Genomic DNA, 55947 nt, shown 5'->3' with positions numbered 1-55947 from the left:
CGGGTGAGCGCGCCGTTGTCGTGGTCAATCACGTCAGCTTCCTTGATGGCCTGCTGCTCGGTGCGTTTCTTCCCGGCAAGCCCACGTTTGCGATCAACACGCACATCGCCCGCTCGCTATTGATCCGCCCGTTCCTCAAACTGTTCCGCGCCTTCCCGGTTGATCCGACCAACCCGATGGCTGCCAAGGCGATGGTCAAAGCGGTGAAAGAAGGCCGCACCCTGGTGATCTTCCCCGAAGGCCGCATCACTCGCACCGGCGCTTTGATGAAAGTGTTCGACGGCCCCGGCATGGTGGCCGACAAGGCCGATGCACCGATCATCCCGGTCCGCCTAGATGGCCTGCAATACACGCCGTTCAGCCGGATGCAGGGCAAAGTGCGCATGCGCTGGTTCCCCAAAGTTTCGCTCACCGTCCTGCCCCCGCGCCGCTTTGCGATCGAAGGCGAGATGAGCGCCCGCCAGCGCCGCGCCGTGGCCGGTCGCCGCTTGTACGACGAGATGAGCGCGATGATCTTCGCCACGTCCGACACCGGGCGCACGCTGTTTGAAGCGCTGTGCGAAGCGCGCGAAATCCACGGCGGCAAAGCGCTGGTGGTGGAAGATGTGAAGCGCGAACCGCTCAGCTATGACCGTTTGCTCGCGGGCACCACCGTTCTGGGCAAGCGCCTTGCCCAAGGTACGCAAGTTGGCGACGCGGTCGGTCTGTTGCTGCCCAACGTCAACGGCGTGGTCGCTGCATTCTTCGCTCTACAGGCCCACGGCCGCGTTCCGGCAATGCTCAACTTCACTGTAGGTATTGCCAATATGCGCTCTGCCTGCGCCACAGCGGCGATTCACACTGTTGTAACAGCCCGTGCATTCGTTGAGCAGGCCAAGCTCGGCGATGTGATCGCCGCGCTCGAAGCCGATGGCCAGCGCGTTGTTTATCTTGAGGATATCGGCGCGCAGATCGGCGCGTTTGAAAAGCTGCGCGCGCTGGTTTTTGCAGGCCGCGCCGAACGCCGCCACCAGCGGCTTGGCATCTCGCCCGATGCACCCGCGGTGATCCTGTTCACCAGCGGATCGGAAGGCGTGCCCAAAGGCGTTGTCCTGACCCACCGCAATCTGCTTTCAAATCTTGCCCAATTGGCGGCGCGGATCGATTTCAACTCGAGCGATATCGTGCTCAACGCCCTGCCGGTGTTCCACTCGTTCGGGCTTACCGGCGGGACACTGCTGCCCTTGCTCAACGGCATCCGCGTGGTGCTCTACCCCAGCCCGCTGCATTACCGGATCGTGCCCGCGCTTGCCTATGATGCCAATGCCACAATCATGTTTGGCACCGATACGTTCTTGTCGGGCTATGCCCGCATGGCGCACGGCTACGACTTCTACTCGCTGCGCTATATCTTCGCGGGCGCCGAAAAGGTGCGCGACGAAACCCGCCGGACATATGCCGAAAAGTTCGGCTTGCGCATTTTCGAAGGCTATGGCGCGACCGAGGCCGCACCGGTCATCGCGGTCAATACGCCGATGCACTTCATGGCCGGATCGGTCGGCCGCGCGCTTCCGGCGATCGAAACCCGGCTTGAGGATGTGCCCGGTATCACCGAAGGCGGACGTCTGTATATTCGTGGGCCGAATGTGATGGCAGGCTATTTCCTCGCCAGTGATCCGGGCAAGCTGCAACCACCACACGAAGGCTGGCACGATACCGGCGATATCGTCACCATCAATGATGCGGGCTTCATCACGATCCGTGGCCGCGCCAAACGCTTTGCCAAGATCGGGGGTGAAATGGTCTCGCTGCCAGCGGTGGAAGGCTATGCCGCCAAAGTCTGGCCGGGCTTCGAACATGCCGTCGTCACGCGGCCCGATCCCAAAAAGGGCGAACAACTGGTGATGTTCACCACCGCACCGGATGCCGGACACAAGACGCTACAAGTCTGGGCCAAGGCCAACGGCGTTGCCGAACTGATGATCCCGCGCGATATCCGTATTGTCGAAGCCCTGCCCGTGCTCGGCACCGGCAAGCTCGATTATGTCACGATGAACGCGATGGCGGCGACAGCAGCGACCGTGACCGAGCCTGCCGAAACCGACGAGGAAATGGCCGACTGACGCCAGATCAAAGCTTGGGCAGAGTCACCCCGCGCTGCCCCATGTATTTGCCTGCGCGGTCGGCATAGCTGACCTCGCACGGCTCGTTGCCTTGCAGGAACAGGAACTGGCACGCGCCTTCGTTGGCATAGATCTTGGCGGGCAGGGGCGTGGTGTTCGAGAATTCGAGCGTCACGTGCCCTTCCCAGCCGGGTTCCAGCGGGGTGACGTTCACAATGATGCCGCAGCGCGCATAAGTGCTTTTGCCAAGGCAGATCACCAGCACATCGCGCGGGATCCGGAAATACTCGACCGTGCGGGCCAGCGCAAAGGAGTTGGGTGGGATCACGCAGCAATCGGTCTTGCGGTCAACAAGGCTGGCGCCATCGAAGTTCTTGGGATCAACAATCGCCGAATCGACATTGGTGAAGATCTTGAATTCATCGGCCACACGCGCATCATAGCCATAGGACGATAGTCCATAGCTGATACAGCCATCGCGGCGCTGGTTCTCGACGAAAGGCTCGATCATCGCCTCGGTCAGCGCTTTGTTGCGAATCCATTTGTCGGACAGAATGGCCACGTCAGATTCCCCTAATCGGTTCAGATAAGATTGGCTGGACCGAAAGCGTTGGGCAATAGCACCGACAGGCGCATTTCCACCACTTCGTGTTCACCCACGCATAGCACCAGCGGATCGGTGCCGCCCAGCGCCGCCAATTCGTTCAAGACCTGGCGGCAGCGCCCGCATGGGCTGACCGCCGCTTCAACTTGCCCCTGCATGCCGCCCAACACCGCCACCGCCAGCAGACCGCCGCGCCGTCCGGCATGGGCGGCAATCGCACAGGCCACCGTCTCGGCGCAAAGCGATAGGCCGTAACTTGCATTCTCTACATTCGCGCCGGTGATAATCGCGCCATCATCAAACAGCAGCGCCGCGCCCACATGAAAGCCGGAGTAGGGCGCATAGGCCGTGCCCATCGCTGCACGCGCCGCCGCGATCAACGCGTCACGGTTATCAGCCAGAATATCGCTCATTTTTGCACCACCACCCAACGGATCGGCCCGGACGTGGCGTTCAGCCGTAACCGGTGTGTTGCGGTCCACATCACCCAAGGCCGTCCGGCATAGCCCGGTTCAATGAAGTCCTGCGAGACCCAGATGTGGCGGTCAATCATCGCGGCAAGATGAAATTGCTGCTCCAGCCCACTGGAAACCATCAGAATCACCTTGGTCTCAACATGCTTTTCCACCTGATTAAGGAAGGTCGTCAGCTCGCTTTGCATTTGCGCTTCGCCGGGAACGGCAGGGCAAGTGCGCGAATCGATGTCAAGCGCGATGGCAGGCGGCAGCATATCCTTATCGCGCGGCACCACGGTGACGAAGTTTGCGGCCTGCGCCTCTGCCGGGGCGCACAAGTCATAGACATGGACCGCGCCCACTTGCATCCCGCGCCCGCGCGCCGCCTCAACCGCCTTGCCGAACGCCGTATCGCGCGTGCCCGTGCCTTCACTGGCGGTCAGATAAACAAAATCGGCCCCTGCGCCGCGCAACAAGCGCCAATCCACCACGCCGTCATCATCGCTGAGCCAAGCACCCTGAACCTGAAAATCGGCACGATCAGGCCGCCAGGTGCGCGCTGTCCACCACGCAAAGCCCGCAGCGACCAGCGCGACCAACAGCAATGCCGCCATCAGGCGTCTGCGCGCCGGGTTCCGTTTTCTGGCCATGGTGAAATTTACGCGCCTTCAGTCTCGGGTCAGGCCCTGATATGCAGCACGCAGATCAGGGTGAAAAGCCGCCGCGCGGTGGGAAAATCGGTCTCGATCTTTCCCTCCATCCGCTCCAGCAGCATATCGGCCGCTTCGTTATGGATGCCGCGCCGGGCCATGTCGATCGTTTCGATTTCCATCGCGGTCGCTTTGCGAATGGCTTGATAGTAACTATCGCAGATCGCGAAATATTCGCGGATCGGGCGGCGAAAGCGGCCAAGCCCGAGGATCACCGTCTCCAGTGCATCTCCGGCATCGTTGGCCACCGCCAAAATCAGCCGCCCGTCGTCAACCGCCAATCGCAGCCGATAGGGGCCTTTGTGGCCGGCGCTGAACGAACGCAGGGGTTTAAATGCGTTTTCTTCGATCAGATCGAAAATCGCTACACGACGTTCTTGCTCGATATCGGCATTGCGCCAGATGATCGTCGCTTCGTCCAGCTCAATATGCGAGATGCGCGGGTCGGCCATGAGGATGTCTGTCTTACAGACGCACGGCCCACGGGCAAGTGCTTAACGAATTCCCTCCCCGCTATCCACAGGCCCCCACCGTTGCCGCCAAGCGCGCAGTGAGGCACTATGGCGCCCATGTCAGCCAGTGAAGCCATCCTGTCCCGCGAACCATCCGAGATTCGCACCCTTCCTTCCAACGTCGAAGCAGAGGCTGCCTTTCTGGGCGCGGTGCTAATCGACAATCGCATTCTTGAAGAACTGCCAACCCCGCTAAAGCCCGAGCACTTCTTTGCCGCCGTGCACGGGCGGGTTTATGAGCGTATTCAAGCTCTTATTGACCGTAAAGCCGTGGTTACCCCGGTTACGCTCAAACCCTATTTCGAAACGGACGAAGGCCTGAAAGAACTGGGCGGCACTGCCTATCTTGCGCGGCTGACGTCAGACGGGCAGGGCTTGCTCAACCCGCGCGAGCTGGCCGAACAGGTCTATGATCTGGCGCTGCTGCGCGAATTGATCACGGTTGGCCGCAATCTGGTCGAAGGCGCGCTCGATACCAGCGATTCGGTGGCACCGCTGGAGCAAATCGAAAAGGCCGAAGCTGCGCTCTATGCCGTGGCCGAAGGCGCGCAAACCGGCAGTGAGGCGCAAAGCTTTGGCGTTGCCACGCGCACTTCGCTGGAAATGATTGAAAAGGCGCTGCTCTCGGGCGGCCACATCTCGGGCAAGACCACGGGCCTGACCTCGGTCAACGAAAAGATCGGTGGCCTGCACGATTCCGACCTTATCATTCTGGCCGGACGCCCGGGCATGGGCAAAACCTCGCTCGTCACCAATATCGCATTCAATGCAGCAGACCGTCTGCGCCGCGATCTGGGTGATGGTATTACGCTGAAAGATTCGGTTGGGGCAGGGGTCGCCTTCTTCAGCTTGGAAATGAGCGCGGACCAGCTCGCCACGCGTATTCTGGCCGAACAATCGGGCATCAGTTCCGAAGCGCTGCGTATGGGCCGGATCAGCCGCGAGGACTTCCAGCAACTCTCGTTCGCCAGCCAGCGCCTCGCCGAATTGCCGCTTTTCATTGATGATACCCCGGCGCTGACCATCGGCGCGCTGCGTGCCCGCGCACGCCGGCTAAAGCGTCGCCACGATATCGGCCTGATCGTGGTCGATTACCTCCAGCTGCTGCAAGGTTCGGGCCGATCAGGCGATAACCGCGTCAATGAGATCTCGGAAATTTCACGAGGCCTCAAGACTTTGGCCAAGGAATTGGCGGTTCCCGTCATCGCGCTTTCACAGCTTTCGCGCGCGGTGGAGCAGCGCGAAGACAAGCGCCCGATGCTGTCCGACCTTCGCGAATCAGGCTCGATCGAGCAGGACGCCGATATGGTCTGGTTCGTGTTCCGCGAGGATTACTACGTCGCGGCCAAAGAACCCAAAGTACCGCAGGGCAACGACGATTCGAAAACGCAGGAAGCGCATGCTGCTTGGCAGGCCGAAATGGAGCGGGTCTATGGCCTTGCCGAACTGATCGTGGCCAAGCAGCGTCACGGCTCTACCGGCAAAGTCCGCCTGCGATTCGAAGCCAAAGTCACCCGGTTCAGCGATCTTGCGCCCGACGATATGCGCGCCAATTCCTTTGGAGATGATGAATAGCGCTGAAGTCGGCATTTCCTTGACTTTTCCACACTTGCAGCTTAGCTACCGGTCTTTCCATCTTTACCAGTATATCGGAGTGCCCTGATGGCGCGCGTTACCGTCGAAGATTGCGTCGACAAAATCCCTAACCGTTTCGACCTTGTCCTGCTGGCGGCTGAGCGCGCTCGCGCGATCTCCGGTGGTGCAGAGCTGACGATTGACCGTGATCGCGACAAAAATCCTGTCGTAGCCTTGCGCGAAATCGCTGAAGAGACGGTTCGCCCAACGATTCTCAAGGAAAACCTGATCCAGTCGCTGCAACGCGTGCTGCCTGATGACGATGATGAAGTCGATGAAATCGGCTCGCTCTCGCAATCAGCCGAAGCGCTGCGCATCACCGCAGCTGCGCCTGTGCGCAACACTTCGCTTGGTGCTGATTACGACGGCTGATCCACGGCGAAAGCTAATGCTTGAAACCCCCGGCCACAAACCGGGGGGTTTTTGTTGGTTAAAGAATGAAGAGCCCACCCCAACCCCTCCCGTAAACGGGAGGGGGGAAAGTGACGCGCTGGCCCTCAGGTATTCTCCATCCGCGCGGCCATCAGTTCCCAGACCTTGTTCATCGCCTTTATAGGGCGGATCATCACCTTGAAATCCACGATCCGGCCTTCGAGATCGAAGCGGATCAGATCGATGCCGTTGACCGCGATCCCGTCCATCTCGCATTCGAACTCAAGGCAGGCTTCCGGCCCGTCGATCAATTCGCGAACATAGCGGAAGGTGCCATTGCCGAAGACCTGACCCGCCGCCGTCAGGTACATCAGCACCTTTGCGCGGCCAGCTTGGGGTGTGTGCACCACGGGCGAATGGAACACCGCATCATCGGCGATCAGATCGTCAAGTGCATCGGGATCGCTGTCCAGCATGTAGCGGTGCCAAGCTGCCAAACCAAGTTTCATGCGGTGTCTCCCGTGTGATGATGATATGGTCGAAATTTGGGGCAGGGCAGGGGCGCCGGCATTGATCCGGCGCAATCCGCGCCCGAGTTATCCCAGATATTGCGCAAAGAAATCGCGTGTCCGCTGGTCTGCAAGCGATGCACCTTCTTCGTTGCGGCGGCTGCCCGTCTCGGCAGCAAAACCGTGATCGAGCCCGACGTAATCGTGCAGCGTCACTTTGGGGTGCGGATCAAGCCCGGCGTGGATCGCGGCCTGCGCATCCGGCCCGACAAAGTGATCGGCGGTAGGGATGTGCAGCAACAGCGGGCTGGTGATACTTTCCGCCTCATCCAGCATCTGGTCAATCATCGCGCCATAATAGCCGACCGCAGCATCGATGCCGGTCCGCGTGGCCGCCATATAGGCCATGCGACCGCCAAGGCAGAACCCGACGAGGCCGACTTTGTCGATGCCTTCATAGTTCCGCAGGAACCGCATCGCGGCTTCGATATCCTGAATGCCCTTGTCGGGATCGTATTGCCCGAAATAGCCGAAAGCTTCCTGCATCTGTTCGGGCACATCGGGGTCAAGCTGAACGCCGGGAGCAAATCGCCAGAAGATATCGGGGGCCAGCGCCAAGTAGCCAAGACCGGCCCAGGCCTTGCACTTGTGGCGAATGCCAGGGTTCACACCAAAGATTTCCGGCACCACGATAATCGCCGCGCGGATCGGCCCTTCTGGTGTGGCAAGATAGCCCGGAATTTCGCCTTCATCGTTCAGCGCTGCAAATGTGATCTGCTCACCCATTGTCGTTCATCCTGTGCATTGTCCGCTTTGGTCGAAGCTATGTTGGCCCCGACCGTAGACTTTGCCAAGCGTGCATGACACTCTGATATCAACGAATTTGACGTGAAGGATGCGCGATGAAGGTAACGGTGGAAGTTGATTGCACACCCGAAGAAGCCCGTAGCTTCCTTGGCCTGCCAGACGTTTCGAAAGCCAACGATGTCTACGTCGATAACATTGCCAAGGCGATGCAGGGCGTGACCAGCATCGAGCAGCTTCAGGGCTATGTGAAGCAGGTGGCACCGATGGGCGAAATAGGCCTCAAGCTGTTCCAGCAGTTCATGGAGCAAGGCGGAATGAGCGGGTTCTCGGGCAAGAATGCGAAGGACTGACGCGCGCGATGTGATGGTGTAGGGCAGGGGCGTGACCGATACGATCTTTGCCCTGTCATCAGGCCCGCCGCCCGCCGGAATCGCCGTGATCCGCATCAGTGGAACGCAGGCAGGTGCCACCCTTGCCGCGCTGGCCGGGAAGCTTCCACCCCCGCGCCGCGCCAGCCTTGCCACTTTGCGTGATCCCCATGATGGCACCGTGCTGGACCGCACAATGGTGTTGTGGCTTCCCGGACCCGGCACCGCCTCGGGTGAGGACAGCGCCGAGTTGCACCTCCACGGCGGACGCGCCGTCGTCAGCGCCGTTGAAGCCGCGCTTGCCCGCATGCCCAATCTGCGGCGGGCGCAAGCCGGGGAATTCACCCGTCGCGCCTTCGCCAATGGCCGGATCGATCTGGCCGAGGCTGAAGGCTTAGCAGACTTGCTCTCCGCTGAAACCGAATTGCAGCGCCGCTCTGCCATGGCGATGGCCGATGGCGCGCTGTCGCGCGAAGTGGGCCGCTGGCGGGAAACGCTGCTTGGCTTGTCGGCGCGGCTTGAAGCGGCGCTCGATTTTTCGGACGAGGACGATGTGGGTGAGGGGGACAGCCTGCTGCCTGCAAACTTTGCGCGCGATTGCGCAAGCTTGGCGAGCGATCTGAAGCATTGGCTGGCCCGCCCGCGCGCGGAGCCTTTGAAGGAAGGCTTCCGCGTGGTTCTGGCCGGACCGCCCAATGCGGGCAAGTCTACGCTGTTCAATACGCTGGTCGAACATGAAGCCGCAATTACCGCTGCCGAGCCCGGCACGACGCGCGATGTCTTGACCCATGCCGTGGCGCTGGATGGCGTGCCGTTCACCTTCGTGGATACCGCGGGATTGCGCGATGAAGGTGCTGGCGAAATCGAGCGGATCGGCATTGCGCGTGCCCTTGCTGCGGCAGAGCGCGCGGACCTGATCCTGTGGCTGGGGCCGGAAGGGGAGGGGCCACAGGACCGGCCGCTGTGGGAAGTGGCGGCGCAATGCGATGCGAGCGATGCACCGCCCAAGTCTGGCAATGCGCTGCACCTTTCGGCACTGACGGGTGAAGGGATGGACACCTTGCGGCAGGCGCTGATCGCTCACGCCAAAAGCGCATTGCCCGCGCCTGGAGAGGCCGCGCTAAACCAGCGCCAGCATCGCCTGCTGGCGCAAGTTGATGAAACACTTGCGCGAAACCAACATGAGCAAGACCCTTTGATCGCTGCTGAGCACTTACGCCTTGCACGACGAGCTCTGGATGAATTGGTCGGGCGCACAGGCATTGAGGATATGCTCGACACGTTGTTCGGGCGGTTTTGCATCGGTAAGTAATGTTTCACGTGAAACACAAACCGCTTTGACCGACCCACGCATTCGCACTATCGACGCACCATGCACCAATTCGATATCATAGTCGTCGGCGGCGGACATGCCGGCGTTGAAGCGGCGAGTGTGGCTGCGCGGATGGGCGCGCGCACGGCGCTGGTCTCGTTCGACCCACAGACCATTGGCGCGATGAGCTGCAATCCGGCGATTGGCGGGTTGGGGAAGGGGCATCTTGTCCGCGAGGTTGACGCCTTTGACGGATTGATCGCGCGCGCCGCTGATGCCGGGGCGATCCATTATCGCATGCTCAACCGGTCCAAGGGCAGTGCGGTGCAAGGGCCACGGGTGCAGGCAGACCGTAAGCGCTTTCGTGCGGCGATCCAGCAAATGATCGGCGCGCAGGCCAACCTCTCGGTGATCGGTGGCGAAGCTGCCGCGCTGCGGTTGGAAGGCGGCAAAGTTACCGGACTCGACCTTGCCGATGGCACGGCATTGGCGGCGACGGCGGTTGTGCTGTGTACCGGCACGTTCCTTGGCGGACGGCTGTTTCGGGGCGAAGAGCGCATGGAAGGCGGGCGGATTGGCGAGGATGCCGCGCACCGCCTTGCCCGGCAATTGCGCGATGCGGACCTGCCGATGGCGCGGTTGAAGACAGGCACGCCACCGCGCATTGATGGCCGGACGATTGATTGGGCGCACCTGCCCGAACAGCCGAGCGACGCCGAGCATTGGACGATGTCACCGCTCAACACCGCGCGCCCCTTGCCCCAAGTGTTCTGCGCGATTGCCCGGACCAATGCCCGCACGCATGATATCATCCGCAGCGGGCTGGACAGGTCCCCCTTGTTCACCGGCGCGATTGATGCGCAAGGGCCGCGTTATTGCCCTTCGATCGAAGACAAGATCCACCGCTTTGGTGACCGGGACGGGCACCAAGTGTTTCTGGAACCGGAAGGGCTGGACGATCCTCTGGTCTATCCCAACGGCATTTCCACATCGCTTCCGACCGACATCCAGGTGGCGATGATCCGTTCGATGGAGGGCCTGGAAAGCGCCGAGATCACGGTGCCGGGCTATGCCGTGGAATATGATCACATCGATCCGCGCGCCTTGCGCCGCAGCCTTGAGGTGAAAGCCATCCCCGGTCTGTACTGCGCAGGCCAGATCAACGGCACGACCGGATATGAGGAAGCCGCCGCGCAAGGGCTGATCGCGGGGCTCTATGCCGCCGCTACCGTGCTGGGCCGCGATGCCCCCGAACTGGATCGCGCCAACAGTTATATGGCGGTGATGGTCGACGACCTGACGTTGCACGGGGTGAGCGAGCCTTACCGAATGTTGACCGCGCGCGCCGAATACCGCCTGCGGTTGCGCGCGAACAATGCCTCGACGCGGTTGACGCCGCTGGGCTTGGCGGTTGGCTGCATCGGTGACGAACGGCGGAATTGGTTTGAGCAGCGCTGCGCGGACCGCACGGCGCTGGACGCCGCGCTGGCGCAAGAGGCGAGCGCCAATGATCTGGAGCGTGAGGGCATGGCCGTTCGCGCGGACGGATCGCGCCGTCCGCTGACCGAATGGCTGCGCTTCCCCGAAGTGACACTGGCGGGCTTGAGGCCTTGGATCGGGGAAGGTGAACTTGATCCTCTGCTGGCCGAGGAAGTGGAAGAGGATGCGGCCTATGCGCCCTATCTTGCGCGGCAAGAGGCCGAGCTGCGCGATCTGCGCGCATCGGATGGCGTGCCGCTGGGCGACGGGTTTCCCTTTGCAGATGTCCCCGGCCTTTCACGTGAAATGGTGGAACGCCTGACCATGGCACAGCCCGATACGCTGGCTGCCGCCGGAAGGATCGCGGGGATAACGCCGGCCGCAATGGCCAGTCTTCTGGTGCATGCGCGCCGCCGGATTGCGGCATGATGATCGCTTCGGAAGCAGAGGCGCAAGATTGGCTGCGCGCAGAACTGGGCGTGGACGATGCAGCGATGGCGCGGCTCGGACTGCTGGTAGACATGCTTCTGGCCGAGAACGAACGCCAGAATCTCGTGGCGCGCGGAACGCTGCCGCATGTCTGGCAGAGGCATATCCTCGATTCAGCGCAACTGCTCCATGTTTCACGTGAAACATTGCCTGACGGAACCTGGCTCGATCTGGGGACGGGGGCAGGCTTTCCGGGACTGGTGGCGGCAGCGCTGCAACCCGAACGTCCGTTTGTGCTGGTTGATTCGCGGCGTCTGCGCACCGAGTGGCTACAGAGAGCCGCTGACGCGCTGGGGCTGACGAATGTACGCGCTGTACTTTCGCGGGTTGAGGACTTGCCATCAGGCCCGCACGCGGTGATTTCTGCGCGCGCATTTGCACCATTGGACAAACTTGTGACTCTATCCGCACGGTTTTCCACACCAGACACGTTTTGGCTGTTGCCCAAAGGGGCTGGCGCACAGCATGAACTGCAAGTGCTTCCCGAATCGTGGCGTCATGTGTTTCACGTGAAACAATCGCTGACGGATCCCGATGCCGGGATCATCGTTGGCCGCCTGCTGGAAGGGAAGCATGCCGCCACTGTTGCGTCCCGATCTTCAAAGAAGGCCAAGCGTTCATGATTACAATCGCGGTCGCAAACCAGAAAGGCGGAGTGGGCAAGACCACGTCGGCCATCAATATTGCCACGGCGCTGGCAGCCACAGGCTGGAAGACGCTGCTGATCGACCTTGATCCGCAAGGCAATTGCTCCACCGGGATCGGCATTTCAACCGCAGAGCGTGAGCGGTCGTCCTATGATTTGCTGATAGATCAGGCGCGGGTGTCTGATTGCCTGCTGCCAACCCGCATTCCCAATCTCGATATCGTGCCTGCCACGGTTGACCTGTCTGGCGCCGAAGTGGAGCTGGTGACAGTTGAGGACCGCACGCACCGTTTGCGCAAAGTCCTGGCCGAAGATACCGGCCACGATATTTGCCTGATAGATTGCCCGCCGTCATTGGGCCTGTTGACACTGAACGCGCTGACCGCTGCTGATTCGATTCTGGTGCCTTTGCAGTGCGAGTTTTTCGCGCTGGAGGGGTTGAGTCAATTGTTGCAGACGGTCGAGCGCGTCCAGGAACGCTTCAATTCCGGCCTGACCATCCTTGGCGTGGTTCTGACGATGTATGACCGGCGCAACCGGTTGACCGATCAGGTGGCAGAAGATGTGCGATCATGCCTGCGCGAACTGGTGTTTGAATCCGTCATCCCGCGCAACGTGCGTTTGTCAGAAGCGCCGAGCCATGGCTTGCCCGCGCTGATCTATGACCATGCTTGCCCCGGATCGCAGGCCTATATGAAACTGGCGCGTGAACTGATTGCGCGACTGCCCGAACGGAGGATTGCCGCATGAGCGAGGATGCAGTGAAGGTGGCCCCGCGGCGCACCGGTCTCGGTCGTGGGCTTGGCGCACTGATGGGGGAAGTTCGCCGGGAGGAGCCGGTGGCGCGCATTTCAGTGGGTGGTACAGATGGCGGCGTGGCCCGCGATGGCGGCTTGGCGCTGCTTGCGGTCTCGTCGATTGAACCACACCCCGAACAGCCGCGCCGTCATTTTGATGAAGAGGCACTGGAGGAACTGGCGCAATCTATTGCAGCGCGCGGTGTGATTCAGCCGGTGATCGTGCGCCCCTTGGGCAACAATCGCTATCAACTGGTCGCAGGCGAGCGGCGTTGGCGTGCGGCGCAGAAGGCGCAAGTGCATGAAATTCCGGCTATCGTTCGCAAACTGGACGAGCGGGAGGTGGCAGCGCTGGCGCTGATTGAAAACTTGCAGCGCAAAGATCTGAACCCAGTTGAAGAAGCGCGCGCCTATCAGCGTCTGGCTGATACCGAAGGGCTGACCCAACAAGAAATCGCCAAGTTCGTTGATAAATCGCGCAGCCATGTGGCGAATATGATGCGTTTGCTGGGCCTGCCGGACGATGTGCTGGAAATGGTCATGCGCGATGAATTGTCGATGGGCCATGCCCGCGCGCTGATCAATGCGCCCGATCCCGCCAGCCTTGCGCGCGATGCTGCGACCAAGGGATTGTCGGTTCGCGATGTGGAGAAGCTGGCGCGCAAGGCGGCGCGTCCCGAGCCAAACCGGAGGCAGGCGCGTGCAGCCAAGGACCCGTTCGGACAAGCCGATATTGTTGCGATCCAGCAGCACCTTGAGGACTTTTTGGGCCTGAAAGTGACTGTTGCTGCCGATGCAGATCCGGTATCGGGAACGGTGACGATCCGTTACAAGACGCTCGACCAACTCGACCTGATTTGCCAGCGCCTGACCGGCGGTGAATTCTGATAACAGGATCGCCCTGAAGGAAATTAATTAAGCGATTAAATTCCCATTGACCGGTGGCCGGAGTCGCGTTTACTTTCGCGCGCAACCAGAACATCACCGGAGAGAATGGCCATGTCGCTCGATATCATTCCGCGCAGTGCGTATAACGAAGATCACGCGGCGTTTCGCGAATCCGTGCGGCGTTTCCTGCAAGACGAAGTTGCCCCCAATGCCCAGCAGTGGGCCGAAGACGGAATCGTCCCGAAATCGATCTGGCCCAAGGCAGGCGCACTGGGAATGCTGTGCCCCACGGTCCCCGAAGAATATGGCGGGCTGGACCTCGACTTTGGCTATAACGCGATTGTTGATGAAGAAAGCGCCTATTACGGACGCGCGACCACCGGCTTTTCGCTGCATTCCGATATCGTCGTCAATTATCTGGTGGCTTATGGATCGGAAGAGCAGAAGCGCAAATGGTTGCCGCTGATGGTTTCAGGTGAGGTCATCACCGCCATCGCGATGACCGAACCTGGCACCGGCTCTGACCTTCAGGGGATGCGCACGACTGCTAAGAAAGACGGCAACCATTATGTGATCAATGGTTCGAAAACCTACATCACCAATGGCCAGAACGCCGATCTGGTGCTGGTTTGTTGCAAGACCGACACCGAAGTTCAGCCGGCGTGGAAGGGTGTTTCGATTGTGCTGGTCGAGGCCGATAGCGAGGGCTTCCAGAAGGGCCGCAACCTCGACAAGATCGGGATGGACGAGGCCGATACCTCGGAATTGTTCTTCAACGATGTGCGCGTGCCGATCACCAATTGCCTGGGCGAAGAGGGTAAGGGCTTCATCTATTTGATGAGCGAATTGCCGCAGGAGCGCCTCTCGATTGCGGTCAGCGCGCAAGCATCGGCGCAGCGGGCCTTTGACGATACGGTTGAATTCACGCGTGAGCGCAAGGCGTTTGGCAAGCCCGTGCTCGATTTCCAGAACACGCGCTTTACGCTGGCGGACCTCAAGACCAAGCTGCAAGTGGGCTGGGCGCATCTTGACTGGGCGCTGGCGCGGCATTTGCGCAAGGAACTGACCGCAGAAGAGGGGGCTGCTGCCAAGCTGTGGCACACCGAATTGCAGTGGGAAGTGATGGACAAGTGCCTGCAACTGCACGGCGGCGCTGGTTACATGAATGAATATGCGATTGCGCGGGCATGGCGCGCAGCGCGCGTGACGCGGATCTTTGGCGGCACGAACGAAATCATGAAAGAACTGATCGGGCGCAAGCTTTGATCTGATCCAAAGCGAACGGCCCGCTTCTCATCCAGAAGCGGGCCGTTTCACGTGGAACAGGGTGGATCGCGATCAGCCCGTATAAACGCGCTTGTCCTTGATCCGCTTTACCCGGGGTGCAGGGGCGCTGCGGGGGATCGAGCGGCGGCGCACGGGCACATCAACCCAGCGTTCCGTCACAGTGGTGGTTTCAACGCAGGGTTGTTGCGGCCCCGTCATCACCGGCACCATCATGTAGCCATAAGGCGCATAACCGCCTGGGACACCATAACCGGGCGCGCCTCGCGCCTGCACGGACCGCGCATAGTCATCGCATTCGCGGCGCAGATCGCGGTCTTCGGACTTGTCGATCACCTTGCCGGCGATAGCACCGACTACGCCTCCGGCTACACTGCCAAGCACACGGCTACCGCGGCCAGCGATACGATTGCCCAGCACGCCGCCGACCAGACCGCCGAGCAGCGCGCCGCCAATACCGCGATCACCATAGACCTTGCGGCAACGCTCTTCCATTTCGGCCCAGCGCGGATCTGCCTGTTGCGGGTAGGCCTGCTGAGGGTAAGCCTGAGGAGGGTACACCTGCTGCGGATAGGCCTGCTGCGGTGAGGCATAAGGCTGGGCCATGACTGTCATCGGCCATGGAGCGCCTGCCATGGGCGGATAGTATACCGGGCCTTGGCCACCATAGGCCTGTCCGGGATAAGCGCCCTGCATCGGCGCAGGGTGGCGATCGTGCGCCATGGCTGGCGAAGCGGCGAGTGTGGCAATGACGAGCGCGGCGCTGGTCAATCCGGAAAGGCTCATACGGCGAAGCATCGGTGTTCCCCCTAGGGTCCGGCGCAGCTTGCACCGGGTGTTAAGAAGAAACTTACCATCACATGTCACAGGAATCCAAGGTTCCAACTGGCACAGAGTCAGCGCTGTCCCGAATCGGGGCAGGAATCTAGATGGAGTTTACCAGTGCCGCAGCCAGCGCCTCTACCCCGCGCGTATCGTCGTGGGTGAAGCGGGCAGGGGTGGGGCTATCGAGATCGATCACCGCGATCACCCGGCCATCGCGCACGACCGGCACGACCAGTTCAGACCGGCTGAGGGCATCGCAGGCGATGTGGCCGGGGAAGGCGTGGACATCGGGGACGAGTTGCGTTTCCCCGCTGGCAGCGGCGGTGCCGCAAACGCCCTGGCCCATCGCGATGCGGATGCAAGCGGGCTTGCCGATGAACGGGCCGAGGACGAGGCCATCGCCCACCACGCGATAGAAACCGGCCCAATTGAGATCGGGCAGGAATTGCCAGAGGAGCGCAGCAACATTCGCCATGTTAGCCACGCTATCAGACTCACCCGTGGTGAGGGCGCGGGCGGATTCGACAAGATCGGCGTAAAGGTCGGCGCTCGATTGGCCGGGGGTGGGGGCGAAGCTGAACATGATGAACGCTTTAGCGCAACTTGCAGCGCATCGCCAACACGTCCCCATTGCCCAAAACACTTTGCCGGCATAGATTTGCGCGCATGAACCTTATCAAGAAAATCCTGATTGCGCTGGCCGTGATCCTCGTCCTGTTTGCGATTTATGTCGCATGGTCCATTCGCGGGTCTTCTGCGGAGTACTCCTTGCAGGACACCACGGGCATCCGGCCCAAGATGGCCCTGCCCGATAGCCAGATGATCCCGACGATCCGCACAGCCGATCCCATCGGTTGGAAGGACGGAGAGGCACCTGTGGCCGCAAAAGGCCTGCAAGTGAGCCGCTTTGCCGACAAGCTAGACCATCCGCGCACCGTGGTGGTCCTGCCCAACGGCGATGTTCTGGTGGCCGAAACCAATTCGCCGCCCCGCACGGAAGATGGAATCACCGGCGCGGTGATGGGCTATCTCATGCGCAAGGTAGGCGCGGGCGGAAAATCGCCGAACACAATCGTGTTGCTGCGTGATGGCAATGGCGATGGCAAGGCCGAGCAGCGCTTTACAATGAAGAACCCCGCGTTGAGTTCACCGTTCGGTATGGTGCTGCGCGAGGGCCGTTTGCTGGTAGCCAATCACGATGCAGTGCTCTCATTCCCTTATGAACTTGGCCAGACGACGCTTTCGGGGACCCCGGAAAAGCTGGTCGATCTGCCCGGTGACGGCAATCACTGGGCACGCAACCTGATCCTGAGCGCCGATGGCAACCTGCTCTACATCACCGTCGGCTCTGCCTCGAACATCGCCGAAGGCGGTATTGAGACGGAAAAAGGCCGCGCGATGATTCAGGAGTACGACTTTACCAAGAAGCGTATGCGCGAATTTGCCGGAGGTTTGCGCAACCCCAATGGCCTGGATTGGAACCCCAACAGCGAGGAACTGTGGACCACGGTAAACGAGCGCGACATGCTCGGATCGGACCTTGTGCCCGATTACCTGACCAATGTGCCGTTCGGTGCCAACTATGGCTGGCCGTGGGTATACTGGAAGCGCAACATCGATTGGCGGGTTGATGCACCGATGCCGCAATACCTGATGGAATATGTGCGCAAGCCCGAATACGGGCTTGGCGCGCACGTTGCGCCGCTGGGACTTGCCTTTGCCAAGCAGGGCAACCGCATGGGCGCAAAATTTTCCAGCGGGGCCTTTGTGGCGCGGCATGGATCGTGGAACCGCCGTCCATTGGCGGGCTATGACGTGGTCTTCGTCGGCTTTGACCAGCGCGGCAATGCGCTGAAGCAGCCACCGCTGCCGGTGTTGACGGGCTTTCTTTCAGACTCTGAAGAGGCACACGGACGGCCCACGTGGGTTGCCTTTGCCAAAGATGGTGCGTTGCTGGTGAGCGACGATACTGGCGGCGTGATCTGGCGGGTGATTGCACCGGGCGCTGAGCCTGCGCCTGCACCGGTTGTGCTGCCAAAGCGGGTGGCACCGCCCAAACCCAAGGGCACGGGCCGGTTCATGATGAAGGCCAATGAGGATTCTGATTTGTTGAAGGGGCAGAATTGAGGGATTTTGACAATGTAAAGTTAGCTTGAGGTTTCACCCACCCCCCTCGACAAGCTCAGGATGAGCGGAAAGGGGGGTGTGAAGTGGTGCTTCTTGCCTAAAACTCATCATCCCCGCTCATCCCGAGCTTGTCGCAGGACCGTTAAGCCAGCGAACGCTCCGCACGGCCTGCCAATTCATTGACATATTGCCACGCCACGCGGCCAGAGCGGCCGCCGCGCCGCTTGGACCATTCAAGCGCATCACCCTCATCATAGGCCAGCCCGTAGTGCGCGGAATAGCCTGCGATGATCGCGAGATATTCGTCTTGCGTGCAATTGTGGAAGCCGAGGCTGAGGCCGAAGCGATCAGCCAGCGCGAGGCGATCATCGACGGCGTCGCGCGGGTTGATCGGATCGTCTTGTTCGGACAGATGCCGTTCGACAATGGCGCGGCGGTTTGAGGTGACGGCAAGGCGGACATTGGCCGGACGCGCTTCTACGCCGCCTTCGAGCCATGAGCGCAGCTTGCGTACGCCCGATGTATCGCCTGCATCAAAGCCCAGATCATCGAGGAACACGAGGAAGCTGCGATTAACGCCGCGCAGCACGCCGAACAGATCGGCAAGTCCTGCGTCGGGGCTGGCCTGCACCAGCGCAATCGAACCAGGCAGAGCGGTTTGGGCCGCCAGTGTGGCCGCGCGCAGCAGCGCTGATTTGCCCATGCCGCGCGATCCCCATAGCAGCATATCATGCGCCGCTGCCCCGCGCGAAAGCCGCGCGACGTTTTCGACCACTGCGACCTTCTGTTTATCGATCCCCTGCATCAGATCGAGCGCGGGGGCGTCCAAGCGGTCAATCCCGCGCGCGGCCTTGCCATCCCAGATATAGGCGAGGAAGGCATGCCAATCGGATTGCGGCAAGGGCGCAGGCGCTAGCCGTTCAAGCGCTTGTGCGATGCGGTTCAACAGTTCTTCGTTCATCCTGCCAAGGCTTCGCTATCCAGATCATAGAGCAGCGCTGCGCCAGCCATCGCCGATGACCCAAGCCCGCGCGCTTCGGGCACGATCACGCGGTTGAAGAACTTGGTAACTGCCGTTTTGGCATGAAGGCCCGAGGCGCGCGCCTGACAACCCAGTTGCCAACCAGCCACCGCAACAGCGCACATCGTGGTGAAGGGGACAGAGCCTGCGAGTTTATCATCGAGCGATGCGGTCGTGCTCATCCATTGGCCGATGGCGGCGGCGTCTTTGGCAAGCGCGGCCACTTCGGGCACATCTTCCATCTCGGCCGCGATTTGCGCCATCAGGCTTTGCAGCACGCCGCCATTATCATAGCCCAGTTTGCGGGTGACGAGATCGGCGGCCTGAATGCCGTTGGTGCCTTCATAGATCGGCGCAATCCGCGCATCGCGATAATGCTGGGCTGCGCCGGTATCTTCGATGAAGCCCATGCCGCCGTGAACCTGAATGCCGAGGCTGGAGACTTCGCAGCCGATATCGGTGCCCCAGGCCTTGAGCATGGGCACGAGCAATTCCGCACGCTTCTGCGCATCTTCATTACCCAGCGTGCCACGGTCGACTTGTCCGGCAGTGTAATAGAGCAGCGCGCGGGCGCCCTCGGTCAACGCGCGCATCCGCATCAGCATGCGGCGCACATCGGGGTGTTCGATAATCGCAACGGGTGACTTATCGGCCGATCCGGCGCGGGCGGACTGCACCCGGTCCCGCGCATAGGCGCTGGCCTGCTGCAAGGCGCGCTCGGCAATCTGCACACCTTGCGAGCCGACGTTTATGCGCGCCGAATTCATCATCGTAAACATCGCGCGCAAGCCGCCGTTTTCGTGGCCGACCATCTCGCCAATACATTCACCGGCATCGCCATAGGACATCACGCATGTGGGCGAGGCGTGGATGCCGAGTTTGTGTTCGATCGAAACGCAAGTGACATCGTTGCGCGCACCAATGGAGCCATCATGTTCCACGTGGAACTTCGGCACGATGAACAGCGAAATGCCGCGCGACCCTTCCAGTGCGCCGGGCGTGCGCGCCAGCACGAGGTGGACGATGTTATCCGCCACATCATGTTCACCGAAGGTGATGTAGATCTTGGTGCCGGCGATGCGGTACTTTCCGGCGTGAGGGCCTTCGGTAATCGGAGTGGCGGTGGTGCGCAGCGCGCCGACGTCTGATCCGGCTTGAGGCTCGGTCAGGTTCATCGTACCCGACCATTCACCGCTGACCAGTTTGGGCAGATAAAGCGCCTTTTGCGCATCCGAGCCGTGATGATCGAGCGCTTCAATCGCGCCAACGGTGAGCATCGGCAGCAGGGTAAATCCCATGTTGGCTGCGCCCAGCGTTTCCAACGCGGCGGTGGCGAGCGTGAAGGGCAGGCCCTGGCCGCCAAACGCTTCGGGTCCGGCGATGGAGCCCCAGCCCTGTTCGACAAAGGCTTTGTAGGCGGCAGCATAACCTGCGGGCATTGTGACCGCACCATCAGCCCACTTTGCACCGACTTTATCACCGACCAAATGAAGTGGTGCCCATTCACCGGCTGCAAAAGCGCCAACGCCTTCGACAATCGCCTCGACAAGATCGGGGGAAGCCGCTGCAAAGCGTTCGCTGGCGGCAATTTCTTCGATGCCTGCGCTCACCTTGATGGCGAGGATCTGATCGGCGGTTGGCGGTGTGAATGGCATCGTGTGTATCTCCTGGCGGGCATAGCTTGCGCGGCCTGTTAAGGACCCTATAGCGGGAAGCTATGGAGCCGACAAAGCCTTCCAAAGTGCAAATGGCCGACAGCGAAGGCCTATCACGTGCCGCGCAAGTGATCCGCGCCGGTGGCACTGTCGCCGTGCCGACCGAGACGGTCTATGGCCTTGCCGCGCGGGCCGATGATGATGCAGCGGTCGCGGGCATCTATCGCGCCAAGGGGCGTCCCGATTTCAACCCGCTGATCGTCCATGTGGCTGACGCTACGGCAGCCGAGCGTCTGGCGGTATTTGATGACCGTGCCAATGCGCTTGCAGAAGCGTTCTGGCCGGGCCCGTTGACGATGGTTCTAAACAGGCGTGACGATGCCGGATTGGCTGCTGCGGTAAGTGCCGGGCTGCCGACGGTGGCGCTGCGTTGCCCCGCGCATCCGGTGATTCAGGCGCTGTTGAAAACTTGTGGATTGCCGCTGGCCGCGCCGTCGGCCAACCGTAGCGGCGGTGTGAGCCCGACCAGCGCCGCCCATGTGGTTGATTCGCTGGGGCAGCGGGTTGATCTGATTCTGGATGGCGGAGCGACCGAGCAGGGCATTGAATCGACGATTGTTGCGCTGCGCGAGGATGGTAGTTGGGCTATTCTGCGCCCCGGCCCGATAACCGAAGCGCAAATCGCGGCGATACTGGGCGGGGGGAGTGCCGCCATGACGTCATCCAAAATCGAAGCGCCGGGGCAATTGGCCAGCCACTATGCGCCGGGCAAGCCAGTGCGGCTTGAGGCTGTGCAGGCCGAAGCGAATGAATTCTTGATCGGGTTAGGCGATGTGGCTGGCGATGTGTCGCTGTCGGTTACTGGCGATCTGGCAGAAGCGGCGGCGCGGCTTTATGCCTGTTTGCATCTTGGTGCGGCGGCGGAGCAGCCTTGCATTGCCATTGCACCAATCCCCGATGACGGAATCGGTTTGGCGATCAACGACAGGCTGCGCCGCGCGGCGGCCTGAATATCAGTTGCGTTCGTAAGGGACGGAACTGCGCATGGCGCTCATTTCGCCATAGATTTCGCGCGCGGTATCGCAGGCGTCATCACTGCCGCGATCACACTTGCGCATGGCCCGGTCATAATCGCGCGACAATTCGCCATAACGCTCTTCACGCTGGCGGATTTCGCGGCCACGGCGTTCATCACGTTCAGACTGGCTGACGGTGACGCGGTCATAGACGCCCGCAGTGGTATTCACCGCATTGGCGCCTGCGCGCACCGGCATGGTCACCAGATCAAAAGCGCTTTTGGCGGCACAGCCCGGCAGAACAGCCAGGACCAGCGCAACACCGGCAATCCGTAATCTCATGCGACATCCCCTGATACCATGCCGCGATGGTTTAGCAGGCTGAACATTGACAATACATGATCAATCACCGGGCAAGTAGCACGTAGCGCGATCATTCCTTTTCAGGCGTAACGCCGTTTTCACAGACCAGCTTGCCCGATCCAACCGCGTTGACCGTGCAGGTAGCGCGACCGAACACGCGCACTTCGCCCGAGCCCACGATGTTGGCGCGAACATTGCCGTTCGAGGCAAAGCGCGCGTTGCCCGAACCTGCGACATCGACTTTGACTTCATCGGCGTTGAGGCCGTCCATCTCGGCATCACCACTGCCTGCAACGGTGATTTTCATGGCCTTGGCTTTGCCGCCTGCGCGCAATGTGCCCGAACCGACCACATCGACATCAAGCTTGGACGTATCAATCGCACGCGCTTCGACAATACCGGCACCGGCGATTACGATCTTGCTTTCCGCGCCGCCCAGTTGATCGGTGGTAAGATTGCCCGGTCCTGCCAAAACAATCTCGCTGAGCAAGGGCAAGGTGATATTGACCGTGGCAGCGCGCGATGATGCGCCCATCTTCCAGTCATTACGCAAGATTCCCAGCCCGCCTTCGGACAGCGCGAAACGCAGCTTGTCCGCACTTTCGCCCTCAACGGTAATCGTCAGCTTGTCACCACGGGTCACGCGCACATTATCAGGGCCAAGCAGCGTGATCGTGGTGGGGGCGGGGCCGGTCATGTCCAGTTCGGCCAGAGGCACGCCCTTCTTGCCATCGAACGAGAAGTTTGCCCCATCACACCCGGCAAGCGCCGTGGCGAGACCCAACAGCGCAACACCAGCGACGGCACGAATGAGCGTTTGCAACATGACCATATCCCTCTTTACTGTATTACCGTTATAACACGGTGATCGGGTGTGCGCCACGTCGTTGGTGGAGCGGAGCGGGGCGTTTATCGGACTGCGCTACAACGAAGGGTTTCGCGCAGACGAAGCAATTCAGGCCGGTTGTGTGTATATCTGAATTGCTTCTTCCCGCTTTGCGAGACTCGCAATGACGAGTGGGGAAATGATACGCAGGGGTGTTTTTGCAAACGACATGACCGGCCACAAAAAAGGCCTCCGGTTTCCCGGAGGCCTTTTTTTGCGACGCTAAGCCTGCGATGCGGCGTTATGCCGGTGTTTCGTAGTACTTTGGCGCGTGTTCATTCAGGATTTCGAGGATCTTCTTGAGCGCGGCAGGCTCATCGGTCTTTTCCATGGCGGCAAGTTCACGCGCGAGGCGTGACGAGGCCGCTTCGAAGATCTGGCGTTCGGAGTACGATTGTTCGGGCTGGTCATCAGCGCGGAACAGATCGCGGGTCACTTCGGCGATGGAAACGAGATCGCCCGAGTTGATCTTCGCTTCGTATTCCTGGGCGCGGCGCGACCACATGGTGCGCTTGACCTTGGGCTTGCCCTTGAGCGTATCAAGCGCTTCACGCAGCGTCTTGTCAGACGACAGCTTGCGCATACCGATCGATTCAACCTTGTTGACAGGAACGCGCAAAGTCATGCGCTCTTTTTCAAAACGCAGCACATAAAGCTGGAGCTTCATGCCTGCGATTTCTTCGTCCTGAAGTTCGACCACCCGGCCGACACCGTGCTTTGGATAAACGACGTAGTCCCCAACATCGAAGGCGAGAGCCTTGACTGCCATTGGTATTCCTTTCGACGCGGCAAAGACAAGCCAGCGGTCACGGGGTGCTTCATCGGGGAGAAAGCAATCAAACGCCGCCTATCCGGCGGTCGTGCGAGGCCCAGCGATCCGTTTGCTTTTGTCGTCTTGCCTTCTCGTGGTGAAAAGACGCCAGAGAGGCAAACCCCCCAGCGCTAGGGCAGCTTACTAACACTTATGCAACAATTTTACCAGCCCCGTGTGTGCACTGCACAGGAAATCGTTTGTTGCCGCCATAAAGGCGGCAACATGACCGTTTGGGGGCTGGTGTCAGGCCCTGTTTAAGAGCCGCGTGGTAAGCGTCAGATCAATCGCCTTCGCCGGGTTCGGCCGAGAAGTACTTTTCGAACTTGCCCTCTTCACCCTTATGCTCATCAGCATCGCCGGGCGCATCCTTCTTGGCGGTGATATTTGGCCATTCCGCCGAGTATTTGGCGTTCAGCTCAAGCCACTGTTCAAGGCCTGATTCGGTATCGGGCAAGATCGCTTCGGCGGGGCATTCGGGTTCGCAAACGCCGCAATCAATGCATTCGCTGGGGTTGATTACCAGCATGTTGTCGCCCTCATAGAAGCAATCGACGGGGCAAACCTCGACGCAGTCCATGAATTTGCAACGGATGCAGGCATCTGTGACGACGTAGGTCATAGTGAATTTCGTCCCTCAGTATCTCTTTGAAGCCGTGCTAGAGGCGTTTCCCCCAGATCGTCAAGCACCCGATAACATCCTTGCGCTTCAATTGCCGGGCCGCGCCGTTCGGGAATGCTGAGAAGCTGGATCACACGGACGCGGGTGGGAAGGGGCAGAACCAGCACATCGCCGCATTTCACATCGGCGCTTGGCCGTTCGATGCGCCGGCCATTAAGGCGGATATGGCCACTGGCCACCCATTCTTGTGCCATCCCGCGTGATCCGGAAAACCGCAAGAACCATAAGACCTTGTCGATCCGCAAAGACGCCTCTCCCCTATCGTGCCACAAGTTCTGCCAAGGCGGCAAAAGCCCCTGTTGGTTGCGGCAAAGAAATCGCTTCAGCCGCAGCACCGGGGCGTACCGGTCGCCATTCCCACAGCGGCGGCATGGCAGGCCCATATGCGCCCTGGGGCAGGGGTCTGCCCATGAACACGCGAAAGCCGCCTGCCCGGAGCAAGCCTGCAAAACTCGTGGTGGACAGCCCCATCGAGCGTGCCGTACCGGGATCGATATAGAACCGGCGGCCTTTGGCATCCATGCGGGTGCTGTGCGCGGCGTGAAGCAGCTTTTCGGCCAGATCGACGCGCAGGCATTCCACGCCAAACCGGCGGTAGCCTACGGGCGGTTCTTTCGCGCTGATCACCGGACTGGCGGTTTCAGGCGGGGCTGGTGGTCGCGCACCCCAAACAGTGGCCAACGTGACCCAGAGATTTAGCGGCGCAGGCCGCAACATGGCAGGCACGAACAGATCGAGCGCGCCGATCCGCACGCCCAGTTTTTTCATGGCTCCACGTTGTGCGGCATCAAGCCGGTCCAACCCTGATTCATCGCGCGGCAAAACGCCGCCTGCCTCAACCAGATGAAGCAGCAAGGCGCGAAGGTTGGCACCGGATTCAGTGGCGCGGCTTGCTTCTGCCAGCTTGCCGAGCGGCCCCAACAGCCGCTGCACATGGCCTGCAAACCAATCATCCAGAGCATCCACAACCCGGCCTTTAAGCAGGGGAGGGAACCGGTCCAGCGTTGCGTCGGGCTTGATACGCGGTTCAAGCAAGCCACGACCGCGTTCCAGTTTGGCAACGGTAATTCCGCGCCAGACAAACGCGGCGTTTTGTAATGCGAGACCGTCAGCCAGTCTGGCGCTCTCCAGCAGTTCCACAGCGCGCGTTTCAAACAGCGCTGGCAAGTGTCGCTCTGCCGCTGCGAGCAAGAGTTTGCGGTCTGCCGCACGGGCCATGGGATCGACCACGAAGCGGAAGCCTTCGAGGTGGCCGATAGGTTCATCATCGACCAGCACCGCGCCCGAATCTGACAAACGCACCGGCAAAAGCCCGGCGTCGGAACCGGCCTTGCGCATCAGAACCGTGGTGCGGCGATTGACGAAGCGTTCGGTGAGACGCGCATGCAGGGCGTCGGACAGCCGTGTTTCCACTGCGCGGGCACGGGCTGACATCTCGTCCTTAGCCAGGACCCAATCGGCGCGCTGGGCGATGTAGGACCATGACCGGATTGCGGAAATGCGACCTTGCAGCGTATCGATATCGCCCGACGGAATATCAAGCTGGGCAATGGCCTGCGCCACAAAATCCGCGCCAAGATAACCATGGCGCAAATCCTGCCACAGCCGCGCGACGAAGCGACTGTGGGTTTCTGCGCCTTGCTGGCGGAAATCGGGCAGGCGGCACACATCCCAGAAGCGTTTGACCGCGCGCGTCCCGCGAATATCGGATGTGTCCGGCTCTTCGGACAAACGCTTTAACACCGCCAGATCGATGGATTGTGGCGGGATGTGTAGTTCGCTGCGCGGTGGCAGGCTTTCAAGGTCTTCGATCAGCGTGGCAAGGCTATCGAAGCGCGGCTCGGCCTCACGCCAGAACAGCTTAGTTAGCGGCGGAAAGCGATGCTCTTCAATCGCATAGATTTCTTCTTCGCTGAATTCAGGATCATGCCCGCCCATTCCGGCAAGTGTGCCGAACGTGCCATCGCGCTGGTGACGGCCTGCGCGGCCTGCAATTTGCGCCATTTCTGCGGTGGTCAACCGGCGGTGGCGGTGGCCATCGTATTTGGAAAGGCCTGCGAAGGCGACGTGATGGACATCAAGGTTGAGGCCCATGCCCACAGCGTCTGTTGCTACCAGATAATCAACCTCGCCCGATTGGTACATCGCAACCTGGGCATTGCGCGTTTGCGGAGATAGCGCGCCCATGACCACGGCGGCACCGCCGCGAAACCGCCTCAGCATTTCAGCCATGACATAGACTTGCTCGGCACTGAAGGCGACAATCGCGCTGCGCGGCGGGATGCGCGACAGCTTTTTTGCGCCGACATGGGTGAGCGTGGAAAAGCGCGGGCGTGAGATGATCTCGGCCTCGGGGACCAGCGCCTTGATCATCGGCTGCAAGGTGGATGACCCCAGCAGCATGGTTTCTTCGCGGCCTCGGGTATGGAGCAAGCGGTCGGTAAACACGTGGCCGCGTTCAGGATCGGCCGAGAGTTGTGCTTCATCAAGCGCGATGAAGGCAAGATCGGGGCGTGATGGCATGGCTTCCACCGTACACAGATGCCAGCGTGCGCCTTTGGGTTCGATCCGTTCCTCGCCGGTTATCAGCGCGACGTTTTCAATGCCCTTGATTGCGCAGACCCGGTCATAGACTTCGCGCGCCAGCAAGCGCAGCGGAAAGCCTATGGCGCCTGAGGAATGGGCGCAGAGGCGTTCAATCGCGAGGTGGGTTTTGCCGGTATTGGTGGGGCCAAGCACCGCCTTCACCACGCCGGTATGCGTAGGTCGCCTGATCTGCGCTGGCGTGCGGTTGGCCATGGGCTGAATGTGGCGGGCTTGTTGCCGGTTAACAAGCGCGGGGGATGGATTTATCCCCTGCCCGAATGGGTGGGGGGGGGAAGAAGGGGCTGGCCCGACAACAAACCCACCCCCGACCCCTCCCGTAAACGGGAGGGGGGATTGGCAAAAGGCCCGGATTTCTCCGGGCCTTGGGTTATTGATTCATCGTGGCGAAGAAATCTTCGTTGGTCTTGGATTCCTTCATCTTGTCGAGCAGGAATTCCATCGCGTCGATTGTGCCCATCTGCATCAGAATGCGGCGCAGAACCCACATTTTGCTGAGCTGGTCCTTGGCAACCAGCAGTTCTTCCTTGCGGGTGCCGCTCTTGCCCACATCAAGCGCGGGGAAGATGCGTTTGTCAGCGACCTTGCGGTCAAGCACGATTTCCGAGTTGCCGGTGCCCTTGAATTCTTCAAAGATCACTTCGTCCATGCGGCTGCCGGTATCGATCAGGGCGGTGGCGATGATTGAGAGCGAGCCGCCCTCTTCGATGTTGCGCGCAGCACCGAAGAAGCGCTTGGGGCGTTGCAGGGCGTTGGCATCAACACCGCCGGTCAGGACTTTGCCCGATGAAGGCACCACGGTGTTGTAAGCACGGCCAAGGCGTGTGATCGAATCGAGCAGGATCACCACGTCGCGCTTGTGTTCGACCAGACGCTTGGCCTTTTCGATCACCATTTCAGCCACTTGTACGTGGCGGGTGGCGGGCTCGTCAAAGGTTGAAGAGATGACCTCGCCCTTCACGCTGCGTTGCATGTCGGTAACTTCTTCGGGGCGTTCATCGACCAGCAGGACGATCAGGAACACTTCGGGATGATTGTCTGTGATGGCCTTGGCCATGTTTTGCAGCAGCACGGTTTTACCGGTGCGCGGCGGCGCAACGATCAATGCGCGCTGGCCTTTGCCCTGCGGGCTAACCAGATCGATCACGCGGGCAGACTTGTCCTTGACCGTGGGGTCAAGCGTATCAAGCCGCAAACGTTCATTCGGGTAAAGCGGAGTGAGGTTATCGAAGTTGACGCGGTGGCGCACTGCATCGGGATCATCGAAGTTGACCTTGATCAGGCGCGTGATCGAGAAATAGCGTTCGCCATCCTTGGGGGCGCGGACTTCGCCCTCGACGGTATCACCCGTGCGCAGGCCCCATTTGCGGACCTGATTGGGCGAAACGTAAATATCGTCAGGACCAGCGAGGTAATTGGCTTCGGGGCTGCGCAAGAAGCCAAAGCCATCGGGCAGAACTTCGATGGTGCCGATGCCGAGGATTTCCTCGCCATCTTCGGCCATTTCCTTGAGGATCGCGAACATCAGATCCTGGCGGCGCAGCGTGCTGGCGCCTTCGACCTCAAGCTCTTCGGCCATCTGGACCAGCTCTGCTGGGGTTTTTTTCTTCAATTCTTTCAAATGCATATCACGTGTGTCCAAAGCGGAAGCTGGAAATGGCCGGAAGCCTCTGAGGGGCTTGGAGAAAGCAAGAGGGCGGCTGCATCGGGGCAGCGCATCTGTTTCCGGTGGATCGCGGGATATGCCGGTAGGGCGGGTTAGTCAATGAAACTGTTGGATCAGAATGGCTTTACGATCACCAGAATGACGATCAGTGCAGCGGCAATGCCGGGGATTTCATTCAGGAGCCGCAGCTTTTTGCCGGTGAGTTTGCGCTGTCCGGCAGCGAGCAGTTGGGCGTAATTGGCCAACCAGAAGTGGTAGGCGGTCAGCGCCAGAACAACCGCAAATTTGGCGTGAAACCAGCCTTGCTGGAAGGCGTCGATGTTGAAAGCGAGCGCCATACCGAGCACCCAGACCACGACCAGCGCGGGCCACATGATGATTTTCATCAGCTTGCTCTCACGGTCTACCCAAATCGCGCTTTCAGGCGAACCTTCGGGCGCTTCTTGATGATAGACGAAGAAGCGGGGCAGCATGAACAACCCCGCCATCCAGAAGATCACGAAGATAAGGTGGCCGGCCTTCAGCCAAAGATAGATCATCGCCAATACCTGCTGCATGAGTTGCGGTTCCGCTACGCTTGCTTCGACGCCCCACCGTTATTTCGGCGGGACATGAACAGTTTGCAAGGGCCGCGAAAGGGCAGTTTTACCGCGACCAGCCCCGCACTATCTTCAGCAATTGCTCGACATGGTCAATCGGGGTGAACTGGCCGATGCCGTGGCCCAGATTGAACACATGCGGGCGATCAGCAAAAGCTTCGAGCACGCGGATGGTGTGTTTTTCAAGCTCTGCGCCGCCCGAAAGCAGCAGCAGCGGATCGAGATTGCCCTGAACCGGCATGTTCGCGGGCAATTCGCGCGCGGCCCACAGCGGATCGATGGTTTCGTCCACGCCCACCGCATTGACGCCGGTTTCACGGGCATAAGCAGCCAGCTTTTCGCCCGCGCCTTTGGGGAAACCGATGACGGGAACATGCGGATAGCGGCGCTGCATTTCGGCGGCGATTTTGGCGTTGGGAGCAATGACCCAGCGTTCGAATTGCGCAGGAGCAAGACTGCCCGCCCATGAATCGAACAATTGCAGGCCTTCGGCACCCGCTTCGACTTGGCCCGAGAGATATTCGATCGTTACATCAGTGATCGCATCGATGATCGCCTGAAAAGCTTGCGGATCGCGATAGGCCATTGCGCGGGTATCGTGATGATCACGGCTGCCTTCGCCTGCGACCATGTAGGTTGCAACGGTCCATGGACTTCCTGCAAAGCCCAGCAACGTCGTCTCAGGGCTTAACTGGGCCTTGACCTTGGCCACGGTCTCATAAATTGGCGAAAGACGCTCAGGCACGGCTGTGAGGCTCTTCAGCGTGGCATCGATGAGCGTTGGCGAAAGGTGCGGACCTTCGCCTGCGAGGAACTGGAGATCCTGACCCATCGCATAGGGCACGATCAGGATATCGGAAAACAGGATCGCGCCATCAAAGCCGAACCTGCGGATTGGCTGCACCGTAACCTCGGCCGCCGCATCGGTATCATAGACCAGCGCGAGGAACCCGCCGCGTTCAGCGCGCAGTTCACGGTACTCGGGAAGGTAACGCCCGGCCTGACGCATGAGCCAGATCGGACGACGGGCAAGATTGGCACCTTGAAGCGTATCGAGAAGTGGGCCGGGCATTGCGGGTTTCGATCCATTCTACTTAAACAAGATTCTTAGAATCAGGTTGATGATAGTTGTTGGCCCTGTGGAAAGCGGGGATGACGACGGTCTGCCCGATTTGTGAGTCAGTTTCCACCCTTTTTCCCGGCTGCGACTCTGCCCGGAATTGGGTCAAGAGAAAGTTCTCAACGCTCTCCACAGGCTGGGGACAAGTTAGCGGAGCTGTCGATAAGCGGGGGTCAAACGGGCCGGAAAGAAGCATGGAATTACCGCTTCAACTTGTCCCCGGCTCTGTCCCGTGGTTTATCTCTCCTGTTTCCACAGGTTCATCCCAAGATAGGGCAGACCCTCCAAGAAAGCGCCAAAATGCAGCGTTTGCACCTGCACCTCCTATCTGATTCCACCGGCGAAACGCTGGAGATGATCGCCAAGGCGGCGCTGGCCCAGTTCGACGGGGCTGATGTTGTGCGCCACTTCTGGCCAATGGTACGTTCAATGCAGCACCTTGACCGTATCATGGGCGAAATCGCTGCAAACCCGGGGCTTGTGCTTTATACACTAGTCAATCCCGAAACGCGCGAGCGGCTGGAAAAACGCTGCGTCACGCTGGGCCTGCCCAGTGTTGCCGCGCTTGATGCGGTGACCGATGCGCTGGAGCAGCAACTTGGCGTGCAGGCCAAAGGCCGCCCCGGTAGGCAACACATCATGGACGAAGCCTATTTTGCGCGCGTTGACGCCATCCAGTTCACTATTGCCCATGATGATGGCGTGAACTGGGAGAATTGGGAGGAGGCCGATATCGTGTTGGCGGGCGTTTCGCGCTGCTCCAAGACGCCAACGTCGATCTATCTGGCCAATCGCGGGTATAAAGTGGCCAATATCCCGATCGTGGTGGAAAGCCCGCCGCCTTCGATGCTGTTTTCGCTGGGCCGTCCGCTGGTAGTGGGGCTGACGACAAGCCCGGAACGCCTGATCGCGGTGCGGCGCAACCGGCTCTTATCGCTCAATCAAGCGCCCGAAACAGCCTATGTGGATAACGATCATGTGAACCGCGAAGTGCAGTATGCGCGGCGGATGTTTGCCGATAACGGCTGGCCGGTGATCGATGTATCGCGCCGATCGATCGAAGAGACGGCGGCCGCTGTGATCAATTTATACAATGAACGTGCCGCTGCTGGCGGCAATAGTGATGGTGTAAAACCGATATGACTCTTGTTCTGGCCAGCCAAAGCGCTTCGCGCAAAATGATGCTGGAAGCCGCCGGCGTGCCGTTTGAAGCGCGCGCAGGCGATGTGGATGAAGGCGCGATCAAACGCGAACTGATCGGTGTGCCGCCTGCCGATATCGCGATGGTTCTTGCCGAAGCTAAAGCACTAGCCATTTCGGTCAGCATGCCCGGACGGCTGGTGCTTGGCGGGGATTCGCTGGTTGAAGTGGGTGGCCGCTTGTTTGACAAACCGGTGAGCCGCGAAAACGCTGCTGAACATCTGGCGTTCTTTTCCGGCAACGAAATGCGACTTCATTCCGCTGCGGTGCTGATGCGTGACGGGCAGTGCATGTGGCGTCATACCGAATGCGCGCGGCTTCGCGTGCGCAGCCTTTCCGACAGCTTTATCCAGAGCTATCTCCACAGGGAATGGCCCGCAGTCTCAGGCTGTGTCGGCGTGTTCCGGATGGAGGCACTGGGCGCGCAATTGTTTGAATCGGTCGAGGGCAGCCATTTCACCGTTCTGGGTATGCCGCTGCTGGCGCTGCTGGGCGCGCTGCGCGATCTGGGCGAGCTGGAAGCGTGAGCCAGCCTTATGCCGAGGTGATCGGTGATCCGATTGCCCAATCTAAATCGCCAGTAATCCATGGTTTCTGGTTGGAGAAGCTGGGCCTGCCCGGACGCTATGACCGCGCTCATGTAACGGCAGAGGGGCTTACCGGTTATCTGGCAGGGCGCAGGAGCGATCCCGATTGGCGCGGTTGCAATGTGACGATGCCGCACAAGCAGGCGGTGATCCCCTTGCTCGATCGGCTTGATCCGCTGGCGGCGCGGATTGGCGCGGTAAACACGATTGTTCCCGAAGAGGGCGGGCTGGTGGGCTACAATACCGATGCGCCGGGCTTTCTTGAACCGTTACAGCCGCTGCTGGCGCAAACGCATTACTTCCGCATGGCCCGCGTTTTGGGCACAGGCGGCGCGGCGCGCGCGATCATTGCGGCACTGGCCGATGCGGGCATGGTGATCGTGCTGTCAGGGCGCAATGTGGAGAAAGCGCGGGCGCTGCTCGATGAGCTTGATCCCAAGGGTGAACACCACGTCGCTCCGCTTGATCACTTTGCCGATGCCACCGATTTTGCCTTTGATGATCGGACGAGCTGCCTTGATCTGGTGGTCAATGCGACGGCCCTTGGCATGACCGGCCAACCGCCGCTGGTGTTTGATATAAGCCATGCCCCGCCGGGGTCGGTTTTCTACGATATCGTCACATCACCGCTCGAAACGCCATTCCTCAAGTTGGCTAGAGGTTCGGGATTTGCCACTGTTGATGGCCTTTCGATGTTGATTGGCCAAGCCGACCATGCCTTCCGCCGCTTCTTCGGGGCGACCCCGCCGCGCGGGGAAGCTGATGCCGAACTGCGCTCAAGGTTGCTGGCATGAGCCGCCCGTTCATCGCAGGACTCACCGGTTCTATCGGCATGGGTAAATCGGCGGTGGCGCTGATGCTGCGTGAACTGGGCGTGCCGGTGTTCGATGCCGATGCCGCCGTGCACCAGTTGCAAGGGCCAGGTGGCGTGCTGCTGCCCGCGATTGAAGCCGCGTTTCCTGGAACGACCGGTCCCGAAGGCGTCAAACGGCAGGAGCTTGGCGCAAAAGTCTTCGGTGATCCTGTTGCGCTCAAACAGCTTGAGGCGATTGTTCACCCCGCCGTTGCGCAAATGCGTGAGGCGTTCATGATCGAGCATATGGGCGAGGGCCTGGTGGTATTCGATATTCCGCTGCTGTTCGAAAAGGGCCATGGCGCGGATCTTGACGCGGTGATCGTCGTTTCTGCGCCCGCGCATATGCAACGGACACGTGTGCTGGCCCGCCCCGGGATGACGCCTGAAAAGTTTGCGCATATCCTTTCGTTGCAAGTGCCCGACGCGGAAAAACGCGCCCGCGCCACCCATGTAATCGACACCGGGGTAACGCTGGAGGAGACGCATGCGCAAGTGGCGGCACTGGTCACCGCTATCCGTGAAAAAAACCCGCACCATTAACCCCAACGCCCCTTGCCAGCCCCCTTATGCAGGTCCACATATCCGATAATGCGTGAGATCGTTTTCGATACAGAGACGACCGGCCTCGATCCAAGATCGGGGGATAGACTGGTGGAAATCGGCTGCATCGAGATGATCAACCGGGTACCTTCCGGTGCGGTTTATCATTGCTATTTCAATCCCGAACGCGATATGCCGGCCGAAGCCGAGGCCGTGCACGGGTTGTCCATCGCGTTCCTTTCGGACAAGCCCAAATTCGCTGAAAAAGCGGGCGAATTCCTCGAATTCATCCAAGATTCGCCGCTGGTTGCGCACAATGCCGGGTTCGACTTCGGCTTTATGAACAACGAGCTGGAAATGTGCGGGCTTACCCCCGTCAACAGGGACCGGATGGTGGACACCGTGGCGATTGCCCGCCGCAAACATCCCGGTGCCAAACTCAGCCTTGATGCGTTGTGCTCACGCTATGGGATCGACCGTAGCCACCGCACCAAGCATGGGGCGCTATTGGATGCGGAACTGCTCGCGCAGCTCTACGTAGAGTTGCAGGGTGGACGGCAGATCGGGCTCGAACTTGCGGCAGAAGCAAGGATGCTGTCCGAACAGCCGGTGATCGGCACGTCGTCGTCGGTTACCCGCACTTTCCGTTCCCCGCGCCCGCATAGTGCGAGCGAGGAGGAGCTTGCCCGTCATGCCGAATTCATGGCGGGATTTAGCGAGCCGATCTGGTCACGCTGATGGTGTGATTGGGCTGGTTCGCCTGAGTACACAGGAGAAGTGAGATATGGATATTCGCGTTTCGGGACACCAGGTCGATACCGGCGCTGCCTTGCAGACACATGCCGAGGAACGTCTTTCCGCCATCGTCGACAAGTATTTCTCCCGAGCGATTTCCTCCCATGTCACGATGGGAAAAGCACCACATGCCGGATTTCGCTGCGATATCGTCACGCATGTGACCAACGGATTGATCCTGAAAGGCGGTGCTAGCGCGCAAGACGCCCATGCTGCGTTCGATCAATCGGCTGACAAGATCGAAAAGCAGCTTCGCCGCTACAAGCGCCGCTTGACCGCGCGCCACGAAAACGCCGATCACGCGCGCAAGACCGATGAATCTAACCTTATCGTGCAGGACGCAACGTATACCGTGTTCGCGCATGACGAGGCGAGCGAGGATGAACCGGCCGATGCGCCTTTGGTGATCGCCGAAACCCGCGTCGATGTGCCAACGGCAACGGTGGCCGATGCGGTGATGATGCTCGATCTGCGCAACACCAACGCCTTGATGTTCAAGAACCTTGGTACAGGCGCACATAACATGGTCTATCGCCGTGGTGACGGTTCGATTGGCTGGGTTGAGCCCAAGTAAACGTGGAGCCCAAGTAAACACAGGCATTTTCAACCGGTTTGCCAAAAGGGGGGAGGCGCTTGCGCTCTCTCCCCAATTGTTTGACACAATTACAACCGCCGCTTTGCTCTTGCGTTCCCCCGCATTCGGGCGCATTGCGCGGCCCAATTCACCGTGCCTTAGCACTTATGTGATTACATCTATCCGCACTATGACGGCTTTGTTTACCCTTGATCCACAGGCCGTCCGCATGGTTCGCGCCGATAGCAAGCAGCAGATCCTCGCCGATCTCTCGCGCTGCTTTGCGCAGGTGTATATGCTTGATGGCGAAGCGGTGACCGACGGAATTGACGAGCGCGAGAAGTTGGGCAGCACCGGATTTGGACGCGGTGTGGCCATCCCGCATGCGCGGATTGATGGACTGGAGCGCCCGGTTGCGGCATTTTTCCGGCTTGAAAACCCTGTGGAATTTGCCTCTGCCGATGGCATGCCGGTGGATTGCGTGTTCGGATTGCTTTCACCATCGCAAGCAGGCGCCACGCATTTGCAGGCGCTGGCGGCCATATCGCGGATGATGCGCGATGAACGCATGCACGAACGGCTCATTTCGGCCCCCAATGCCGAAGCGCTCTATGGCCTGCTGGTCAATGTCCTTGACCGTGACGCCGCCTGATTCAAACGCTGGAAGCGGAGATAGCGCATCGCTGCATTGGCGGGCGCTTGAAGGGCTTTATGGTTCTGCTCCGGTGAACGATCTGTTTGAATCGCGGTTGGAAGTGGTGGCAGAAGGCATCTCGCGCATCCATTTCAACGTGACGCGAAGCTGCTTTCACGCAGCCGGGGCAGCGCATGGCACGATCTATTTCAAGATGCTCGATGATGCTGCGTTCTATGCGGCCAACACGATGGTGACAGACCGATTTTTGCTGACCACATCGTTCAACTTGCTGTTCACCCAACCGATTGGCGAAGGGCCATTGATTGCGGAAGGTCGCTGGATTTCGGGCCGCCGCCGGGTTCTGGTAGCCGAAGCGCGGTTGATTGATGCACATGGTGAGGAAGTGGGCCGTGGCACTGGCACCTTCCAGCGTTCACGCATCCCTTTATCCAGCCTTGAGGGCTATAATGCGGGCCTGCGCGAAGCGTTGAAATAGTGGAAAACCGGGTCCCTGCACATATAGAAGTTTCAGGATTGCTCCGCACGGCGCAGGCTGGCAATGATTTTGGCATGGTGCTGCATAAGGGGGAGCGTGATGGCGGCACGATCCTTATTGTTACGCTGGATAATCAGGGTCTTGGTTCGTTGTTTGAGCGGATGCCTCAGTTGGATGGCAGCCGGAAATGGGTGCAAGTAAAGGTTCAAGCGCCTGATAATAAAAGGGAATTTGAAGATTATCTAAGCCGCCGCATGGCCCAGGACCGCGATGTGTGGATAGTTGAACTGACTGTCGCAAAACCGGAACAGTTCATCCGGGACAACCTGTCGCCAAGGTGAACAAGCCTTGACACTACGGCGTTGCACAATAAAGGCACCTCATCGATTTTGCGCAGGCGGTGATGGAAGGCGATATGGCTGACCGCATTGGCACGCAGACGGGGGGCAACCGACATGGCCCTTCGGCATCTCGCTCCCGCACTTTGCCATCCGGCCTTGTGCGTCAGGGCTTTTTGCCGCGCCATGGCTGGAAGCTCACCGCACTTTGACGACGATTTATGAGCAAGAAATTCCGGTACGCTGCTACGCTTAGCCTGGCTGCGACTTTTATCACAACGCTTCTCAGCACAAGTGGATCCCATGCCAGTGCGCAAGGGTTCAACGCTCCGGTCGCCATTGCGACCACGTTTATCTCCCAGCCGGTTATCCAGGCAGTCGCCCAAGCGACGCCCGATGATACCGCAGAGTCGCTTCAGGACGCGATTGCCGCATCCTCGCTGGCCAATCTGGTAGAGAACACCCAAGCCCCCGCCGACCTTTCCAAAGAACTGGAATGTTTGGCCGGAGCCATCTTTTTCGAAGCCAAAAGCGAAACACTGGCTGGCCAGCTTGCGGTTGGCCGCGTGATTATCGCGCGCTCACAATCAGGCCGGTTCCCCGCATCCTATTGCGGCGTGGTATACCAACCTTCGCAATTCTCGTTCATTCGTGGCCGTTCGATGCCCTCGATCAACCGCAGCAGCCGTGATTGGCAAGATGCGGTGCGGATCGCCGTAATTGCGGATAAGGGTACATGGAAAAGCCCGGTTGAAGGCGCTATGTTCTTTCACGCAGCGCATGTCTCACCCCGCTGGGGCAAGACGCGCATGGCGAAGATCGACGGTCATATCTTCTACCGTTAATCGCGTTTTTGACGTGACATGAAAAAGGCCGGTTCCCGTGGTGGGAGCCGGCCTTTTTCGTGGACAATAAAGCAGGGGTTTCGCGCAGAGGCGCAGAGGAGGCAGGGGGCGCAGAGAGGTTGTACCTGCGGCAAGGCCGCTCCCAATCTTAACGCTGTCCAAAGTGCAAACCTTGGCGATGGAAAGCAGGCCTTACAGCACTTTCTTGTCTCAGCGCTCTCTGCTTCCTCTGCGTCTCTGCGCGAAACAAAAAGGCCCACGCCGAGCCCCTCCCGCAAGCGGGAGGGGGCATCACGATCAATGGCGGAAGTGGCGCATGCCGGTGAAGACCATTGCGAGGCCTGCTTCGTCTGCGGCCTTGATGACCTCATCATCGCGCATGGATCCGCCGGGCTGGATCACGCAGGTCGCGCCTGCTTCCACCGCGGCCATCAGACCATCGGCGAAGGGGAAGAACGCATCAGAGGCGACGGCAGAACCGCTTGTGCGCACTTCGCTAAAGCCATGCGTATCAGCGGCTTCCTTGGCCTTGGCCGCAGCAATGCGCGAGGAATCGCGGCGGTTCATCTGGCCTGCACCGATCCCGGCGGTAACGCCTTGCTTGGCATAGACGATGGCGTTCGATTTGACGTGCTTGGCCACGGTCCATGCAAACAGCGCATCGGCCAGTTCCTGTTCGGTCGGCGCGCGCTTGGTGACGACCTTGAGATCGGCCTTATCCACTTTGCCACAGTCGCGGTCTTGCACCAGCAAACCACCGGCGATGGGCACGGTGACCAGACCCTTGCGATCGGGATCGGGAAGACTATCGACGAGTAGCAGGCGCAAGTTCTTCTTGCGTTCAAAAGCGGCCTTGGCGGAATCATCAGCGCCCGAAGCGACGACCACTTCGGTGAAGATTTCGCAGATGGCATTGGCGGTGGGGCCATCCAGCGGCACGTTGGTGGCAACGATGCCGCCAAATGCCGAAACCGAATCACATTCCAGCGCGGCTTTCCACGCCTCGAGCAGCGTATCGGCCGTCGCGACGCCACAAGGGTTGGCGTGCTTGACGATGACGACTGTTGGCTTGGCTCCGGTGAATTCGGCGACCAGTTCCAGCGCGGCGTTGGCGTCATTGTAATTGTTGTAGGACAACTCCTTGCCCTGAATCTGCGTGGCTTGGGGCAGGCCGGTGACCGCAGGATTGCGGGGCACATAAAGCGCTGCGTCCTGATGCGGGTTTTCGCCATAGCGCAGCGTGGTGACGCGGGTGTGCGCAGCGGCCAGCACGGGCGGGAAATGCTCTTGCTGGTCAACTGTGGCAAACCACTGCGAAATCGCGGCGTCATAAGCGGCGGTCGCGGCATAGGCTTTGGCTGCCATCTTTCGCCGGAACGCAAGCGTGCTGGCGCCGCCGGTTTCATCTAGCTCGGCCAAGAATGCGGCATAATCGGCGGCATCGGTCAGGATCGTGACATAGCCATGATTCTTGGCGGCAGAACGTACCATCGAAGGGCCACCGATATCGATGTTTTCGATTACTTCATCGCGCTGAGCACCTTTGGCGACAGTCGCTTCGAAGGGGTAGAGGTTGACCACGACCAGATCGATGGCGCCAATCGCATGTTCTGCCATGGCGGCGGCATGTTCGGGATTGTCACGCACAGCGAGCAGCCCGCCATGAATCGTTGGGTGCAGCGTCTTGACGCGGCCGTCCATCATTTCGGGGAAGCCGGTGTGTTCGGACACGTCCTTGACCGTGAGGCCCGCATCGCGCAGCGCCTTGGCGGTGCCACCGGTCGAGAGCAGTTCGACACCGCGCGCGGCCAGAGCCTTGCCCAGATCGACAAGGCCGGACTTGTCGGACACTGATAGCAGCGCCCGCTTGATAGTAACCGTCGTCACGTGGAAATTCCTATCTCATCTTCTTGAGCAGCCAGGAGAAACTCTCACCGCTGCGGGGAACTTTGGCAGAGATCACCAATTGGCGTGTGCCGATAGGGCGTCCCTGTCCATCTGCCCAGAGGCTTTCCTCGATCGTGATCGCATCGCGGCCAGACCGGAACTGCCACAGGCTGCCGTCTGACAGGGCGAGCGTCATGCCTTTCCCGTCAGAACTGGCGGCCAGCTCGATATGGGGGCCAAGGTGAAAGCGCAAGACGACGCCGATGGTTCCGCGCTTGCCTTTGCGGCCTGCTGGTACAAGGAGATCTTCGCCACGCAATTCGCTGCCATCATCGCGCAGGATCAGGATGCGGCGATGGACAAGGCCATAGCGCCCGACATAGCCGTTGTGGCTGGCCTCGATCCGCGTTGCGCCGCTGCCGGAGCTGTTCGGGCCGGAGCTTTCTGCCGAGAGGGTGCGGCGGTCCACCTCAACCTCGGAAACGCCCGAACCCAGACGGCCATTGATCAGCACGGCGGTGGAGTTGAATTCGTCAATCGTCAGCGTGGAATGCGCGCCCGTGCCGCGCAGGCCTTGTTCCAAGCGCAGCGGAATCAAGCCGCCTGCAAAAGCCGCACCGCCACAATTTACGAAGATGCGATCATGGCCATGGCTGAATTCGAAGGCGAGCGTGGAAGCGCAGCCATCGCGGGCGTGGCGCGCGACCGGCGGCGGCCCTGCATCGAATTGCAGCACGGCCTTGCCAGCGGTGGCGCGCTGATAGCCCCACTGGCGCGCATCGCGCAAAGGCCGCGCGCGCACACCGGTGATCTTGATCAGCGTTTCGATCCGGTCGGCATCAACTGCGCCTGCGCCCTGCCAATTGCCAAGGCCGCCATCGCCATGGAGCAGCGCCAGCAGCGGCGGCACCAGCAGGTTCAGCATTGTGCCGATTTGCGGCAGCGGTTCGGCGCGCACCGATTCATAGCAGGCGCGCAAGCTGACCAGCAGTTCGATCGCTTCGATCTGGCACAGCGGGCTGCGCGAGAGCACGCCGCCATCATCGCTGACCAGTTCGCCCAGCGCACGCACTAGACCCGCTTCACCAAACAGGCGGCGCGCTTTTCCATCGGCCAGAATGAGCCCGGCGGCGACCAGCGCGCTCCACCCGGCTATTTCGGCCAATTGGTCTTCCGCTTTGCCGACATGGCGATCAAGCCAGCGGGCGGTTTCATCCACGGCGTGCAGCACGCGGTTGCGGACCGAGCGATCCTGCCCTGACAACACCAGCGGCGCATGAACCAGCCAGTTCAGCAAGCGGTGGCCGACGTTGCCGATATCCCACGCAGGCGTTGGATTGGGCTTGGGATTGGCGTCAAGCCAGGTGGAGGTAATCCGTTCGGCGACTTGCGTACATTGCGAGCGTTGGCCGCCCGATTCCAGATCGCGCAGCCAGCGGAAACCGTGGACCATGCGTTCAAACGCAGGCGGCAGGCGTGGCCCGGAAAAGGCCGTATCGGCAATCGGCGATTTAAAGCCGTGGACCAGAAAATGCCCCGCACGCAAGGCCTTGCCCGCTGCCGCATCGCCGGGGAGCGGGTTGGTGACCGTGGCGGTCAATTGCGTTTTGGCGCGTTTGCGGAAAGGATGGATCGCGCTGACGGGCAGGCCAAGGCTATAGGCAAAGCGGATCAGCCGGTCGCCTGCCCCTAGCGAAGGGGGGGCAAAATCAGCGAGCGCCAAGGCGCGGCCGGGTTCAACCGCAGCGGAATTGGCGAGCAACGCGGAACCCTCTTCTGTCTGGCGGTAGCGGTCCTGCGATTTGGCCAGCGGTTCCTCCTTCGTTGGATCAAGCGGCAAAGCCGGGCGTGCGGATGCCGCCGTCGCCGCCGGGCGGCTTCCAAGGGTGGAAAAGCCGCCGTCCAGCATATCAGCCCAAAGTCTTCAATGCAGCAATATTGCTGGCATATTGGGCGGGGCCTCCCCGGAAAGTGGCGGTTCCTGCCACCAGCACATCGGCGCCTGCATCAACGCATGAGCGGATGGTGGTTAAATCAACCCCGCCGTCTACTTCAAGGTGGATGTCACGGCCCGATTTGTCGATCATCTTGCGGATCGCCTCGATCTTTCGCAATTGGCTGGAGATGAAGCTTTGCCCGCCAAAACCGGGGTTCACGCTCATCACCAGAACCAGATCCACATCGTCGATCAGGTAATCGAGCATCTTGGCCGGCGTGCCGGGATTGAGCGAAACGCCCGCCTTTTTACCCAGGCCCTTGATCGCCTGCACCGTGCGGTGGATGTGTGGCCCCGCTTCGGGGTGGACGGTGATGATATCGGCCCCGGCATCGGCAAAAGCCTGCAAATAGCCATCAACCGGCGAGATCATCAGGTGGACATCGAACGGTTTGGTTGTGTGCGGGCGCAAAGCCTTTAACACCATCGGGCCGATTGTAATATTGGGGACGAAATGGCCGTCCATCACGTCAACATGAATCCAGTCCGCTCCCGCCTCGTCAATAGCGCGCACTTCTTCGCCCAGACGGGCAAAGTCGGCGGAAAGAATCGAAGGAGAAATAAGCGGTGTCATCTGGCGTCGTCTTCCTGCGGCGGCAGCAGAGGACATCTGCAACACCCCCGGCGCGATGCCCAGTGCCTGCAAACGGCTACCCCACTTCTAAGCGGTTACCGCTCGCGAATCGGGGGGGCAAGCATTATGCGCGGGCTTATCCACATTGAATGTCCCGCTTTGGACACGATTCGTGGGGGCAAAGGCGGTGGTTTTGTCGATGAACGGTTGGTCGCACACAAGTTCAGCGATCATTCACGGCAAGAATCCTACTTAACGTGGCTGAAATCTGTCAGTATGTGGCTGGCAGGGGATGCTACCGGCATGGCGCGATTGCTGCTTGAACAGCGATAGCAGTTTGCAAAATGCTGGAAAGACACATCGAATTTGGGGCTTTTGACATGATCCAGCCGAGACGTTTGTACGCCACGGCCTTTGCTATTGCTGCGGCTGCTACCGGATTGACGGGGGCAGGCGTTGCATCTGCGGCCAATGCTCCGGCGAATGTGGCGCGGCCAAATTGTGCGGGGCCTGTCAGCGACACTTGGGTTAACGTCACGATTGACCGCGTGCGCAACGGCAATGGCCTGATGGCGGTCACGCTCTATGCCGATGAACCGCGCAAGTTTCTGGTCAAAAAGGGGTCGATGTATGTCGGCCGCGTGGATGCCACCGCGCCGGAAACCAGGATGTGCCTGTTCGTGCCCAAGCCTGGTGTCTATGTGCTGGCAGTCTACCATGACGAGGATTCGAGCACGACGATCAAGCGCAGCGGCGTGTTGGGCCTGCCCGAGGAAGGCTTCGGCTTTTCCAACAACCCGCCCACGATTGCGAGCATTCCCTCGTTCCGTTCGGTGCGGCTGAATATCGCCAAGACGGGCCTTTCGACCCGGATTCACCTGAAATATCCTTGATAGGGTGCAGGGGCCGAAAGGCTCCCGCGTCCCGTTCAGTCCTCGTCCGCTGTGAGCGGCACGTTGGCAAAGGTGCGTGCGAGGTGCCAAGGGGCCAGCTCTTCGGCCAGTTCGTGGGCGCGCGGATCGTCGACGTCCATCCACCATGCATCGTCGATGTCCATGGTGCCCGCACGGCCCGCATCGGCAAGGCGTTGCATCCCGTCTGACAGGCTGCCCGATTTGCCCGCTGCAATCGTATCGCGGATGGCGATGGCGAGTTCTGGCGTTGCCAGAAACGCGCCGCAATCGACCGCGTCATAAGGCGCGATGGTTTTACCGATGGCGGTGATCCGGCCGGCATCGTCCATTTTCACCCATGTGGCGTCATCGGGATCGACCAGCGGGCTATCGACGCGGCGATCGATTGCAAGAGTGACGCCACGTTCCGGACTGTCTTCGGCAAGCAGGCGCGCAAGAATATCGGCCTCGAACATATGGTCGGCCATCATCAGCAGATAATTGCCATTGCAGCGCGTGGCCCCGGCCATCACCGAATAACCATTGGGCGTGGACCAATCGGCGAGGCGCACCGGCACGATTTCTATCCCTGCGCGCAAGGAAAGATCGGCAAGGAACGCTTCGACAAGGTCTGCCTTGTGCCCGGTTACCACCACCACACGCGTAACGCCTGCTTCCATCGCCTGCCGCACGCCGATCTCGATCAGCGGCACGCCGCATACCGGCGTCAGCGGCTTGGAGGGTGAAAGCTCGGCCAGGCGGCTGCCGTAACCGGCGGCAATGATCAGCGCGTCCATCGGGATTCTCTGTTTTCTTGGCGATTCAGAACATGAAAAGGCCGACCAGACATCCGCCCGGTCGGCCCTGTTTCATTGCGTTAAGCGGCGCGCTTATTCGGCGGCCAGCTTTTCGGCCGAGGCATATTCCTCAACCATTTGCGCAGCGACATCGTCGTTGAACTGCTGCGGCGGGTGCTTGCAGAAGTAGGCCGACGGGCCGATCAGTGCACCACCTTCACCACGCTCAAGCGCGACCTTGCAGCAACGGATCGCATCCATCACGCAAGCAGCCGAGTTCGGGCTGTCTTCCACCGAGAGGCGGAGTTCGAGGTTCATCGGCACGTTGCCCCACTGCTGCCCTTCCATGCGGATGAAGCACAGCTTGTTGTCCTTCTGCCATGGAACATAGTCCGAAGGACCAACGTGGATGTTTTCATCGGCCAGGCGCGTGGCAAGCATGGCTTGCACGGCTTCAGTCTTCGATTCCTTCTTGCTGCCCAGACGCTGACGGTCGAGCATGTTCATGAAATCGGTGTTGCCGCCGGTGTTCAGCTGATACGTACGTTCGACATTCACGCCGCGCGCAGCAAACAGGCTCGACAGAACGCGGTGAACGATCGTCGCGCCGACCTGGGCCTTGATATCGTCGCCGACGATCGGGATGCGCTTTTCGCGGAACTTCGCTTCCCATTCAGGCGTAGAAGCGATGAACACGGGCATGCAGTTGACCACGGCAACGCCGGCTTCAAGTGCACATTCCATGTAGAATTCGGTGGCCTTTTGCGAACCGACCGGCAGGAAGTTCAACAGAACTTCGGCGCCCGATTCCTTCAGTGCAGCAACGATGCTGTCATGGGTGGCCTCAGCTTCGTCTGAAACGATAAAGCCTTTCTCGCCAACGGATGTCATGTGTGCGGCAACGCCGTCAGACACATAACCCATGATGACCTTTGCGCCGGTTGCCGGAACATTGGCTTGGAACACGGTGGTGTTGTTAGGGCCAGCGAAGATTGCTTCTGCAATGTCCTTGCCGACTTTGCGTGCATCGACATCGACGCCCAGCACAAAATCGACATCACCCGCGCCATAGCCGCCTATGCGATCATGGATCAGACCTTGCGACGAATTGTTGTTGCGGTAGTAGGCAACCCCCTGCACCAGCGAGCTAGCGCAGTTGCCTACGCCGATCACGGCGACCTTTATTGGCTTCATGAATACAGATCCCTTCACACAGGCGCCCAAGGGCGGCTGTCACGATAACGCCTCATTTATAAATCGCGCGCCAAAAGCAAGAAGATTCCCCGCCGTCAAGCATGCTTCGGCACGAGGGCGAGGATGACTGCTACCAGCCAGCCCGCCGCCGCGATTGCAAAAAGGGCCAAGACAAGCGTCGCAAACCCGAATGCAATCAACAGTGCAAACACCAGCGCGAAAAAATCGCGGCTGGTCATAAAAGTCAGCCATTGCATGATTTGCGATGGCTTTTCGTCAACGACACCGCCTGCACTCTTGGCGCGGTAGTGCTCCTTGACAAGATCGAAGCTGAACGGGGCATTGCTGCGGGCCGCCACTCCTCCGATCAGGAACAGCCCCATAGCGAGCAAAACGAGCCCCGTATAGCCAAGGCTTGCACCTAACACACGATCTTGCATCTGAAGGTTGATCGCAACCCCCAGAAGAAACGCAAGATTGGTGGCGGCATCGAGCAGGCTGTCCATGCGTGCGCCCGCATTCGAGGTGAGCCACGTGGCGCGCGATATCTCCCCGTCGACGCCGTCAAAGATCGATGCAGCCTGAAACAGCAATGCTCCGGCGATCAGGCCGGATTCCCCGCCCAGCAACAAACTGGCGAACATCGTGATGGCGATCACGCCTGTACCGATTGTTGCGTGAATCGGCGCGATACCGGGATAGCGCAAGGCAATGGCCGACAGGGCCTGCGAAACGGGACGATTGATATAGCGCGATACGATGCCATCTGTCGGCTTGGCGGTGGAGCGCAGAATGTTGCGTCCTGCCACCCGCAATCGTTCGGCGGCATCGTGGCGCGCGCTCATAGCCCGCGCGATGGCTTCGTCAATGCCATGGCCGTAAGCGATTTCTATGCCTTCTACAGGTTCGTTGCGCCCGGCCACCGCATCGGCAATGGCCTGTGCGGGCGGCATAGCATCACCCCGGATCACGGCTACGCGCGCACGCGCTCTTGCAGCATCGTTGCCCGATACCGCTGGCCCGAACACGACGGGCATGGAATCGCAAAGCCGCTGCGTTTCCGAACGGGTGATCGCGTTTGGCTGCCAACCGGAGCCTGCCAGAACTTCGCACGAAGCCATCCCGGCAAGGCGCGCTTCACGCACAACCCGGGCGGCCGCAGGAACGCCTGCCACCAGAAAATCGGCATCGCGCCCGACAGCGAAGACAATAAGTGCCAAAGTGGAAATCGCTTAACTGTCCTTATCCAGGTGCGTTGCCCCCGCTCCGCGCGCACATATCCGGTGCAAACTCTGCGCCGGGCCTGTTTACCCGGCCGGTTAATTTATATAGCCTGAACTGCTAGACGCCAAGATATGACCATTTCGAGAGGAGTGCACAAAATGACAGGGTCCGCGGATGGACGGGACGCAAAGCGCCCTCGGCGTCCGCGTGAAATGCAGGATTCCCTGAATTTTTACCTCTATCACCCGCTGGCGTGGAAGCTTGCCAAACTGCTGGCGCGGACACCGCTGACGCCTAACATGGTCTCTGTTTTTGGCGGATTTCTGGTTGTTTTGGCCGGTATTGTCTATTTCAACATGGATTCCACCGGCGGCACATGGGCGCTGGGTTGGCCATGGGGCGCGCTGCTCGGGCTGGTTCTCCACATGGGCTGGCATGTGGTTGACGGCGCCGACGGTGATCTGGCGCGGCTAACCGGAAAGTCTAGCCCGATTGGCGAAATGGTGGACGGCGTATGCGATTATGTTAGCCATATCGTGGTCTATGTCCTGCTCGCTTTCGTGCTGACCCGTACGCATGGCGCAGGGGTGGCCTGGGCGTGGACGCTGGCGGCAGGCATTTCGCACATCGTACAGTCCAACCATGTCGAAGTGCAGCGCCGGTTTTACCAGTACTGGACTTATGGCGTGCCTTGGCTGAACAACGCACGCGATAACAACGCTGGCCTGTTTGGTTCCAGCAACCCTGTCGCCCGCCTGTTTGAAGCCGTAGCGCGCGGTTATCTTTACCTTGCCGCCGGGATGACCCCACATGCCCGCCGTATCGACGCCGCCGTGGGCGAAGCGATGGCGCAGCACGATAACGCGCGGCTGAGTGCAATCCGTGCCGAAGTGGCGCGCGAGCAAAAGCCGCTGTTGAGCTTCCTCAAACTGCTCGGCCCCAATCCGCGCGCAATTGTGCTGGGTATGGCGATGATCGCCGGGAGCCCGCTGTGGTATTTTATCTATCAGGCCATCGTGCTGAACATTTTGCTGGTGATCTCGGTCAGCTTGCACAACCGCGCGGCGGTGATTGCCGCAACGCGGATTGATGGTGAGACAACCCCGTCTGCTGCGTTTAGTTGATGCGGTAGCGGTCCAAAGACAGCACGCCGGGCTGCACTTTGCGCCAGACGCCGATCAGCAGCACGTAAACTGCCAGCGCCAGCAAGGGTGGCACCGCTTTTTGCCAGCCATCAGATGCGCCGGGCAGCGCGCTTGCCCGTGCGATCCATCCGCCGCCTGTGCCGCACAATACCGCAATCCCTGCCGCCGCCACTGGCATGCTTGCGTGGAAAAACGGGCGGCGCACGCCAAGGCCGACCAGCCAGTATCGCCGCAGCACAGCGGCAATCACCGCCGCCGCCAACATCGCCAGCGATGCTCCCAGAATGCCGAAGCGCGGCGTTAGCAGCGGAATTCCGGCAGTCGCAATCGCAATCAGGATCACGTTGACCTTGAGCGCCAGTGCGGGGCGGCGGTAGTAAAGGATCAATTCGGACACTCCGAACGCGCCGTTGATGGTTTCGGCCAGCACCATTGCCAGCAGCGCGGCATATCCCGCGGCATAACCTGCGCCGAACAGATCAAGCAGCGCATCGCCCGCCGCCGCCATCAGCAGCACCAGTCCCAACTGGATCGTCAGCACGACACGCGTGGCCGCCGCCGTTGCCTCGCCGGTGGTCACATCGCCATCAGTGTTCATCGTGCGGGCGGTGAGGGGAGTGAGGATGCCGTCAAAGGCCTGCCGCACTTGCAAAACCGGCGTGCGCAATTGGCGCAGCACGCCATAGACACCGGCGGGCGTATCGCCCAGCAAGAAGCCGACCAGATAAAGATCGATCCGCTGCGCAAGGCTCGACAGGAAATCGCTGCCGCTGGCGGGCCATAACGAACGTGCCCGCTGCACCAAGGCCCCTGCGCCAGGACGCCAGTGGCGCAATTGCAACACGCCAAGACAATCGCGCGCGGCCCACAGCGAAAACAGCGCCAGCGCCAGCGAGCCTGCCCAGTAGCCCAACAGCATGCCCGTTTCGGTCAGCCCGCCATACCATGTCGCAAGGACCACGGCGGTCAGCACATAAGGCTCTACCACACCGCGCCCGATCACTTCATAACGCATCTTGTGCGTCCAGCGCGTGGCGGCCAGCGCGATATCGCCGGTGTTTTGCAGCAAGACCGAAGGGATCAGCAGGGCAAAGGCAAGGCGCAATGAGTCTGAAACCACAGCGGATGGAAGCCATTGTGTGGCCGCCACCAGCAGCACCGACATCGCCGCGCCACCAATCGCAGCCAGCAGCAGGGCATCGAGCAGGATGTGGATGGGGGGACGCGGTGCAGCGCCGCCGGTTTCCTCTTCCAGCCAGGGAAAAATCATCCGCCGCAGGCCAAGGCTGGCCAAAGGCGCTGCCAGTTCGACAACGGCGGTGGCCATCGTAAACACGCCATAATTGGCCGCGCCATAAAGCCGCGCACCGATATAGAGGAACGACGCTCTTGCCCCGAAGCGGATTATAAAGCTGAAGGCGTTGGAACCAACACCGCGCGCGATGATGTTCTTCGAGGCGCTTGCGGCTGGCATGGCCTGCGATTGGCGTCAAATCAGCCGCTTGGCAAGCGGGTCTGCGTGTACCGCGCGTTTGCCGGTCAGGCGGCGTCTTTTTCCAGCGCGAAAACGCCGATGATCACGACAATCACCGCCAAAGCCTCCATCGTGCCCCACGCCAGCCATTGCGAGTGGCTATAGAGCCACACCCCGATAGCGGGTGCGGCGACATAGGCCGCGCCGTTGATCGAAGTGATGATGCCCGCGGCCTGCCCTTGTTCGGCGCGGCTTACCGCAAGGCTTGCCCCTGATGTGAAGCCGGGCCGGAACATGCCAAAGCCCAGCGACGCAATGGCAAAGCCCACCGCGATGCTGTGCAGGTCTGCGCCCATCGCCACTGGCACGATGCCCAATGCACCCAGCGCCGTGCCCCAGATGGTGGAGGTGCGTGGCCCTAACCCCAGCATCGGAATCAGGCCCCATTGCGCCAGAAGCGTGGCAAAGGCCCCCGCCATCAGCACCAGCCCGATCGGTCCTGCGGCTGCATCAGGATCGCTGCGCAGGCCCAACCGGTCCATCAGCAGAAAGCCGATGACGCCCAGCAACATGGCTTGGGAATGGCCGCCGATAACGCCCGCGATTAGCCAAGTGCGCAGGCGTTTGTCGGTCAACCGCACACGGTCTATGCCCGCATGCTGCGGCTGCGCTTCGGGCAGTTCATCGGGCGAGCCATCGGGCGTGTCTTCTACAATGCGCGGATTGGACGATGCGCTGAACGGTGCAGACATGACTTCGCCGCGACCGGCAAAGCGGGGATCATCATTGGGCAAGCGCGTACGCACCAGTACGAGCACGATTAAGCCCAGCGCGGCAAAGATCGCAAACGGCCCTACTACACCAAGGCCGGGAAGAATCATTAGCGGGGCAAGAGCCGGTCCGACGACCGTGCCAAGGCCAAAGCTCGAAGCCACAAGTGACAAGGCCTTGGTGCGATCGGCACGGCCCGTACGGCTGGCAACATAGGCCTGGACAGCAGGCGGCGCGGCTGATCCGAACATGCCATAGAACGACCGCGCCAGCGCAAACAGTACCATCGTCATGGCAGCGCTCAACCATCCGCTGAGGCCGATGCGCAGAATGACGGCACACAGCGCGAATGACGTAACGAACCCGGCAATCCCCAGCGCCATCATCGCCTTGCGCCCGCGCCGGTCTGACCGCCGTGCCCAGTAAGGGGCCATGACCACCCACAACAGGGCCGACCATGAATAGGCAAGGCTCACCCACACATCCGCGATGCCCAATCGCGTGCCAATCGAAGGCATGACAGATTGCATCGCGGTATTGCCTGCCGCTGATACAAGCATCACCATAAATAATAGCGCCATGCGCTCATTCGGTAAGCGAATGTCGGCGCTGATTTTGCCCGCATTCATGGTTTACTCTCTAATATTGTCCACGGATGGTTCATCCGGCTTCGGTAGGGATGTAGATGTGTGCTTGCAATGCTGTTGCAAATTTGCGACCGCAGGCTTCGGCTTGATCGACAGAGGACCGTTTTACTCGATGACTTCGACCCAGGCGGCGCGTGAGCCCCTTCTTCAGCGGGCCAAACGCAAGGCGGAACGCCTGCTCGGCCCTGCCGGTATCTTCTTCAAGGGCTTTATCAAGCACCCGGCGATGGTTGGCGCGATTGTACCATCATCCGGGCGCACGATTGAACGCGTGCTGTCCAAGGTTAATTGGGATGAATGCAAGTTGTTCGTTGAATATGGCCCCGGCGTTGGCACATTCTGTCGCCCAGTGCTGGAAAAACTGCGCCGTGATGGCCAGTTGATCGTGATCGACACCAACCCCGATTTCATAGAATATCTTACCAAGACCATTGGTGACAGCCGCTTTACCGCCGTTCACGGTTCGGCCACCGATGTCGAAGAAATCGTCCGCGCGCACGGTTTTGAACAGGCCGATTATGTGCTGTCGGGCTTGCCGTTTTCAACCCTGCCCGAAGGCGTCGGCCCTGCCATCATGGGTGCAACACACCGCGTGCTGCGCACTGGCGGTGCGTTTCTTGTTTATCAGTATACCGCTCGTGCGCGCGTGATGATGGGCCAGTTCTTCCGCCACATCGACAAGGGTTTTGAGCCGGTTAACGTGCCACCTTGCGTGATCTCATGGGGCTGGAAAGAGTAAGATTTCGGCCCCTCGCGCGTTCGCAGAAGGGGCATCTTTTGTCTCTCCACCTTCACAGGGAGGTGGTTGGGGGTAGGCTCTGCGCTACCCGACCTTCAGCACGATCTTCCCAATATGCGCGCCCTGCTCCATGCGCGCATGAGCCGCAGCCGCATCGGTTAGCGCGAAGCACTGGTCCATAACCGGGCGCAGTTCGCCGCCCGCGATGACCGGCCATACGGTTTGACGGATTTCATCGGCGAGCGCGGCCTTGAACGCTTTGGAGCGGGGGCGCAGCGTTGATCCGGTAAGGGTGATGCGGCGGCGCATGACTTCGGCCATGTTGATTTCCGCGCGCAGCCCACCTTGCACCGCGATGGTCACATGGCGGCCATCATCGGCAAGGCACTTCAGATTGCGCGCGACATAATCGCCCGCAACCATATCGAGCACCATTTCGACGCCCTTGCCGCCAGTGATTTTTGCCACTTCCTCAACAAAATCGGCGCTCTTGTAATCTATCGCATGAGCCGCACCGATGGCCAGAGCTTGCGCGCATTTTTCAGCCCCACCGCACGTGACGATCACGCGCACGCCGAACAGCTTGCCCAGCAGAATCGCCATTGAACCAATGCCGCTGGTGCCGCCGTGGACCAAGATCGTCTCGCCGTCGGCCACCATGCCGCGTTCGAACACGTTGTGCCACACGGTGAACAGCGTTTCAGGGATAGCGGCAGCTTCATCCAGGGCGATATCGCCTGCATCAAAGCACTGTTCGGCTTCGGCCAGGCAATATTCGGCATATCCGCCGCCAGCCACCAGCGCACAAACGCTCTGTTCGACAAACGGCACAACCACGCCTGCGCCTTGGGCAACGACCTGGCCGGAAATCTCAAGCCCCGGCAGCGGCGATGCATCAGCAGGCGCGGGGTAGAATCCCTGACGCTGGATCACGTCGGGCCGGTTGACCCCGGCATAGGCCACTTTGACCAATACTTGCCCCGGCCCCGGCTGCGGCACTGCCACGATTTCGGGCCGAAGCACCTCGGGACCGCCGGGCGCGTCCCAGCCCATGGCCGTCATCGTTGCAGGAATGGCGGTCATCAAGGAAGCCTCATATTTCATTTCAAACCAGTTTTGTATTGCTAGCCTACACAAGGCGTTGACAGCAAGCGTAGCGAAGGCACATTGTTGTGCTGCGAAGGAGAAAAGTTGCGCAATGGAAATTGACGAGCGTCCTCGCCCGAAAGGGGATCTGGCCAGCCAACTGGCGACAGAGCTGCTCGACCCGTATTCGAACAACGAACTAAACGAACGCATCCAATTGTTAGAATTGGAAATTGCCCGCACCGTTGCGCATCGCAACAAAGCCAGCGCGCATCGCGCGGCGGCAGAGGCGCTTTTTCGCAACCCTGCCCCTTCAGGCAACGGCAGTTGACGCGGCCCACCCTTTCTTTTGCCGGATGGCCAACCCATATTGCCACTTGTGCAGTTGTTAACGCACCTCGGCGCGGTTTAACTCTGGTTAACCATGCTCGTGCACTCTCCCGTGATGAGTCCCGCCCGACTCGTCAAGGGAACCCACCGGCGCAAGCCAGAAAGTAGTCCTATGCCTAGTTTCGCACAGAGCCTCGAAAAAACGCTGCATACCGCGCTCGCCAACGCGTCCGAGCGCAGCCACGAGTACGCGACGCTGGAGCATTTGCTGCTAGCACTGATCGATGATGCCGATGCCGCACAAGTGATGCAGGCTTGCGGCGTGGATCTGGGCGATCTGGGGGATGTGGTGCGCCAGTACCTGGATCAGGAATATCAATCGCTGAAAACGCAGGATAAGGCTGACCCCCAGCCCACTGCCGGTTTCCAGCGTGTGATCCAGCGCGCTATCCTGCATGTGCAGTCATCCGGCAAAGACACGGTGACCGGCGCCAACGTGCTGGTCGCGCTGTTCTCCGAACGCGATTCTTATGCGGTCTACTTCTTGCAGCAGCAGGATATGAGCCGTTTGGACGCGGTCAGCTTTATCAGCCACGGCATTGGCAAGGGTGGCCGTCCGGTCGATGGCCGCACCGCCAAGGGTGCAGAAGAAGAAGCGCCCAAGCAGCAGGAAGAAAAGGCTGACGCCAAGGGCCAGAAGAAGGAAACCGCGCTCGACCAGTTCACCGTCAACCTTAACGAAAAGGCTTTGGCCGGGAAAGTTGATCCGCTGATCGGGCGTGGCCCCGAAGTGGACCGCACGATCCAGATCCTGTGCCGCCGTTCGAAGAACAACCCGCTCTATGTGGGCGATCCCGGCGTTGGCAAAACCGCCATCGCAGAGGGCCTTGCGCGCAAAATCGTGGAAGGCGACGTGCCCGAAGTGCTGACCGAAGCGGTGATCTATTCGCTCGACATGGGCAGCCTGCTGGCAGGCACGCGCTATCGCGGTGATTTTGAAGAGCGATTGAAGCAAGTCGTTTCCGAACTGGAAAAGATGCCGCATGCGGTGCTGTTCATCGATGAAATCCACACCGTGATCGGCGCCGGTGCCACCAGCGGCGGGGCGATGGATGCATCGAACCTGCTCAAGCCCGCGCTTTCGGGTGGCACGATCCGCTGCATCGGATCGACGACGTACAAGGAATTCCGCAATCACTTCGAAAAGGACCGCGCCCTGCTGCGCCGGTTCCAGAAGATCGATGTGAACGAGCCGACGATCGAGGATACGATCAAGATCCTCAAAGGCCTGCGCACCGCATTTGAAGACCATCACAAGGTCAAGTACACCCCCGATGCGATCAAGACCGCGGTCGAACTTTCGGCGCGCTACATCAATGATCGCAAGCTGCCTGATAAAGCCATCGACGTGATCGACGAAGTGGGCGCGATGCAGATGCTGGTGCCCGCAAACAAGCGCAAGAAGACGATCACCGCACGCGAGATCGAACAGGTCATCGCCACGATGGCGCGCATCCCGCCCAAATCGGTATCGAGCGACGACAAGAAAGTGCTCGAACATCTTGAGCGCGATCTGAAGCGTCTGGTCTTCGGGCAGGACAAGGCCATCGAAGTGCTATCTTCGGCCATGAAGCTGAGCCGTGCGGGCCTGCGCGATGCAGACAAGCCGATTGGTTCGTTCCTGTTCAGCGGCCCGACCGGCGTGGGCAAGACCGAAGTGGCGCGCAGCCTATCGCAAATCATGGGCATTCCGCTGCAACGCTTTGATATGTCTGAATATATGGAGCGTCATTCGATCAGCCGCCTGATCGGTGCGCCTCCGGGCTATGTCGGGTTTGATCAGGGCGGGTTGCTGACCGATGCAATTGACCAGCAACCGCATTGCGTGCTGCTGCTCGATGAAATCGAAAAGGCGCACCCCGATCTGTTCAACATCCTGTTGCAGGTGATGGACAATGGCCGGTTGACCGATCACCACGGCAAAACGGTCGATTTCCGCAATGTGGTCCTGATCATGACCACCAATGCGGGCGCTTCGGACATGGCGCGTCAGGGCATCGGCTTTGGCGACGTATCCAAGGCCGATGCGGGCGATGAAGCGGTGAAGAAAATGTTCACCCCCGAATTCCGCAACCGCCTGGATGCCATCGTGCCGTTTGCTTACCTCCAGCCCGAAGTCGTCAGCCGCGTGGTCGACAAGTTCGTGCTGCAACTGGAACTGCAACTGGCCGATCAGAACGTGCACATCCAGTTCGATGCCGATGCTCGCGCGTGGCTGGCGCGCAAGGGTTACGACAAGCTCTATGGCGCAAGGCCGATGGCGCGTCTGATTCAGGACAAGGTCAAAAAGCCGCTCGCCGAAGAACTGCTGTTCGGCAAACTGGCCAATGGCGGTGAAGTCCACGTCAGCCTTAAGACCGAAGAAGGCACCGATGGCGCCCTATCGTTCGAACTGACGCCTGCTGCGCCCAAGCTGGTCAAGAAAAAGGCGAAAAAGGGCAAGGCTGGCAGCCCGGCGACCGAATCGAGCACCGAAGATGAGGCCGAATAAGCCTTCCTTCGTGGAGTGAACGAAAGAGGCCTGCCCTTCGGGGTGGGCCTTTTTTGTTGAGATCGGGGTGGGTACTTGAATGCATTTCACGCAGAGACGCGGAGAAGAAAAGGGAGACGCTGAGGCGTTGCACTTGCGGCAAAGCCGCCTTCTTTTTCTGCCTTTGGCGAAACGACTACGCTGACTGGTTGAAGCGACCTTACGGCTGAGAAATATCCCTCCGCGTCTCTGCGTGAACAATTCTTCCGCCCATAAAGTCGCGCCGCGCAACTTTGGCCCATGTCCAAAGGTCACTGGAACTGCGCGCTACATCGGGCCATTACCACAAGTATGGCCCCACCGTTCTCATGGCTGCGCCCCGAACCGCAGGGGCTGTACATTGCGCCTGCCGACGCGTGGATCGATCCATCGCGCGCGGTTGATCTGGCACTGGTGACGCATGGCCATGCCGATCATGCGCGTGGTGGGCACGGAACGACGGTAGCGACGCCCGAGACGCTGGCGATCATGGGCTTGCGCTATGGCGTGATCGCAGCAGGATCGCGCGCTGCGGCCTATGGCGAGACGGTGAACTTGCGCGGCGATGTGCGCGCAACATTTGTGCCTGCCGGACATGTGCTGGGATCAGCGCAAATCCTGTTGGAGCATGGCGGAGAGCGCGTGGTGATTACCGGCGATTACAAACGCCGCGCCGATCCGACGTGTTCCCCGTTTGCGGTAACGCCCTGCGATATCTTCGTTACCGAAGCCACGTTCGGCCTGCCGGTGTTCAGGCACCCGCCCATCGCCGGGGAAATGGCCAAGCTGCTTGCCGCGCGGGAAAACGAGGCAGGGCGCTGTGTGCTAGTGGGCGCTTATGCTTTGGGCAAGGCGCAGCGCGTGATCGCCGAATTGCGCGCGGCGGGATATCGCGAGACGATCTGGTTGCACGGCGCAATGGAGCGGATGTGCCGCTTGTATGAGGACCACGGTGTTGATCTGGGCGATCTGAAGCCCGTGGCAGGCGTGCCCAAAGCGGCACTGGAAAACGCGATTATCGTGTGTCCGCCTTCTGCGCTGAATGACCGGTGGAGCAGGCGTTTGCCCGATCCGGTCACCGCAATGGCATCGGGCTGGATGCGGGTACGCCAGCGCGCGCGGCAACGCGGGGTGGAACTGCCGCTGATTATCTCGGACCACGCCGATTGGGACGAATTGACCCAGACCATCGCGCAAGTGAACCCCGCCGAAACATGGATCACGCATGGCCGCGAGGAAGCGCTGCTGCGCTGGTGCGAACTCACCCAGCGCAAGGCGCGCGCGCTGGCGCTGGTGGGGTATGAGGACGAGGATGATTGAGCGGCGCAAATTCCTTCCCGGAACGGGGAGGGGGACCAGCGTAGCTGGTGGAGGGGCACCCTCGGCAAGGCACGGCATATCCGCCTGTG

Annotated in this window: 57 protein-coding genes (1 of these 57 only partly in view); 29 read left to right on the top strand and 28 right to left on the bottom strand. The window is 60.4% G+C overall.

What is annotated here, in order from left to right:
* Nucleotides 1-2102, top strand: the 3' portion of a protein-coding gene (locus IP81_RS17325) for an acyl-[ACP]--phospholipid O-acyltransferase (protein WP_231627102.1). The gene continues 1342 nt to the left of window position 1, outside the view; the window shows 2102 of its 3444 coding nt (coding positions 1343-3444); the start codon falls outside the window, past its left edge; it ends in the stop codon at nt 2100-2102.
* Nucleotides 2103-2109: 7 nt separating this feature from the next.
* Here IP81_RS17325 and dcd read toward each other — a convergent pair whose 3' ends face one another.
* Genes dcd through IP81_RS17305 form a run of 4 tightly spaced genes read right to left on the bottom strand, consistent with a single transcriptional unit; the run spans nt 2110 to nt 4323 of the window.
* Nucleotides 2110-2664, bottom strand: a complete 555-nt coding sequence (dcd, locus tag IP81_RS17320) for a dCTP deaminase (RefSeq protein ID WP_054109252.1) — start codon at nt 2662-2664, stop codon at nt 2110-2112.
* Nucleotides 2665-2684: 20 nt separating this feature from the next.
* Complete coding sequence (locus IP81_RS17315) at nt 2685-3119, bottom strand: cytidine deaminase (protein WP_054109251.1); 435 nt, start codon at nt 3117-3119, stop codon at nt 2685-2687.
* On the bottom strand, nt 3116-3811 hold the full coding sequence (locus IP81_RS17310; RefSeq protein ID WP_054109250.1) for a glycoside hydrolase family 25 protein: 696 nt from the start codon (nt 3809-3811) through the stop codon (nt 3116-3118). Before IP81_RS17310 ends, IP81_RS17315 begins: the two co-directional genes overlap by 4 nt.
* A 29-nt stretch (nt 3812-3840) precedes the next feature.
* The gene (locus tag IP81_RS17305) at nt 3841-4323 is read right to left on the bottom strand and encodes a UPF0262 family protein (RefSeq protein ID WP_054109249.1); all 483 of its coding nucleotides are present in this window, start codon (nt 4321-4323) and stop codon (nt 3841-3843) included.
* A gap of 117 nt (nt 4324-4440) precedes the next feature.
* Here IP81_RS17305 and IP81_RS17300 point away from each other — a divergent pair, with 117 nt between their 5' ends.
* Nucleotides 4441-5958 carry a replicative DNA helicase gene (locus IP81_RS17300; protein ID WP_054109277.1) on the top strand — a complete coding sequence of 506 codons (1518 nt, stop codon included), beginning with the start codon at nt 4441-4443 and terminating at the stop codon, nt 5956-5958.
* Between the two features lie 87 nt (nt 5959-6045).
* Complete coding sequence (gene rpoZ / locus IP81_RS17295; protein WP_054109248.1) at nt 6046-6390, top strand: DNA-directed RNA polymerase subunit omega; 345 nt, start codon at nt 6046-6048, stop codon at nt 6388-6390.
* 125 nt (nt 6391-6515) lie between these two features.
* On the opposite strand, the gene IP81_RS17290 is transcribed toward rpoZ, so the two are convergent.
* Together IP81_RS17290 and IP81_RS17285 are read right to left on the bottom strand one after the other, a co-directional pair.
* On the bottom strand, nt 6516-6899 hold the full coding sequence (locus IP81_RS17290; RefSeq protein ID WP_054109247.1) for a nuclear transport factor 2 family protein: 384 nt from the start codon (nt 6897-6899) through the stop codon (nt 6516-6518).
* Between the two features lie 87 nt (nt 6900-6986).
* The gene (locus tag IP81_RS17285; protein WP_054109246.1) at nt 6987-7685 is read right to left on the bottom strand and encodes a dienelactone hydrolase family protein; all 699 of its coding nucleotides are present in this window, start codon (nt 7683-7685) and stop codon (nt 6987-6989) included.
* A 116-nt stretch (nt 7686-7801) separates the two neighbouring features.
* Between IP81_RS17285 and IP81_RS17280 the strand changes: the two genes are divergently transcribed.
* The 7 genes from IP81_RS17280 to IP81_RS17250 all read left to right on the top strand — a co-directional run bounded on the left by IP81_RS17280 (nt 7802) and on the right by IP81_RS17250 (nt 14951).
* On the top strand, nt 7802-8056 hold the full coding sequence (locus tag IP81_RS17280; RefSeq protein WP_054109245.1) for a DUF6489 family protein: 255 nt from the start codon (nt 7802-7804) through the stop codon (nt 8054-8056).
* A gap of 31 nt (nt 8057-8087) precedes the next feature.
* Nucleotides 8088-9386, top strand: a complete 1299-nt coding sequence (gene mnmE, locus IP81_RS17275) for a tRNA uridine-5-carboxymethylaminomethyl(34) synthesis GTPase MnmE (RefSeq protein ID WP_054109244.1) — start codon at nt 8088-8090, stop codon at nt 9384-9386.
* A 60-nt stretch (nt 9387-9446) separates the two neighbouring features.
* Nucleotides 9447-11294 carry a tRNA uridine-5-carboxymethylaminomethyl(34) synthesis enzyme MnmG gene (gene mnmG, locus IP81_RS17270; RefSeq protein WP_054109243.1) on the top strand — a complete coding sequence of 616 codons (1848 nt, stop codon included), beginning with the start codon at nt 9447-9449 and terminating at the stop codon, nt 11292-11294.
* Nucleotides 11291-11977: a 16S rRNA (guanine(527)-N(7))-methyltransferase RsmG gene (rsmG, locus tag IP81_RS17265; protein ID WP_082356276.1), complete on the top strand. Its 687-nt coding sequence runs from the start codon at nt 11291-11293 to the stop codon at nt 11975-11977. The genes mnmG and rsmG overlap by 4 nt, the downstream gene beginning before the upstream one ends.
* The gene (locus IP81_RS17260) at nt 11974-12750 is read left to right on the top strand and encodes a ParA family protein (protein ID WP_054109242.1); all 777 of its coding nucleotides are present in this window, start codon (nt 11974-11976) and stop codon (nt 12748-12750) included. Before rsmG ends, IP81_RS17260 begins: the two co-directional genes overlap by 4 nt.
* On the top strand, nt 12747-13685 hold the full coding sequence (locus IP81_RS17255) for a ParB/RepB/Spo0J family partition protein (RefSeq protein ID WP_054109241.1): 939 nt from the start codon (nt 12747-12749) through the stop codon (nt 13683-13685). Before IP81_RS17260 ends, IP81_RS17255 begins: the two co-directional genes overlap by 4 nt.
* Nucleotides 13686-13796: 111 nt before the next feature.
* Nucleotides 13797-14951, top strand: a complete 1155-nt coding sequence (locus tag IP81_RS17250; protein WP_054109275.1) for an acyl-CoA dehydrogenase family protein — start codon at nt 13797-13799, stop codon at nt 14949-14951.
* 72 nt (nt 14952-15023) lie between these two features.
* Here IP81_RS17250 and IP81_RS17245 read toward each other — a convergent pair whose 3' ends face one another.
* The gene (locus IP81_RS17245) at nt 15024-15767 is read right to left on the bottom strand and encodes a glycine zipper 2TM domain-containing protein (RefSeq protein WP_082356275.1); all 744 of its coding nucleotides are present in this window, start codon (nt 15765-15767) and stop codon (nt 15024-15026) included.
* A 127-nt stretch (nt 15768-15894) separates the two neighbouring features.
* The gene (locus tag IP81_RS17240; RefSeq protein WP_054109239.1) at nt 15895-16377 is read right to left on the bottom strand and encodes a GAF domain-containing protein; all 483 of its coding nucleotides are present in this window, start codon (nt 16375-16377) and stop codon (nt 15895-15897) included.
* 83 nt (nt 16378-16460) lie between these two features.
* Between IP81_RS17240 and IP81_RS17235 the strand changes: the two genes are divergently transcribed.
* Nucleotides 16461-17921 (top strand): sorbosone dehydrogenase family protein, encoded by a 1461-nt coding sequence (locus tag IP81_RS17235; RefSeq protein ID WP_054109238.1) that lies wholly within the window; start codon nt 16461-16463, stop codon nt 17919-17921.
* Between the two features lie 142 nt (nt 17922-18063).
* On the opposite strand, the gene IP81_RS17230 is transcribed toward IP81_RS17235, so the two are convergent.
* Both IP81_RS17230 and IP81_RS17225 read right to left on the bottom strand, forming a co-directional pair.
* Entirely contained in the window at nt 18064-18882 is an 819-nt protein-coding gene (locus IP81_RS17230; protein WP_054109237.1) for a DUF815 domain-containing protein, read from the bottom strand.
* Entirely contained in the window at nt 18879-20597 is a 1719-nt protein-coding gene (locus tag IP81_RS17225; RefSeq protein ID WP_054109236.1) for an acyl-CoA dehydrogenase family protein, read from the bottom strand. The genes IP81_RS17230 and IP81_RS17225 overlap by 4 nt, the downstream gene beginning before the upstream one ends.
* A gap of 62 nt (nt 20598-20659) precedes the next feature.
* Between IP81_RS17225 and IP81_RS17220 the strand changes: the two genes are divergently transcribed.
* A complete protein-coding gene (locus tag IP81_RS17220) occupies nt 20660-21607 on the top strand; it encodes an L-threonylcarbamoyladenylate synthase (protein WP_054109235.1) in 948 nt (315 codons plus the stop codon).
* Nucleotides 21608-21610: 3 nt separating this feature from the next.
* Here IP81_RS17220 and IP81_RS17215 read toward each other — a convergent pair whose 3' ends face one another.
* From IP81_RS17215 to hemE, 9 genes are all read right to left on the bottom strand, one after another.
* Entirely contained in the window at nt 21611-21955 is a 345-nt protein-coding gene (locus IP81_RS17215; protein ID WP_054109234.1) for a hypothetical protein, read from the bottom strand.
* Nucleotides 21956-22046: 91 nt separating this feature from the next.
* Entirely contained in the window at nt 22047-22802 is a 756-nt protein-coding gene (locus IP81_RS17210; protein WP_054109233.1) for a head GIN domain-containing protein, read from the bottom strand.
* A 301-nt stretch (nt 22803-23103) separates the two neighbouring features.
* Entirely contained in the window at nt 23104-23631 is a 528-nt protein-coding gene (locus tag IP81_RS17205; protein ID WP_054109232.1) for a CarD family transcriptional regulator, read from the bottom strand.
* 325 nt (nt 23632-23956) lie between these two features.
* A complete protein-coding gene (fdxA, locus tag IP81_RS17200; RefSeq protein WP_054109231.1) occupies nt 23957-24295 on the bottom strand; it encodes a ferredoxin FdxA in 339 nt (112 codons plus the stop codon).
* The gene (locus tag IP81_RS17195; RefSeq protein ID WP_054109230.1) at nt 24292-24600 is read right to left on the bottom strand and encodes an RNA-binding S4 domain-containing protein; all 309 of its coding nucleotides are present in this window, start codon (nt 24598-24600) and stop codon (nt 24292-24294) included. The genes fdxA and IP81_RS17195 overlap by 4 nt, the downstream gene beginning before the upstream one ends.
* Nucleotides 24601-24613: 13 nt before the next feature.
* Complete coding sequence (locus IP81_RS17190; RefSeq protein ID WP_054109229.1) at nt 24614-27154, bottom strand: helicase-related protein; 2541 nt, start codon at nt 27152-27154, stop codon at nt 24614-24616.
* Nucleotides 27155-27329: 175 nt separating this feature from the next.
* Nucleotides 27330-28586, bottom strand: coding sequence for a transcription termination factor Rho (gene rho, locus IP81_RS17185; protein ID WP_054109228.1), 1257 nt, complete (start codon nt 28584-28586; stop codon nt 27330-27332).
* 152 nt (nt 28587-28738) lie between these two features.
* Nucleotides 28739-29182 (bottom strand): CopD family protein, encoded by a 444-nt coding sequence (locus IP81_RS17180; RefSeq protein ID WP_054109227.1) that lies wholly within the window; start codon nt 29180-29182, stop codon nt 28739-28741.
* An 88-nt stretch (nt 29183-29270) separates the two neighbouring features.
* Nucleotides 29271-30296, bottom strand: coding sequence for a uroporphyrinogen decarboxylase (gene hemE, locus IP81_RS17175; RefSeq protein WP_054109226.1), 1026 nt, complete (start codon nt 30294-30296; stop codon nt 29271-29273).
* A gap of 348 nt (nt 30297-30644) precedes the next feature.
* Here hemE and IP81_RS17170 point away from each other — a divergent pair, with 348 nt between their 5' ends.
* The 11 genes from IP81_RS17170 (at nt 30645) to IP81_RS17125 (ending at nt 37212) form a co-directional block, all read left to right on the top strand.
* On the top strand, nt 30645-31487 hold the full coding sequence (locus IP81_RS17170) for a pyruvate, water dikinase regulatory protein (protein ID WP_054109225.1): 843 nt from the start codon (nt 30645-30647) through the stop codon (nt 31485-31487).
* Nucleotides 31484-32071, top strand: coding sequence for a nucleoside triphosphate pyrophosphatase (locus IP81_RS17165; RefSeq protein WP_054109224.1), 588 nt, complete (start codon nt 31484-31486; stop codon nt 32069-32071). The genes IP81_RS17170 and IP81_RS17165 overlap by 4 nt, the downstream gene beginning before the upstream one ends.
* On the top strand, nt 32068-32925 hold the full coding sequence (aroE, locus tag IP81_RS17160; RefSeq protein ID WP_054109223.1) for a shikimate dehydrogenase: 858 nt from the start codon (nt 32068-32070) through the stop codon (nt 32923-32925). Before IP81_RS17165 ends, aroE begins: the two co-directional genes overlap by 4 nt.
* Complete coding sequence (coaE, locus tag IP81_RS17155; RefSeq protein WP_054109222.1) at nt 32922-33527, top strand: dephospho-CoA kinase; 606 nt, start codon at nt 32922-32924, stop codon at nt 33525-33527. The genes aroE and coaE overlap by 4 nt, the downstream gene beginning before the upstream one ends.
* A 48-nt stretch (nt 33528-33575) precedes the next feature.
* Nucleotides 33576-34265 (top strand): DNA polymerase III subunit epsilon, encoded by a 690-nt coding sequence (dnaQ, locus tag IP81_RS17150; protein ID WP_054109221.1) that lies wholly within the window; start codon nt 33576-33578, stop codon nt 34263-34265.
* 46 nt (nt 34266-34311) lie between these two features.
* Nucleotides 34312-34896, top strand: a complete 585-nt coding sequence (gene hpf, locus IP81_RS17145) for a ribosome hibernation-promoting factor, HPF/YfiA family (protein WP_054109220.1) — start codon at nt 34312-34314, stop codon at nt 34894-34896.
* 190 nt (nt 34897-35086) lie between these two features.
* On the top strand, nt 35087-35548 hold the full coding sequence (locus IP81_RS17140) for a PTS sugar transporter subunit IIA (RefSeq protein WP_054109274.1): 462 nt from the start codon (nt 35087-35089) through the stop codon (nt 35546-35548).
* Nucleotides 35508-36029 carry a PaaI family thioesterase gene (locus tag IP81_RS17135; protein WP_082356273.1) on the top strand — a complete coding sequence of 174 codons (522 nt, stop codon included), beginning with the start codon at nt 35508-35510 and terminating at the stop codon, nt 36027-36029. The genes IP81_RS17140 and IP81_RS17135 overlap by 41 nt, the downstream gene beginning before the upstream one ends.
* Nucleotides 36029-36370, top strand: a complete 342-nt coding sequence (locus tag IP81_RS17130; RefSeq protein WP_054109219.1) for a DUF1491 family protein — start codon at nt 36029-36031, stop codon at nt 36368-36370. The genes IP81_RS17135 and IP81_RS17130 overlap by 1 nt, the downstream gene beginning before the upstream one ends.
* A gap of 74 nt (nt 36371-36444) precedes the next feature.
* Complete coding sequence (locus IP81_RS21550; protein WP_255352443.1) at nt 36445-36579, top strand: hypothetical protein; 135 nt, start codon at nt 36445-36447, stop codon at nt 36577-36579.
* A gap of 9 nt (nt 36580-36588) precedes the next feature.
* Nucleotides 36589-37212, top strand: coding sequence for a cell wall hydrolase (locus IP81_RS17125; RefSeq protein ID WP_054109218.1), 624 nt, complete (start codon nt 36589-36591; stop codon nt 37210-37212).
* 297 nt (nt 37213-37509) lie between these two features.
* Here IP81_RS17125 and purH read toward each other — a convergent pair whose 3' ends face one another.
* From purH to rpe, 3 genes are read right to left on the bottom strand one after another with little or no spacing between them, the layout of a single operon-like run.
* Nucleotides 37510-39099 (bottom strand): bifunctional phosphoribosylaminoimidazolecarboxamide formyltransferase/IMP cyclohydrolase, encoded by a 1590-nt coding sequence (purH, locus tag IP81_RS17120; RefSeq protein WP_054109217.1) that lies wholly within the window; start codon nt 39097-39099, stop codon nt 37510-37512.
* A 10-nt stretch (nt 39100-39109) separates the two neighbouring features.
* Entirely contained in the window at nt 39110-41008 is a 1899-nt protein-coding gene (locus IP81_RS17115; protein WP_054109216.1) for a heparinase II/III family protein, read from the bottom strand.
* A 1-nt stretch (nt 41009) separates the two neighbouring features.
* Nucleotides 41010-41669 (bottom strand): ribulose-phosphate 3-epimerase, encoded by a 660-nt coding sequence (gene rpe, locus IP81_RS17110; protein WP_054109215.1) that lies wholly within the window; start codon nt 41667-41669, stop codon nt 41010-41012.
* A 380-nt stretch (nt 41670-42049) separates the two neighbouring features.
* Between rpe and IP81_RS17100 the strand changes: the two genes are divergently transcribed.
* Entirely contained in the window at nt 42050-42562 is a 513-nt protein-coding gene (locus tag IP81_RS17100; protein WP_054109272.1) for a DUF2141 domain-containing protein, read from the top strand.
* Nucleotides 42563-42597: 35 nt separating this feature from the next.
* Here IP81_RS17100 and IP81_RS17095 read toward each other — a convergent pair whose 3' ends face one another.
* The 3 genes from IP81_RS17095 to IP81_RS17085 form a co-directional block, all read right to left on the bottom strand.
* Complete coding sequence (locus tag IP81_RS17095; RefSeq protein ID WP_054109213.1) at nt 42598-43359, bottom strand: NTP transferase domain-containing protein; 762 nt, start codon at nt 43357-43359, stop codon at nt 42598-42600.
* A 93-nt stretch (nt 43360-43452) separates the two neighbouring features.
* Nucleotides 43453-44553 carry an inositol-3-phosphate synthase gene (locus tag IP81_RS17090; protein WP_054109212.1) on the bottom strand — a complete coding sequence of 367 codons (1101 nt, stop codon included), beginning with the start codon at nt 44551-44553 and terminating at the stop codon, nt 43453-43455.
* Between the two features lie 95 nt (nt 44554-44648).
* Nucleotides 44649-45773, bottom strand: coding sequence for a CDP-alcohol phosphatidyltransferase family protein (locus IP81_RS17085; RefSeq protein WP_054109211.1), 1125 nt, complete (start codon nt 45771-45773; stop codon nt 44649-44651).
* Between the two features lie 162 nt (nt 45774-45935).
* On the opposite strand from IP81_RS17085, the gene IP81_RS17080 reads away from it, so the two are divergent.
* Nucleotides 45936-46901 carry a CDP-alcohol phosphatidyltransferase family protein gene (locus IP81_RS17080; protein WP_054109210.1) on the top strand — a complete coding sequence of 322 codons (966 nt, stop codon included), beginning with the start codon at nt 45936-45938 and terminating at the stop codon, nt 46899-46901.
* On the opposite strand, the gene IP81_RS17075 is transcribed toward IP81_RS17080, so the two are convergent.
* Nucleotides 46894-48396 carry a lipopolysaccharide biosynthesis protein gene (locus IP81_RS17075; protein WP_054109209.1) on the bottom strand — a complete coding sequence of 501 codons (1503 nt, stop codon included), beginning with the start codon at nt 48394-48396 and terminating at the stop codon, nt 46894-46896. The genes IP81_RS17080 and IP81_RS17075 overlap by 8 nt on opposite strands.
* A gap of 65 nt (nt 48397-48461) precedes the next feature.
* Complete coding sequence (locus tag IP81_RS17070) at nt 48462-49748, bottom strand: MFS transporter (protein WP_054109271.1); 1287 nt, start codon at nt 49746-49748, stop codon at nt 48462-48464.
* 178 nt (nt 49749-49926) lie between these two features.
* Between IP81_RS17070 and IP81_RS17065 the strand changes: the two genes are divergently transcribed.
* Nucleotides 49927-50553 carry a class I SAM-dependent methyltransferase gene (locus IP81_RS17065; RefSeq protein ID WP_054109208.1) on the top strand — a complete coding sequence of 209 codons (627 nt, stop codon included), beginning with the start codon at nt 49927-49929 and terminating at the stop codon, nt 50551-50553.
* Nucleotides 50554-50637: 84 nt separating this feature from the next.
* Here IP81_RS17065 and IP81_RS17060 read toward each other — a convergent pair whose 3' ends face one another.
* Nucleotides 50638-51636 (bottom strand): NAD(P)H-quinone oxidoreductase, encoded by a 999-nt coding sequence (locus IP81_RS17060; protein WP_197274691.1) that lies wholly within the window; start codon nt 51634-51636, stop codon nt 50638-50640.
* On the opposite strand from IP81_RS17060, the gene IP81_RS21735 reads away from it, so the two are divergent.
* From IP81_RS21735 to IP81_RS17045, 3 genes are all read left to right on the top strand, one after another.
* On the top strand, nt 51605-51970 hold the full coding sequence (locus tag IP81_RS21735; protein WP_369800783.1) for a DUF1192 family protein: 366 nt from the start codon (nt 51605-51607) through the stop codon (nt 51968-51970). The genes IP81_RS17060 and IP81_RS21735 overlap by 32 nt on opposite strands.
* Before the next feature lie 171 nt (nt 51971-52141).
* The gene (gene clpA / locus IP81_RS17050; protein ID WP_054109205.1) at nt 52142-54520 is read left to right on the top strand and encodes an ATP-dependent Clp protease ATP-binding subunit ClpA; all 2379 of its coding nucleotides are present in this window, start codon (nt 52142-52144) and stop codon (nt 54518-54520) included.
* Nucleotides 54521-54850: 330 nt separating this feature from the next.
* Nucleotides 54851-55858: a ligase-associated DNA damage response exonuclease gene (locus IP81_RS17045; protein ID WP_054109204.1), complete on the top strand. Its 1008-nt coding sequence runs from the start codon at nt 54851-54853 to the stop codon at nt 55856-55858.
* The last annotated feature ends 89 nt before the right edge of the window (nt 55859-55947 follow it).

Origin of the sequence: Novosphingobium sp. AAP83 (genome assembly GCF_001295795.1) — a bacterium.
Taxonomy (GTDB): Bacteria; Pseudomonadota; Alphaproteobacteria; order Sphingomonadales; family Sphingomonadaceae; genus Novosphingobium.
The sequence above is the reverse complement of the archived record's forward strand: the minus strand, read 5'-3'. Positions and strand labels throughout refer to the sequence as shown.

Bases quoted from the DNA above. Each gene is read 5' to 3' on its own strand.
- IP81_RS17315 (WP_054109251.1), bottom strand. From the start codon at position 3,119: ATGAGCGATATTCTGGCTGATAACCGTGACGCGTTGATCGCGGCGGCG.
- IP81_RS17310 (WP_054109250.1), bottom strand. From the start codon at position 3,811: ATGGCCAGAAAACGGAACCCGGCGCGCAGACGCCTGATGGCGGCATTG.
- IP81_RS17305 (WP_054109249.1), bottom strand. From the start codon at position 4,323: ATGGCCGACCCGCGCATCTCGCATATTGAGCTGGACGAAGCGACGATC.
- IP81_RS17300 (WP_054109277.1), top strand. From the start codon at position 4,441: ATGTCAGCCAGTGAAGCCATCCTGTCCCGCGAACCATCCGAGATTCGC.
- rpoZ (WP_054109248.1), top strand. From the start codon at position 6,046: ATGGCGCGCGTTACCGTCGAAGATTGCGTCGACAAAATCCCTAACCGT.
- IP81_RS17290 (WP_054109247.1), bottom strand. From the start codon at position 6,899: ATGAAACTTGGTTTGGCAGCTTGGCACCGCTACATGCTGGACAGCGAT.
- IP81_RS17285 (WP_054109246.1), bottom strand. From the start codon at position 7,685: ATGGGTGAGCAGATCACATTTGCAGCGCTGAACGATGAAGGCGAAATT.
- IP81_RS17280 (WP_054109245.1), top strand. From the start codon at position 7,802: ATGAAGGTAACGGTGGAAGTTGATTGCACACCCGAAGAAGCCCGTAGC.
- mnmG (WP_054109243.1), top strand. From the start codon at position 9,447: ATGCACCAATTCGATATCATAGTCGTCGGCGGCGGACATGCCGGCGTT.
- rsmG (WP_082356276.1), top strand. From the start codon at position 11,291: ATGATGATCGCTTCGGAAGCAGAGGCGCAAGATTGGCTGCGCGCAGAA.
- IP81_RS17260 (WP_054109242.1), top strand. From the start codon at position 11,974: ATGATTACAATCGCGGTCGCAAACCAGAAAGGCGGAGTGGGCAAGACC.
- IP81_RS17255 (WP_054109241.1), top strand. From the start codon at position 12,747: ATGAGCGAGGATGCAGTGAAGGTGGCCCCGCGGCGCACCGGTCTCGGT.
- IP81_RS17250 (WP_054109275.1), top strand. From the start codon at position 13,797: ATGTCGCTCGATATCATTCCGCGCAGTGCGTATAACGAAGATCACGCG.
- IP81_RS17245 (WP_082356275.1), bottom strand. From the start codon at position 15,767: ATGCTTCGCCGTATGAGCCTTTCCGGATTGACCAGCGCCGCGCTCGTC.
- IP81_RS17240 (WP_054109239.1), bottom strand. From the start codon at position 16,377: ATGTTCAGCTTCGCCCCCACCCCCGGCCAATCGAGCGCCGACCTTTAC.
- IP81_RS17235 (WP_054109238.1), top strand. From the start codon at position 16,461: ATGAACCTTATCAAGAAAATCCTGATTGCGCTGGCCGTGATCCTCGTC.
- IP81_RS17230 (WP_054109237.1), bottom strand. From the start codon at position 18,882: ATGAACGAAGAACTGTTGAACCGCATCGCACAAGCGCTTGAACGGCTA.
- IP81_RS17225 (WP_054109236.1), bottom strand. From the start codon at position 20,597: ATGCCATTCACACCGCCAACCGCCGATCAGATCCTCGCCATCAAGGTG.
- IP81_RS17220 (WP_054109235.1), top strand. From the start codon at position 20,660: ATGGAGCCGACAAAGCCTTCCAAAGTGCAAATGGCCGACAGCGAAGGC.
- IP81_RS17215 (WP_054109234.1), bottom strand. From the start codon at position 21,955: ATGAGATTACGGATTGCCGGTGTTGCGCTGGTCCTGGCTGTTCTGCCG.
- IP81_RS17210 (WP_054109233.1), bottom strand. From the start codon at position 22,802: ATGTTGCAAACGCTCATTCGTGCCGTCGCTGGTGTTGCGCTGTTGGGT.
- IP81_RS17205 (WP_054109232.1), bottom strand. From the start codon at position 23,631: ATGGCAGTCAAGGCTCTCGCCTTCGATGTTGGGGACTACGTCGTTTAT.
- fdxA (WP_054109231.1), bottom strand. From the start codon at position 24,295: ATGACCTACGTCGTCACAGATGCCTGCATCCGTTGCAAATTCATGGAC.
- IP81_RS17190 (WP_054109229.1), bottom strand. From the start codon at position 27,154: ATGGCCAACCGCACGCCAGCGCAGATCAGGCGACCTACGCATACCGGC.
- rho (WP_054109228.1), bottom strand. From the start codon at position 28,586: ATGCATTTGAAAGAATTGAAGAAAAAAACCCCAGCAGAGCTGGTCCAG.
- IP81_RS17180 (WP_054109227.1), bottom strand. From the start codon at position 29,182: ATGCAGCAGGTATTGGCGATGATCTATCTTTGGCTGAAGGCCGGCCAC.
- hemE (WP_054109226.1), bottom strand. From the start codon at position 30,296: ATGCCCGGCCCACTTCTCGATACGCTTCAAGGTGCCAATCTTGCCCGT.
- IP81_RS17170 (WP_054109225.1), top strand. From the start codon at position 30,645: ATGCAGCGTTTGCACCTGCACCTCCTATCTGATTCCACCGGCGAAACG.
- IP81_RS17165 (WP_054109224.1), top strand. From the start codon at position 31,484: ATGACTCTTGTTCTGGCCAGCCAAAGCGCTTCGCGCAAAATGATGCTG.
- coaE (WP_054109222.1), top strand. From the start codon at position 32,922: ATGAGCCGCCCGTTCATCGCAGGACTCACCGGTTCTATCGGCATGGGT.
- dnaQ (WP_054109221.1), top strand. From the start codon at position 33,576: ATGCGTGAGATCGTTTTCGATACAGAGACGACCGGCCTCGATCCAAGA.
- hpf (WP_054109220.1), top strand. From the start codon at position 34,312: ATGGATATTCGCGTTTCGGGACACCAGGTCGATACCGGCGCTGCCTTG.
- IP81_RS17140 (WP_054109274.1), top strand. From the start codon at position 35,087: ATGACGGCTTTGTTTACCCTTGATCCACAGGCCGTCCGCATGGTTCGC.
- IP81_RS17135 (WP_082356273.1), top strand. From the start codon at position 35,508: ATGGCCTGCTGGTCAATGTCCTTGACCGTGACGCCGCCTGATTCAAAC.
- IP81_RS21550 (WP_255352443.1), top strand. From the start codon at position 36,445: ATGGCTGACCGCATTGGCACGCAGACGGGGGGCAACCGACATGGCCCT.
- IP81_RS17125 (WP_054109218.1), top strand. From the start codon at position 36,589: ATGAGCAAGAAATTCCGGTACGCTGCTACGCTTAGCCTGGCTGCGACT.
- IP81_RS17115 (WP_054109216.1), bottom strand. From the start codon at position 41,008: ATGCTGGACGGCGGCTTTTCCACCCTTGGAAGCCGCCCGGCGGCGACG.
- rpe (WP_054109215.1), bottom strand. From the start codon at position 41,669: ATGACACCGCTTATTTCTCCTTCGATTCTTTCCGCCGACTTTGCCCGT.
- IP81_RS17100 (WP_054109272.1), top strand. From the start codon at position 42,050: ATGATCCAGCCGAGACGTTTGTACGCCACGGCCTTTGCTATTGCTGCG.
- IP81_RS17095 (WP_054109213.1), bottom strand. From the start codon at position 43,359: ATGGACGCGCTGATCATTGCCGCCGGTTACGGCAGCCGCCTGGCCGAG.
- IP81_RS17090 (WP_054109212.1), bottom strand. From the start codon at position 44,553: ATGAAGCCAATAAAGGTCGCCGTGATCGGCGTAGGCAACTGCGCTAGC.
- IP81_RS17080 (WP_054109210.1), top strand. From the start codon at position 45,936: ATGACAGGGTCCGCGGATGGACGGGACGCAAAGCGCCCTCGGCGTCCG.
- IP81_RS17075 (WP_054109209.1), bottom strand. From the start codon at position 48,396: ATGCCAGCCGCAAGCGCCTCGAAGAACATCATCGCGCGCGGTGTTGGT.
- IP81_RS17070 (WP_054109271.1), bottom strand. From the start codon at position 49,748: ATGGCGCTATTATTTATGGTGATGCTTGTATCAGCGGCAGGCAATACC.
- IP81_RS17065 (WP_054109208.1), top strand. From the start codon at position 49,927: ATGACTTCGACCCAGGCGGCGCGTGAGCCCCTTCTTCAGCGGGCCAAA.
- IP81_RS21735 (WP_369800783.1), top strand. From the start codon at position 51,605: ATGGCCGTCATCGTTGCAGGAATGGCGGTCATCAAGGAAGCCTCATAT.
- IP81_RS17060 (WP_197274691.1), bottom strand. From the start codon at position 51,636: ATGACCGCCATTCCTGCAACGATGACGGCCATGGGCTGGGACGCGCCC.
- clpA (WP_054109205.1), top strand. From the start codon at position 52,142: ATGCCTAGTTTCGCACAGAGCCTCGAAAAAACGCTGCATACCGCGCTC.
- IP81_RS17045 (WP_054109204.1), top strand. From the start codon at position 54,851: ATGGCCCCACCGTTCTCATGGCTGCGCCCCGAACCGCAGGGGCTGTAC.